This window comes from Candidatus Binataceae bacterium (assembly GCA_035294265.1).
Classification (GTDB): Bacteria; Desulfobacterota; Binatia; order Binatales; family Binataceae; genus DATGLK01.
Genome location: DATGLK010000010.1, coordinates 57,672 through 113,653, shown reverse-complemented (window position 1 = coordinate 113,653; position 55,982 = coordinate 57,672). Strand labels below are relative to the sequence as shown.

Genomic DNA, 55,982 nt, shown 5'->3' with positions numbered 1-55,982 from the left:
CAACCTCGGCCAATCCCAATCGGTCCTAGATTGGTCGCCATTGCGATAGCCAGCGCGATTGTATTCGGCGCGGTCCGCTGGAGCCTAGCCCAGGAAGGGACGCCGGCTCTCGACATGCTGCTCAACCTGGACCTCTTCACTCCCACCCAGAATGCCGGCAACGGCCGCGCGCTCCTGGACCAGCTTCGGACCTTGAACGATTTGGGATTGATGCACCGCCATGAGGGACAAGACCAGCCCCCGCCCCCATCGGCTGCATCTGGCAACACCTTGCAGATTCCCTCGGCGGCTCCGCCCTCATCGGACCAGCCCTATCAGGCCTGGGGAGCACAGGATCAGCCTCCGCCCGGGCCGCCGCTGGAGGGGGAGCCATGAGCCGCCAGGGCTGGTTGCGCGCCATGATCGGGCTGGTGGTCATCGCGATGGTGGCCTGGGCTAGTGCGCCGCTGAGGGCCCAGGGTTGGAACCAGGCGCAGCCGATGAGCCCGGCCGAGCGGGCCCTGGTGGCGCGCTATCCGCAGCAATGGAACCGCTTGACGCCCGCCCAGCGCGGACAAGTACTACAGAACTATCGCCAATGGCAGCAGATGGCGCCCTCGGCACGGATGCAGGCGCAGCAAAATTATCGCCGCTTCCAGAGCTTGCCGCCCGAGCAGCGCCAGCAGGTGCTGGGGGCACTCCATCAGTGGCGCCAATTGCCCGCTCAGCGCCGCCAACAACTGCAGCAAGCTTACAGTCATTTTCAGCACTTGCCGCCCGGCCAACGACAGCAGTTATTGCAGCGCTTCCATCAGTTTCAGCAGCTCCCACCCGCCCAGCGCCAACACCTGATGCGCAACTATCAACGCTGGCAGCAAATGAGCCCGGGCCAACGCCAGCAAGCGCGGATGCGGATGCGCCAGCTTTTCCCGGGTCATCCCTTCGGTCATCCCCCGCACGGCTTTCATCTGCCCTGAGCCAAGCGCTCCAATGGAGCAAGCGATTTGACCGTTGCAGCGGCATGCCGATTTTCAACCGCGTGTTCCGCTGAAAGCCCGACCCGCGCGCGGCTTGAAAACGCTTGGTCGCGCAAACAACTGAAGAAGCGGGTTCTGCTAGCGCCTCTGCCGGGAAGCGCCGTTCCCGGCGTCTCGCATGGCGGCTGGGGCGGAGGTTATTCATTGCGCAGGTGAGCGCCCGCGACTTAGAATCTAATCACTCCATCGCTGTTTGAACGAGCGACCGCCAGCCGCTGCGGGCTGCGACGGGGGTTTCATGGCGGAGACCACGCACAGGCAGACTTTCGTAGTGCGCAACCATCTGGGGGGTGCTCAGGCGCGCGAAGAAAGTGATGCCTTCCCCCAAAGCTTCGCGCTGACCCGCTTGCGCGACGCGGTGCAATGGGCGCGTAAGTACTCGTTTTTTCCTTATCCGTTCGTTACTGCCTGTTGCGGCATGGAATATTTTTCCGTGGCCGGTCCGCGCTACGACATCGATCGCTTCGGCGCCGCGCTGCCCCGCTTTACGCCGCGCCAAGCCGATTTGCTCTTCGTCGTCGGCACCATCGTGCAGCGCCTGGCCCCCGTCCTGCGCCGGGTTTACGAGCAGATGACCGAGCCCAAATGGGTGGTTTCCTTTGGCGCCTGTACCTGTTCGGGTGGTCCCTACGACAACTACGCTGTGCTCCAGGGGATCGATCGGATCGTTCCAGTGGCGCTCTATATTCCGGGGTGCCCACCCCGCCCCGAGGCTGTTCTCGACGGCCTCATCAAGTTGCAGGAGAGAGTCCAGCACGAGCGCGCTGGCGAACCCTGGCGCGGTGTGCACGGCAGTGGCCGGCCCCTGGAGGAGTGAGCCGTGGCCGAAGCCAAACTAACCGTGGATGGACGGCCGATTGCTGCCGAGCAGGGCCAGCCGCTGTTGCAGGCGATGCTCGATAGCGGGCTCGACATCCCCCATTACTGCTACCATCCCAAACTCACGATCGACGGCAGTTGTCGTCTGTGCCAGGTGCGGATCGAGGGGATGCCCAAGTTGCAGATCGCCTGCAACACCCCTGTGCGCGATGGGATGATTGTGCACACGGAGGAGCCGGCCGTGGCCAACGCCCGCCGTGGCGTGTTGGAGCTGCTCCTGCTCAACCATCCTTTAGATTGCCCGATTTGCGACAAGGCGGGGGAATGCTGGCTGCAGAACTACTCGATGCGCTTCGGTAGCCGCTTCTCGCGCAGCTATCTGCCGCGGCGCAAGGCGGGCAAGCGAATGGATATCGGCGCGCGCATGCTGCTGGATCAGGAGCGCTGCGTGCTGTGCCGGCGCTGCGTGCGTTTTTGCCGCGAGATTACTCATAGCGATGAGTTGAGGATTTACAACCTGGGCGATCGCTCGGTGCTCGATTTGGACTCCCGGCGGCTGGACAATGACTATTCCATTTGCACCGCTGACATCTGTCCGGTAGGCGCGCTGGAAAGCAAGGATTTTCATCACAAGATTCGGACCTGGTTTCTGAGCGAAACCGCCAGTGTATGCCCCCATTGCGCCAACGGCTGCAACATCACGATCGGCGAATACCGAAATCGGATCTGGCGCTTACTGCCCCGCCGCAACGATAACGTCAACTCCACCTGGATGTGCGATCACGGCCGGCTTGGCTACGGCTTTGTTGCCGACCCCCGCCGCCTGCGCACGCCCCGTGTTCGCGCCGAAGGAGGCCTGGTCGAGGCCAACTGGGATGAAGCCCTCGCCATCACCGCGCAGGCGCTCTCACGCTTGACCACCCGTCATGGTGGCCAGGCGCTGGGAGCCATCATTTCCCCTCACCTGACCAACGAAGAAAATTTCTGCTTCGGCCGGTTGCTCGATGCTCTAGGCGTACGCAGCCGTGCTATGGCGGTCAGGCGCGGCCCCGCAGACGACTTTCTTATCAAAGCGGAGAAGGCGGCGAACGCGCGCGGTGTGCGCGAGTTGGGGTTGGTCGCGGGTGGCGATGACGGCCTGGAAGCGCTAGTAGCGGGGCTGGAAAGCGGCGCCCTGCGTGGGCTTTACCTATGCGGCGACGACTTTATCGACACCCCGTGGGCTGAGCGCCTGAGCCCGGCGCTGGCGAAGCTGGAAGTGCTGATCGCGCACAACCTGACCGCGCGTCCCGAACTGGCCGATGCCACGGTACTGTGGCCAGCCACTACCTTCGCCGAAAAAGAAGGCACCTTTACCAATCACGCCGGCCACCTTCAACCCATCCTGCGCGCAATCGAGCCGGGGCCCGGATGGTTGGATGAGGGGCAGATCTTTACTCGGCTGGGCGCCGCTATCACGGGTGTGCCGGCGCAATTTAATCTGGCGGAGACTCGCCGGCTGATGGCGCGCGAGCATCCCGCCCTCGCCAATCATGACGCGCCCATGGTGGCCGCGGCGCGCGGGTCCAACACGCCCGCGACGCAATGAGTGGAGTATGGCCGCCCGGGTAGTTTTCGTTGAGCGTCCCGCTTCGCGGCTGAGCGAGGCCGGCCATTGGACCTCGATCTTCACCGGGCTTGGGGTCTCGGCTTGGCATTTCCTGCGCAATCTATGGGCCCTTGGGCGCGGGCGGCAGGACTTCACAGTCTATTATCCCGAGCAGCGCTTCTTGCAGGCGCCGGCGCTGCGCGGAATGCCAGTGCTAGTGCAGATGGCCGACGGCCGGGAACGCTGCGTGGCGTGCGGCCTGTGCGAATGGGCCTGCCCCACCAGTTGCATTACAATCTTTCCCGCCGAAACCGCGGCCGAGGTCGAGCGCTATCCCGAGGTGTTCGACATCGATATGTCGCGCTGCATGTTCTGCGGCTTGTGCGAAGAAGCGTGCCCGGAAGAAGCCATCGTGATGAGCCGGCAAATCGAGATCGCCTGCTTTTCGCGGGCGGGCTCGCTGTGGCACAAGGACGACTTGTTGGTGCCCGCGGCCCAACTGCGCACGCGGCTGGGGTTTTTGCGCCAAGGTTACGACCGATGAGCACTCAGGAAGACCAATCCCTGTCGCCCTTGATGCGCCAAGTCTTGGAGCTCTTGGGCCGGCGCGTCATCGACCATCATGCCTTCCGCGGCGATGACACCGTGACTGTCGTGCGCGAAGATCTGTTGGAAAGCGCCCAGATGCTGCGCGAGCGGCTGGGGTTCGATTTTCTGGTTGACGTTACGGCGGTCGATTATTTCGGTCAGCCCGATTTCTTCTCGGTTCACCCCGAGGTTTGGGACAGCGCCACGCAGCCGGTGCGCCGCATCCCGGAGTCGCGCCACCACGTCAACCTCCCGCCGCGCGGAACGCAGCCACGCTTTGCGGTGGTCTACCATCTGTTGGCTACCTCCACGATGGCGCGCCTGCGCATCAAATGTCGTGTTCCCGAAGCGGATCCGGCGATTGATTCTGTGGTCGGCGTGTGGCCCGGCGCGAATTGGTTGGAGCGCGAAACCTACGATCTGTACGGGATTGATTTTCGCGGCCATCCCGATCTGCGCCGGATCTATTTGTACGACGAGTTCGTCGGTCATCCTTTGCGTAAGGATTACGATAAGCGCCATGAGCAACCAATCGAGCCCTACGCCGGCCCGCAGGCCAACCACCCCCGCCGGCCGCAATAGCGTGGTGTGGAGCAGCGAACTGCCGGGTGAGCAGATGCGCCTGCAGTTCGGCCCCTCCCATCCGGCTACGCACGGCACCGTGCGGATTATGCTGGAGCTGGACGGCGAGCACATTGTGGACGCCGACGTGCAGGTGGGCTATTTGCACCGCGGCTTCGAGAAGGAGTGCGAGTCGGGCTATTATTACCAGGCCATTCCCTACGTCGATCGCACCAACTACAGCTCGCCGGTGCTGTGCGATTTGGGCTACTGCATGGCCGTCGAGAAGCTTTTAGATCTGACGATTCCGCCCCGCGGCTGCTTCGTGCGGGTAATCGCGGGCGAGTTGTCGCGTATGGCCGACCATCAACTGGCCATCGGCGCCTCCTGCCTGGAATTGGCTGCGATGACGCCTTTTCTCTACCTGATCGAAGCCCGCGAGCTGGTGTGGGATCTGCTCGACGCGCTTTGCGGCTCGCGGGTGACCACCAACTATATTCGGATCGGAGGAGTATCGGCCGACTTACCAGCGGGTTTTACGGCTTTTTGTAGGGAAAAGCTTGACCAGGCCATGAAGCTGGTGGACGACGCCGCCGCGATGTTGACCGAGAATGCGATTTTTCGCGGCCGCATGGAGGGTACCGGCCATCTCCCCGCCGACCAGCTGATCGCTTTGGGCGTGAGCGGTCCGCTGTTGCGCGCCGCCGGAGTTGGGATGGATCTGCGGCGCAGCCAGCCCTATCTGGTTTACGATCAGCTGGACTTCGCCGTTCCGATCGGTCGGCACGGCGACAACTTCGACCGCTACCTGGTGCGCCTGGAAGAGCTGCGCCAAAGCCGGGCCATCATCTTGCAATGCCTCGACCGGCTGCCCGCGGGGCCGGTTGATGTGGACGATACTCGGATCCGCTGGCCGGGCAAAAATCGCGTCTTCAACCGTATGGAGGAGCTGATCGATCAGTTTATGTTGGTGGTGCGCGGCGGCCAGCCGCCAGCCGGCGAAGTCTATCATGCGATCGAAGGCAGCAACGGCGAGTATGGCTTCTACATCGTGAGTGACGGCTCGGGCAAGCCCTTCAAATGCCGTTTGCGCGGCCCCAGTTTCTCCAACATGCAGGCGTTGAGGCCGATGATCGTCGATCGTCAATTGGCTGACATTATTCCCACCTTCGACATGATCAACATGATCGGCGACGAGTGCGACAAATGAATCAGCCCCTGCCCGCGTCCCTGCGCGACGCTATCGCGCGCGAAATCACTCGGTATCCCCATCCGCGCGGCGCCCTGGTGGACGCCCTGCGGATGGTCAAGAACACCCAAGGGGAGCTGGATGGAGCCGCGATTGAAGCGATCGCAATGCTGTTTTCGCTTTCGGCAGGTGAAGTCGCGGAGGTGGCATCCTTTTATCCGTTGCTCAATACGCCGCCTGCGCAGGTCAATGTGCAGGTCTGCACCAACCTGCCCTGCGCCTTGCGCGGGGCGCGAGCGCTGGTGGACGAACTGCAGCAACGGTTGGGAATCAAGCCCGGTCAGGCTACCGCGGACCGCCGCTTTGCGCTGACCGAGGTGGAGTGTCTGGGATCGTGCGGCAGCGCGCCGGTAATTCAAATCAACGATCGACCCTACCTGGAGAACGCCACCAGCGCCGACCTTGAGGTGCTGACCCGCTCACCCCAAGCCGCGCTTGAGATCTACCGGCGCGCACCGATGCTGTCGTGGATACCGGCGGGAATCGAAGGCTACCTGCTCCCGCCCGACGGCGAATCCTGGCTGCGGGCCGAGGATTACCGGCGAGCCGGCGGTTATCGCGCGATCGGCGAAGCCGTCAAGCTTGCGCCTGCAGAGCTGTGCAAGCAGGTGGAGGAGGCAGGTCTGCGCGGCCGCGGCGGCGCGGGCTTTCTTACCGGCCGCAAATGGGCCTTCATGCCGCCCAAGGACAAGCGACCGCGCTATCTGGCTGTCAACGCGGATGAGAGCGAGCCGGCTACCTTTAAGGACCGTCAGTTGATGGAGCGCAACCCTCATCTGCTGATGGAGGGCATCCTGATTGCCGCCTGGGGCTTGCAGGCCGACGCCGCCTACATCTATTTGCGCGCCGAGTATATTGATAGCTACGAGCGCTTGCGCAAAGCCATTGAGGAGAATTACCAGGCCGGCATCTTTGGCCCCCATGCCCTGGGACTGGGTCGTCCCTTCGAAGTGCAGCTTCAGCGGGGTGCCGGAGCCTACATCTGCGGAGAAGAGTCGGGAATGCTAGAATCGATGGAGGGTAAGAAGGGACAACCGCGCAAGCGCCCGCCCTTTCCCGCCCAGCACGGCCTGTGGGGTCAGCCCACCACGGTCGATAATGTCGAAACTTTGAGCCAACTCCCCGCCATCGTGATGCATGGCGCGCAATGGTTTCGTGAACAGGGCGTGGCCAACAGCGCCGGCCATACTCTGTTCGGGGTCAGCGGCCATGTCAACCGCCCGGGTATCTTTGAGCTGCCCCTGGGCGTGACGATGCGCGAAGTGATCGAACGCCACGCCGGCGGCGTCAGCGACGGACGTCCGGTCAAAGCGGTTATTCCCGGCGGGGTCTCGATGCCAGTGATCACCGCGCAGCACCTGGATTTGCCGATGGATCACGAATCGCTCAAGCCGGCGGGCAGCCTGCTGGGCACTGCGGGTATGGTCGTGATGGATGACCGCACCTGCATGGTACGGGCGGCGCAGGTGGTCGCCCATTTCTTCCGCCAGGAGTCCTGCGGCCAGTGCACCCAATGTCGCGAAGGCACGGCCTGGCTGCACGAGACTTTGGGGCGGATAGAAAGCGGGGTTGGCCTAACCCAGGACATCGAGAATCTCGAATCGTGCTGCGATTTCATGGATGGCCAATGCATCTGCGCGTTGGCCGACGGCGCGGCTTGGGCAGTGCGCGCCTTTGTTCGCAATTTTCGTGAGGAATTCCTGGCCCACCTCAGTGGGCGCGGATGCCCGTTCCAGGATAGCTTTCGCGTATGAGTAGCCTCACACGCAACGCCGTGGTTGCGATGCTGGGAACTCCGGCGTTGACCGAGGGCAGCCTGAACGAGCCCCGCGAGCGCGAAGAATGCGGCGTGTGCTTCAACGAGAAGTGGCTCTATCGCGATCCCTTGGGCGATCCAGCGGGTGCCGCCGAGCGGGTGATCTACTGGCAACGCTATGATTTTGTTGCCAGCTTGGTGCGCGATTCCACAAATGCGCCCTGGCGCCCGGATCAGACTCTGGTGGCCGCCTTAGAGGCGTCTGAGCCGGGGGGGCGGGGACGCGATGCGATGGCAGTCAAGCATCGCGCCGATCAGCCCTTGCCACCAGTGGATAGGGCGCGCAATCCCCCGATGCAGCCACGTTCGCGCTACCGCCCGGTGTCGGACTTCCAGGGCCCGCCCGATCTGGGCGGTCATGTCGAAGCTCCACCGCGTCGCTAACCGGCTGTGTGGTATAGAAATTGACGCTTTCCGGTTACCCCAAATCGTGAGCGAGTCGGTGAGATGGGTGCACGCGAGGATAGTTATTTAACCGACGCGAGACTAGCCGGCGAGTTCTTCCAATTGCTTGCCAGCGGTCTCGGGCAGCCATAGCAGGACGCCCAGGGGGGTTAATAACCACACAATCGTCAACAGTGAGATGGCCGACCAATGAGAGGTGGTGACGGTGTACAGCAGGCTTTCGCCCCACAGGCCTAAAGCCGCGCCCAGGGTAGCTGCAACGGTCATCGCGCTGGTCGCGGTCGCGCGACGGGGGGTGTCAAAAAGCTCGGTGGCGTAGGTGTTGAGCAAAGTAACGGAGGCGGTATCGAAGAACAGCTCGGCGGCCCAAGCGACCACCATTGGCGCGCCGGCGCTGTGAAGAAAGCCCAACATCAGCAGCGGCGCCAACAATAGGCATAGCGCGGTGCTCCGGCGCCGGCCCCAGCGATCGCTATAAGTGCCGATTACGATATTACCCAGCAGGCCGAAGGCGCCGGCCACAATCACCATCGAGGAGATCTGGGTGGGACTCCAGTGATGGACATCTTCGAGGTATTTAAAGGAGAGCATCGAGGCCGGCGCGCCGCCTAGGTATACCAGAAAGGTAATCGCAAGCAGTGCGCCCAGGCGCGCGCGCGGTGCACGCATTAGGCCGCGCCAAGGCGACAGCCAAGCCGCGCCGCGCGCTACTTGCAGATCGGCAAAACGGTGGGTTTCCGGCAACCAGCGGCGCAGCACGATTAACAGCGCCAGTGGTAATAAGGCCAGGGCGTACAGCCCGCGCCAACCGAAAGGCATCCAATTGATCAAAGCGAAGACCAGGGCGGCCAAGCCGTAGCCGCAGGTCGAGAGCGCGCCCAGCCAACCCAGCGCGCTACCGCGCGCGGCCGCGTCGATTTCCTCGGCGACCACCACCAATGCGATGGCGGCTTCGGCGGCGCTGAAGCCGCGGGCGACAAACTGAAACGCCACAAAGGTACGGGCGTCCGGAGCCAGTGCGCTGGCTGCGGTCGCCAGCGTGTAGAACAGCACAGTGTGAATCAGCAGGCGGCGACGCCCCAGGCGGTCGGCCAACGAGGCAATCGGCAGTGCCAACAGGTATCCCAGCCGGATCAGGGACAGCATCGTGCCCAAATCGCGATTGGCTATGCGCAAGCCGCTTTGAATTTGCTCGATCGCTAAGCTGAGCAGGGCGCGGTCGTAGTTTTCAAAGAAACCCGCGCTCACTACCAGCGCGAAGATAAGCTTCTGACGCGCATCGAGGGCCAGAAGCAAGCCACGCGGACGCCAAGCGGAGAGCGCTGAATTCACACCGCTGCCCGGAGCTAACTTAAAAATCTGACCCCGTGCGCCTTCAGTCCAGCCAAGGTGGGCGGTTGAGAGCTGATGTGATGGCCGCCCGTCAACGACCCAGGGCGTGGCGGATGCAGTTCAGAATATAGACAAAATCGCGCGGGCTACGCGCTTCACCCATATAGCTGACAGCGGCCAGTACCTGCATCTCTTCAGCGCTGACGTTGAGGGCCCGGCGCATTTTGTCGTCTCTGCGAAACTGCTCCCAAGCCGACATGCCCTTCTCATCACTACCAGTGAGTAGGCTTTTAGCGCCGGGATTGGCTAAAAAAAACAGCGTACCACGATCCAGTCCCAGCACGTCGGCCAGCTTGGCCACAACGCGTACAGAAGGATGGCGTTTGTTGGATTCCAGATGCCCGATATACGGGGTTGAGGTCGCAACGCGAGCGGCGACCTCTTCCTGGGTCAGGTCCAACTGCCGCCGCCGCTCCCTTATCACCTGACCAAAGCTGCGGGTTTTTGCCTTCATGCGGCCCCCTTTGAAGATTGCAGATGTTGTCGGCGCTTGCTGGGATTAGCGACGAAAGGGGTCGGCTGAAATCCCGGGAAAGGCCCCCTAGCATTGCGAACCAACCTAAATATCCGAAAATACACGCTAATGCAACCCTAGATCACCAGAGATCGCATAACCTTCCACTAATATTCCACTTGCTCAATTCCCATACATGTTGGTCCCCCGATCGACGGCGAGGGTAAAGCTGGCGGCTTGGGGCGCGCTCATCGCAGGGCTGACGAAGGAGCGCCGAGACTGGTGGCGCAGCGGACCGAGCTCGACTTCACGCTTGACCAGCAGCCGCCCCTGGGCGTCGAACAGACTCACGCTGAGGTCTGCCTGGCGTAGGTCGGGACCGCGATTGTAGAGGTCGCCAGCAATCAAAACTTCACTGCCCCGCCGCTCCAGATGCGCGGAAGTAATTTGCAGGGGCTCGATTCTGAACAAGGAATAAAAAACAAAGCCGATAAAGGCTGCGCCGAGCACCACTAGCAGAAGCGTGTTGATGCGTCGTGAAGCAGGCTTGGCGGTGGCATTGGACATGGGTTTTCAACCTCCTCGGCGGTCTGGCGGCTGGGTGTGAAGCGGTGTGGGCGAGTCGGAGCAGAGCACGGCGATAGTCAATTGCAGCCTGAAGCACAGTGTCGTGCAATATGAAATACGGCCGCCCAAAGAGCAGGCATCTGCTGTTTGTCCAAGCGTCGGACAGGGTCAACGCAGTGGCGGCAAGGCGATTTTGACACATATTCGTGGCGCGTCTTTGTTGCGCACCATGGCACGGTTTTTGGGTACATGCGCATGGCATACCGCTCCTGGGCAATCGGGTCATCACGCCTCGGAGTTCGGCCTAGGCTTGGTAAGCATAGGAGGCGGAATGACGAAACGCACGTTCACCGACTACATTAGCACAGTGACAACCGTGACGGCGGCGATGTTGCTGGCCTTAACCCTGGCGTATTCAACTGCATCGGCGCAGTCCAGCACTGCCGGCGCGTCCGCCGAAGCGCCAGTCGCGGCCAAACCTTCGCCGGCTGCGGCCCCCACCCCGGTGCCGCCACTCACAACAACCGCCGTGACCGGACCGTTGCAGTGGGCCTCGCCTACCCAACTCAATCTGGGCAAGGTTCCAATTATTTCTCAGATTCCGATCATCAACCAGTGGACCGATCTGGATATCAATGGCGTGCTCAGCGGCCTGGGGATGGTGCAAACTCATCCGGTAAACGGCGATCGCACCGCCCGTGTCGACGTCAGCAATGCGCAAATCGTAGTGCAAAAAGCCGACGGCCAGTTCCAGTTCTATCTTCAGGGCGGGGCCTACGACATTCCCGCGCTGGGTGCAGCCACCGTCACCGCTGGCAAAGCGGTCAACGATCTCTATGGGCCCCTTCCCGTGGCGTATGTGAAGTGGGCGCCGACCTCTAGCTTCTCGCTGATGGCGGGAAATCTGCCCACCCTGATCGGCGCAGAATATACTTTCACCTTCGAGAACATAGACATCGAGCGCGGCCTATTGTGGAACCAGGAAAACGCCATCAATCGCGGAGTGCAGCTCAACTATGCGCAAGGGCCGATTACCGCGGCGCTTAGTTGGAACAACGGCTTTTATTCTAACAGCTACACCTGGATGACGGGCTCGCTGGCCTACGCCATCAACTCTGCCAACACGATTTCAATGGTGGGAGGTGGTAACCTGGGCTTTTCAAGAGTTTCTAATTTCGCTACCCCGGCCACCCTCAACAACAGCGAGATCTTGGACCTAATTTACACCTACCTCAACTCTCCCTGGATCGTTCAGCCGTATTTTCAATGGACTTACGTGCCGCACAACCAGGAAATCGGGGTCGGCCAATCGACCTCTACCTTGGGCGGAGCGATCATGGCCAGCTATGCTCTGACGGATGACTTCTTCCTTGCCGGCCGGGCCGAATATATTGGCAGCACGGGGAGTGGGGCCAACGGCGCCGCCAACCTGCTCTACGGCCCGGGCAGCTCGGCCTGGTCGCTGACGTTCACCCCGACCTTTCAGTACAGCAAGTTCTTCGTGCGCGGCGAGGCTTCCTACGTGCATGCGATAAGCTGGGCCAGCGGTGACGCCTTTGCCGCCGATGGCCGTAGCCCGTCGCAACTGCGCGGACTGATCGAAACCGGCTTCCTGTTCTGAGCGGGCTGAGCGTTTCGCGGTCGCGGCAACCGGCGTGGCTCGTTTTGGCGCTCCTTACCGCCAAAGCGAGTCACGCTGAGTTTGACGTCTTCCCTTACTTTTGCTCGCCGCTAGTGCGGATCTCACCTTGCCCAGTGCCAGACACGCAAGCAGCCCGCAACACTGGTAAGAGCGGTCGCGCGGCGGCAGACTGGGAGCTAGGCTCAATGGGGGAAAAAGACCGTGGCCCGATTCCTTTGCCCCGAACGGGTGTTGATACTCGTGTCAATCGCTTGCGCCGCGATGGTGGAAGTTGCGCCTGCTGGTGCGCGCGCCCAGAACGTCCTGACCGGCGCGCAAGCCTTCGGCGATTGGCGCCAGGATGCGCCCCTGGTTGCGCGACGAATCACCGTGAACGCGCTACCAGCGCCGGGCCAGACTGCCAGCGCGTTCAACGTTGCTCGCATCGTCGATCGGCCGCCCAATTCGCCGCTGCGCCTGCCGCCAGGCTTCAAGGTCGATAGGTTCGCCGGCGGCCTCGATAATCCGCGTCAGATTCATACCGCGCCTAACGGTGATATTTTTGTGGCCGAAAGCCGCGCCGGACTGATTCGAGTGATGCGGGCAGCCTCCGGCGCCACCCGTCCGGCAATCAACCAGGTGTTCGCGTCCGGCCTGCGACTACCCTTCGGCATGGCGTTCTATCCTCCCGGGCCCCATCCACGATATCTCTATGTCGGCGACAACGATGCTTTGGTCCGCTTTCCCTATCGCAACGGCGATCTGCGGGCTTCGGCTCCCATGCGCAAGTTGGCCTCGCTGCCGGCGGGCGGCGTTCATTGGACCCGTGACGTCGTAGTCAGCGCCGATGGAAGCCATCTGTTCGTGTCGGTGGGTTCAGGTTCCAACGACGATATCAATCCGGGTGAGAACGAAAGCGAGCGCGCCGATATTCTGATCTTCAATCCTGACGGCAGCGGCAAGCGCATCTATGCCAGCGGTATCCGCAACGCCGTCGGATTGGCGATCGCGCCGCTTACCGGCGCGCTATGGTGCTCGACCAACGAGCGCGACGGGATGGGCGATGACCTGCCGCCCGATTACATCACGCCGGTGCATGCTGGAGGTTTCTACGGCTGGCCCTGGTTCTATATCGGCCCTCACCAGGATCCCAACCACGTCGGGCAGCATCCCGAGCTGGCCTCCCGCGTAATTGTGCCGCTGGTGCTGATTCAGCCCCATTCGGCCTCGCTGGGCTTGGCCTTCTATCGCGCGCGGCAATTTCCCGCGGCCTATCGCGGTGGTATCTTCGCCGCCGAGCACGGCTCGTGGAATCGTTCCAAGCGCACCGGCTACAAAGTCATCTTCGTGCCGCTTAGCGGCGGCCGTCCCAGCGGCGAATACCTCGATTTCATGACCGGTTTTGTGGCGCCCGGAGGACAGGTCTGGGGCCGCCCGGTGGGAGTTACCGTGGCCGCCGACGGCGCCCTATTGGTCAGCGACGATGGTTCCAACTCGATCTGGCGTATCAGCTATCAGGGAAGCGCCAGCGAGTGATTCTTCGCGAGGGCAGAAATGGAAATAGCCTGGATTGGAACTGGAATCATGGGCGCGCCGATGGCGCGTCGCTTACTGCGTGCCGGCCATCGAGTGCGCGTCTTCAATCGTACTGCCGAGAAGGCTCGCGCCTTGGCCGCCCAGGGTGCCGTGGTCGCGGGCAACGTACCTGAAGCTGTGCGCGGCGCCGAGGTCACGTTCTCGATGGTGCCCGATACGCCCGATGTCGAGCAGGTCATTGCCGCCGCCACCCCGGCGCTTGCCCGCGGGGCTTTGATGATCGACATGAGCACGGTGGCGCCGGCAGCGGCTGAGCAGATGGCGCAGACCTTGAGCCAACACGGGGTTGACTTTCTCGACGCTCCCGTCTCGGGCGGCGAAACCGGCGCGATCGAGGGCAGCCTAACCATCATGGTGGGCGGCAAGGAGGAAGCCTTCAACCGGGCCAAACCGCTGTTCGAGCCGCTGGGGAGCAGGGTGACCTATATGGGAGCCGCGGGCAGCGGACAGATGACTAAACTGGTCAATCAAATCGCGGTGGCGGTCAATCTGCAGGCGACGGTAGAGGCGCTTTTGATGGCGCAGCGTGGCGGCTTGGAGCCGGCGCGCGTACTGGAGGCGATCGGCGCTGGCGCCGCCGCCTCGTGGCAGCTCAACAACCTGGGCCCCAAGATCATCGCGCGAGACTATCGGCCAGGGTTCTTTATCCAGCTCCTGCGCAAAGATCTGCGCCTGGTGGGCGAAGCCGCACGCCAGCGCCATGCGCCGCTCCCCGCGACCGCCCTGGTCACGGCCCTGTTCGAGGCGGCCGCGGCCCAGGGACACGATCGTGACGGCACCCAGGCCCTGGCCGCTGTGCTGCAAGCGCTGGCTGGCGACCGCTGAGCAGCTCGGCGCGCTTGCGAGCACGCCGCCGCTTTTTCGGCCCGATGCCCGGTGCCTCAAGCTCGCGCAGCGCGTGCGCATGTCTATGTGTTCTCGGTGCGGGTATAATCGACCCAACGCGCAATTTGCCAAAGTGCTGCGGGAGCAGTTTGGCGGTTCCAACGGCGATCTGGCGGCCGCGCTGCGCTACTTCAGCCTGGGATGGGCCGAGCCCGCCCCGGGGCCGAGGACCATTCCGAAAGCCCGGAGCAGCGCTGCGAGGGCTTCGAGCTTGCCGCGCCGGCGCCGGGCGGATGGGGATTCGACTTGCGCTAGGCGGCCGAGGGCACGCAACCGCCGCCGCTCACACCGCGCCCCCAAGCTGCAAAGTCGCAACAATGGCGCAGCCAAGTCACCGGGCTGAGCACCTGCTCCCGCTTGATGGACTCGCGATATATCGAATAGCTTGGCTCCTGCGCGAGATTCGCGCGGGGGTCAGCTTCGATGAAAGAGTTTTGTCCTCGCACCGACATTATTGGCAGCCTGCTGCGGCCCCAGTCGCTTAAGGCCGCTCGGCAGGCCTTTGACGACGGGCGCATTGGCGCTGGCGAACTGGCCCAGAGCGAAGATGCTGCGATCATCGCCGCGCTCGCCATGCAGGAGGCGGCGGGTCTGGATGTAGTCAGCGACGGCGAACTTCGTCGGCTCAATTTTCAAGACAGTTTCGGCGCTGCGGTGGAGGGCTACGACGCGGCACCAGCCACGCTGAAGTTCCACGAGGCGCGAATGGCGGGAGCCAAGCCGCTGTCGCGCTTCGAGCTGCCCTTGCAGCACGAACCCGCCAAGGGCACCGCGGTGGTGCAGCGCCAGCGCACCTTGAGCCGCCTTACTCTTCGCCACAACCTGATCCTGCAGGAGTACCGCTTCGCCGCGGCCCACGCGCGACGCCCAGTCACGGTGTCGCTCATCGGTCCCGACCGCATAAGCCAACGTTTCGATTGGGCCAATTCCACCGCCGTTTATCCCACCGTCGAGGAATTCCTCGCCGATGTGATACGAATCGAGCGCGCGATGATCGGCGATGTGATCGCCGCCGGCTGCCCCTATATCCATATCGACGCGCCCGGTTATACGGCCTATGTGGACGAACCCTCGATGGCTGCGATGCGCGCGCGGGGTGAAGATCCGATGGTGAATTTCGCGCGCTCGCTCGAGGCGGACAACGCGCTTATCGCCGATTTTCCCACCACTACCTTCGGTATCCATCTGTGCCGCGGCAATCAGCGCAGCATGTGGCATCGCGAAGGCAGTTACGACGCGATCGCCGAGCGGCTGTTCAATGAACTTAAACACGATCGGTTTTTGCTGGAGTACGACACGCCGCGGGCCGGCAGCTTCGCCCCGTTGCGCTTCGTGCCGCGCGGAAAAATCGTCGTCCTGGGGCTGGTTAGTACCAAGGTCGCGACGCTGGAATCGGTCGACGCGCTGCGAGGGCGTATCGATGAGGCCAGCCGCTATCTGCCGCTCGAGCAATTGGCGCTAAGCCCGCAGTGCGGTTTTGCTTCGGATGTGGCCGGCAACCTGCTGAGCGAAGAGGATCAGAAGCGTAAGCTGGAGCGAGTGGTGGAAACCGCCCGCTTGGTTTGGGGCTGACCGCGCGAGCAGTATGAAAATAGTTACGAGCGCCGGCTACAGAAACGACTAAGGCGTTCGCTACGTCGCTTAGGTTTTTACGCGGCCGCCGACCGCTCAAACTTGGGTTTGACCGCGCTCTCGCTTAGTCCTAGTTTGCCAAAAGTCTGCGCGGGATTATCGAGCCGCTTTTTAGGAAGCGACGCTGGCGTAGCACGGATAGGAGATCCAAGGAATGAAGCGCAAGGCGGCAAGCAAGGCGGTTGGCAAACGCGCTCAGGAAGCCGAGATTAAGCGCAACCTGGCCGAATTGGCACGGGTGGCTCGCATCCTAGCGATGGAAGGGCATGAGGACATCACAATGGGGCACGTCTCGATGCGCGACCCGTTGGGACGAGGATTTTGGCTTAAACGGCATACGCTGGGGCTGGCGGAGGTCCTCGATGACGATTTCACCCTGGTGAATTTCGAGGGTAATGCGATTGGCGGCAAGGGACCGCGCCATTCCGAATGGCCCATCCATGGCGAAATTCTGCGTGCACGCCCCGATATCAATTATGTCGGCCACACCCACGCCCAGTACGTCGCGCTGATGTCCTGCCTGAAGGAAGAGCTGCGGCCCTATACCGCGATCGCGCTGCATTTCGCGGCTCCGCCACCGCGCTTTACCCGCACCGCGCAGCTCATTCGCTCGGCTGCCCTGGGGCAGGAGCTGGCCGCCTGCCTGGGAGAGCATCAGGCGGTGCTGATGCGCAATCATGGCTGCGCCTTCGTCGGGCGCACGGCGCCCGAATTGGCGATCAACGGAATCATGCTGCGCCAAGCCTGCGAAATCCATTGGAAGGTGATTAAGACCGGCCACGACAGCGAATGGATGAATGAGGAAGATAGTAGTATCCGCCGCGCCAATGTCGGCGCCACCAAGGATGCACGGCTGGAGGGTATGGCCCATATCTGGAATTATTACAATCGCAAGCTGGACGCTCTGGAAGGACGCAAAGTGCGCCATCCGGCCTGAAGGTCGCGCCCATCAGACAACCATCGACAATTTAACTTTTTAACTTTCGCGTAAGGAGCAACCATGGCGCTTATCAATCCCGCCAAGGAGCGACTGAAGAACAACGAGCTGGCGTTGGGGGTGGGAATCCGACTGGTCAGCTCGGTGGCGATCGCCAAGGTGATGAAGAGCGCCGGCTTTGACTGGATTTTTCTGGATCTGGAACACGGCACGCTATCGATCGAGACCACCGCGCAGATCTCGATCGCCGCCCTGGATGCCGGCATCGCGCCGTTGGTGCGGGTGCCGGCGGGCGATCTGTCACTGGCAATGCGCGCGCTCTTAGGCGGTGCGCTGGGGATCGTGATGCCCCACGTCGATACCCCTCAGGAGGCGGCGGCGATCGTCGACGCGTTGCGCTATCCGCCCCTGGGACACCTGGGAATCGGACCGGTGGGCGCGCACTTCGATTTCAAGGCGATTGGCGTGCGCCAGGTTACCAAGGAAATCAACGACGCCGCCCTGCTGGTGGCGATGCTGGAGACACCGGCGGCGATCGAGCAGGCCGAGGCGATCGCTGCCGTGCCCGGACTGGACGCCTTGCTCATTGGAACCAACGATCTGTGCATGGAGCTGGGCATCCCGGGCGAACATGCGCATGCCAAAATCGCTCAGGCCTATGAGCGCGTAACCGCGGCCTGCAAGCGCCATCACAAATGGGCCGGACTGGGCGGAATCAATTCCGACGAGTTACTGAACAAGTTCGTCGGCATGGGCGTGCGGCTGGTGCTGGCCGGGGCCGATCTCAACTTCATGATGGCGGCAGCCGGCAAGCGTGCAGATTTCCTGCGTGGGCTGCGGCTTGAGTAAGGCGTCCAAGCGGAGAGAGAATAAGTCATGAGTCTTCGAGCAGCCACCGCAATTGCGGGTTTGGGAATGACCTCGATGGGACGGGATTTCAGCCATTCCGATCCCCTCAGCTTCGCTGCTGATGCGGTAATCCGGGCGCTAGCTGATGCTGGCCTCCAGCGCGAAGCGCTGGACGGTCTGCTGGTCAGCCCCGGCGCCGTGCCGCAGGATCAAATCAACGGCCCTTTCGCTCTGCAGCAGATGCTAGGATTGCGCAATCTGCGCCTGACCGCTTCGATGATCGCCGGCGGCGCCGGCGCCGGAGCGATGGTGACGCATGCCGCGCAAGCCATTCACGCCGGGATGGCGCGCACGGTGGCCTGCGTGTTCGCCGACTCGCCCATCCGCCCGCCCAGCGCCAATGCCAGCGGGCGTGCCGGCGAGAGTTTCGCCCGCGCTCAAGGGCTCAATGCCAGCTACGGCTATTTCGGTGCGCCGGCCGGCTATGCGATGGTGGCCCGTGCGCATATGAAGCGCTACGGCACGACCCAGGACCATCTGGCGGCGATTGCTCTGGCTCAGCGCCAGTGGGCCAACCTCAATCCGCAGGCGCAATTCTATGAACGCCCCCTGACTTTGGAGGAGTACCACAGCTCGCGCTGGATCGCCGCGCCGCTCCATCTGTACGACTGCTGCCTGGTTACCAACGGCGCAATATGCGTGATCGTGACTTCGGCCGAGCGCGCCCGCGATCTGAAGCAACCTCCGGTCTACGTCCTGGGTCTGGGGCAGGGGCATCCCGGGGGCGATCCTGCCGAAACCCTGGCCTGCGGAGCCAGTATCGCCAAGGAAAGCGCCTTCGCGATGGCGGGTGTGAAGCTGAGCGACATCGATGTGGTCGAGCTCTACGATTGCTTCACGATAACGGTCTTGATTTCGCTGGAAGCCTACGGCTTTTGCGCTCCAGGTGAAGGCGGACCGTTTGTCAGCGATGGCCGGCTGGGTCCGCACGGCTCCTTGCCGCTCAACACCGGCGGAGGTCAGCTCAGTGCTTATTATATGTGGGGAATGACGCCACTCTCCGAGGCGGTGATCCAAGTGCGCGGCCAGGGCGGTAAGCGGCAAGTGCCAAAGCATGAGCTGTGCCTGGTGTCGGGCAACGGCGGTATCCTGTCCACCCATTCGACGCTGGTTCTGGGCGCCTCGGCCTGAGGCGGCGCAAGGCAAGAGAAAAAGCGATGGCACAAGCGATCAGCCGGCCACTACCGGCGGACATCAATGAACTCAAACCGTTGCTGGAGGGTGCCCGCCAGGGGCAGCTGGTGCTACAAAAATGCACCAGCTGCGGCCGCTTCCGCTTTCCCGTTCAGCAGCTCTGCCCCCATTGCTGGTCGTGGGACTCGACTTGGGCGCCGACCAGTGGCAAAGGCGAAGTGCTGAGCTTCATCGTGATGCACCAGGTGTATTCTCCGGCCTTCGCTCAGGCCGTGCCCTACATCGTGGCACGAATCAAGCTCGCCGAAGGACCGCTGTACCAGGCCAACTTGGTGGGGATCGCACCCGAGGAAGTACGCTGCGGGATGGCGGTCGAAGCGACCTTCGAGCCCGTGGGCGAGGAGCTGGCCCTGCCGATGTTCCGCCCCGCCCGCTGAGCGCGGCGGTTATCTGTTATCAGCAGTTGGCGGTTGCTACCAACACGAACCAATGCTTGAGCTGATCGACACCCATTGCCATTTGGCCGACGAACGCTTGCGGGGCGAGGTCGAACCGATCCTGGAGCGTGCGGCCGCGGCCGGTGTGTGTCAGATCGTTTCGGTAGGTGCGATCGGTTCGATCGAAACCGATCGCGCGACGGTGGAGATTGCCCGCAGCCAGCCTGCAGTTTACGCCGCCGTCGGGGTCCATCCGCATGACGCCAGCGATTGCGACGAGCGGCGGGTGGAACAGCTACGCGAACTGGCCTGTTCGGACAAAGTCGTGGCGATCGGCGAGACCGGAATGGATCTGCACTATCTACGCTCGCCTCGTCAGGCGCAGGAAATGGCCTTGCGACGCCAACTGCGGTTGGCCGGCGAACTGAACTTGCCGGTGGTTATACATTGCCGCCAAGCCGAAGCCGAGATTGCGCGGATCGTGCGCGAGGAAGGGATGCCTGCGGCGGGTGGCGTTATCCACTGCTTCAGCAGCGACCGGGCCAACGCGGAGCGCTTCTTGGAGATGGGGTTCTATCTTTCGATCTCCGGGATCGTGACCTTCAAAAGCGCCCACGCTCTGCGCCAAGCCATGACCGTAATTCCCGAGGAGCGGCTGCTGGTCGAAACAGACGCACCTTATCTCACCCCAGAGCCACATCGCGGCCGGCCCAACGAACCCGCCTATGTGCCACTGACCCTGGCGACGGTGGCGGCCTGTCGCGCCAGTGAAAGCGTGACGTTGGCTGCGATCACCAGCGCCAACGCTCGGCGGCTGTTCCGATTGCCGCAGCGGTAAGGCCGCCGCCGGCGCGGCTATTCGGTCTCCTGCTGCTGCTGGAGCTGCTGAAGTTGGCGGCGTTGGCGCTCGATCTCCTGTTGCTGCTGCTGAACCTGGTTCTGAGTCTGTTGCTGCTGGGCTTCCGAGTTTTGCATCGAGTTGCCTACCGCGTAGCCGCCCAGGCCACCGAGTGCACCGCCGATCGCCGCCCCGGCTCCGGGGGCACCCACCATGGCGCCAATGATCGCACCGGCGCCGGCACCGAGTCCGGCCCCACCCAGGGTGCCCTTCTCGCGCGTGCTCAGCGGTTGGCCACTGCAAGCCGCCAGCAGCAAGCTCGCCGCCAGCACGATCAGTAAAGTGCTTAGTGCGTGACGCATCGTCATACGATCTCCCGAGCCAGCATCTGGCCCACGCTTTGTCCTTTGCTGATCATAGGCTGCCCCGATGAGCTACTAAAGTAACAATCTGAGGCAGCGCAGGTTCGGGACGAACCGTTTGACACGCATGCGGGGTTGGGAAGATAGCTTAAGCGTCAGGTCTGCGGTGTGCCTGCAGCGCGCCACTGTCGACGGGAGGCGGCTGTCACGGGAGGAAGGTTAGCTTTAGGCGCGAACATTTGTGACAGACTGCTGCAAATTTGAGTCAAGGAGAACGGTCATGGCAGTAAGAAAGCAGCCGGATAGTGCCGAGCATCCCGGGACTTGGGCCGAAGTGCCGGCAGAGTGCGTGGGGGATGCCCTGGTGACCGCCATGGCGCTGGGCGGAATCGAGCAGTTCTTTTTTGTCTCCGGCACCGAAATTGGCTTTTACCAGGAGGCGATCGCCAAGGCTCGGGCCAAGGGCTGGCCTACTCCCCGACTGGTCACCCTGACTCACGAGAACGTCTGCTTGAACGCCGCCATTGGTTACGCTCAGGTCAGCGGCAAGCCTACCGCTACCGCGGTTCACGTCGATGTGGGCACGCAGCACTACGGCGGTGCGATCCACACGGCGCTGTGGAGCGGGCAGCCGATCCTGATCACGGCGGGTGCGCCGCCCACCTCCTATCCGGGTACGCTGCGCGGGGCGCGCGACGGTGGCCATTTGTGGCTGCAGCAGACCTTTGATCAGGGCGGAATCGTGCGCCAGTACGTCAAATGGGACCATCGCTTGGAGTTTCAGGATAATCCAGGACTGATCATCAGCCGCGCCTTGCAGGTGGCGCGCAGCGAGCCCAGCGGCCCTGTGTACCTGGCCGTACCGCGCGAGATCGCTCTGATGGACTTGAAGGGAGCGCGCTTTCCTACCGCCGACCAACTCGCGGTCGCCCGCCCGCCCGCGGCCGATCCGGCCGGAGTCCGTGAAATTGCCGAGCGGCTGGTGAGCGCGCGCAATCCGATGGTGGTGGTGGGTCGCTCGGGGCGTCATCCGGCTACCGAAGCGGCGCTGGTGACGCTGTGCGAATTGCTGGGCATCGCGGTGGTCGACGCGGCTTGGCGCGGTCACCACAACTTCCCCATGAACCATCCCCTCTACCAGGGTCCCGCCAGCCTCAAAGAGGCTGACGTGGTGGTAGTGTTGGAAGCCTACGTCCCCTGGATTCCAGGGCCCGACGCTCCTAGCGACGACGCTTATGTGGCTGTGGTGGATGTCGATCCGGTGCGACCGCGGATCGCGACCTACGAGTTCACCGCCGATTTACGCCTGACCGCCGACACGCTGCTGGCGCTGGGCGAGATCGAAAGTGCGGCACGCAAGCTGCTAACACCCGCGGACAGCCGGCGCATCGCCGAACGCAGTACGCGCTGGGCCGAGACTTCGCGCCGGCGCTGGGAGCATCTGGAGCGCGACGCGCAGTCGCGCGCCGCAAAGCAGCCGATCGATCCGCTGTGGCTGTGCTATCAATTGGGGCAGGTGGCCGACGACAACTGTATCGTGATGGACGAGACCGTCTCCTCCAAGCCCCATCACTACTTGCGCTTGGCGCGCGCCGGCTCCTATTTCAGTAATCCGGCAAGCTGCGGCGGGTGGGCCACCGGCGCCGCGCTGGGTGCCAAGATAGCCGCTCCCGATCGCGATGTAATCGCGGTGTGCGGCGACGGCTTTTACATGTTCGGCACGCCGACGGCGGCACTGTGGGCCGCCGCGCACCATCGTGCCCCCTTCATGACGGTCATTTTCAACAACCGCAGCTACAGCACCGGGACCGCGCTGGTCAACGCAACTTTCCAAGACAGCTATGCGGCCAAGGCCGATTTTGAAGGCGGCTATTTTAACCCGCCGATCGATTACGCTAAAGAAGCGCAAGCCGCCGGTGCTTACGGCGAAACTGTGCGCGATCCTGCCGAGGTCGGACCGGCCCTGCGCCGCGGGCTGAAGGAAACCCGCGCCGGACGGCCCGCAGTCATCTCGGTGTGGCTGCCGCGCCTGTTGCGCGCCGACTGAGCTATTCAACGGAAAATGCGACGAATGATACTGACTGCAACGTGAGGACCTCGAAGACTTCGATCTTGCTGCGTTTTAGCGGCGCGGCGCAGTTGTCACGACTGCGCCGCCCACGGCTTAGGCTTCACTCTTTGGGCGGGTCGATCGCAAAGGCGATCGCGGTCAACGAGGTCAGGCAAAACGAACCGATGGTCGATACCAGGTCGACCACCCCCGCTTCTCCGAAGAGCGCCAGCGTTTCCTTGTAGGTTGCCTCGCTGAGCTGCTTGGTCTCCAGCAGCTCGGCGCAGAATTTGAGCGCGCTGGCCTCTTGCGCGGAGGCGAGCGCGGGAGTGTGCCCCTGCCCTATGGCATCGATCGTCGCTTGTTCCAGACCGACTTTAAGCGAGGCGCGGACCTGCGCCACCCAGGGAAATTTTGCATCCCAGTATTTGATGGTTCGCAGCACCACGAGTTGGCGCACTCGCGGTGACAGCGAGTTGTGCTGCAGGTAATGGCCAGTCTCGCGATGCAAACGCATGAACTGGGGGGTTCGAATCCAAGCGGTGTAGGGTCCGCCAGTCGTCCCGTTGGGGGTGCCAGCCGCCACCGCTTCGGCATAAGCGGCGTGCTGCTCAGGGGTCATCTGCTCGGGGGTGATAATTTTCAACCGCGACATCGGGAGTGCTCCTTCTTCAGATAGCCCGCTTGTAGCATCGTGCCGCCCAGCCGTACAGCCGGGATGGAGCCGCTTGGAACAGCCGGGCTTGCGATGTCATGGCAAAGCGCTACAAGCCGTCCTGGAAAAAAAACTGCTGCCATAGCAGCGGCGTCAGTGTAGATTGAATGGAGGTTTCCAACTTAGCCAGTCTCCGAAGAAGCAATTCATCGGAGCAAAAAAAGTTGGTAAAGCCGTTGTCGAAAGGTAACGGCTTTTTATGCGATACTATTCCCCCGCTTAAAAAGCTTAGCGTACCGATCGCGAAGGTTGATGGACCGCTCTCGCCCGCGAGTCAATAATTTTCATCAGGGGCGCCGGGGCGTGGCATGGACTACCGGGCATGGAGTGGGAGTAAATGCAAACACCGTTGCAGCTTTCCGGTCCGGGTTTTCACTTGACGCAAGCTATCAAGAGTGCCATTCGCCATCGTGCCGCCAAGCTAGATCACCTCTGTGACAACATCATCGGCGCTCGAGTCAGTGTCGAAGCCCCCGTACATCATCATCGCAAAGGTGGCCCCTTCAACGTACGCATCGACCTGGTGGTGCCCGGGCGGGAGCTGGCCTCCAGTCATCGCAGCGGCGAGAGTTTAGCAATCGCCGTGCGTGAGGCTTTCGAGGCGATACATCGGCAATTGGTGGAGTACTCGCGTCTGCAGGCGCGCGAGATTAAGACCCACGACGGACCACCGCGCGGTGTTGTCGCGCGCGTGCTGCCGCAAGGCTACGGCTTCATTAGCGCCGCTGACGGCCGCGAAGTTTACTTCCATCGCAACAGCGTGATGGACGGCGATTTCGATAGCCTGCGACCCGGGGCCCGGGTTTGGTTCAGCGAGGAGACCGGCGACAACGGCCCGCAAGCCAGCACTGTGTACGTCAGCGAAAGCGGCGCTTTGCGTACGGTCTGAGTGGGCGCGATTTAGCGGGCTGCGCCCAATGTGCTAGCCTGGCTTGGGTGAGGTCGCGCAAATCCGCGCAGGATAGTTTGTTTCCCATCCCCTCCCCGGCTAGGCCGCTGGCCGAGCGGATGCGGCCGCGCGAGCTTGGTGAGCTGGTTGGGCAGGAACACCTGATCGGACCGGGAAAACTGCTCAGCGAAATGGCGGCGGCCAAGACCCTGCCCTCCATCATCCTGTGGGGACCACCGGGCAGCGGCAAAACCACGCTTGCCAACCTGCTCGCCGCTCAATCTGGTGCGTGCTTCCAGTCGCTGTCGGCGGTACTGACCGGGGTCGCAGAGTTGCGCGATGCCATCGAAATGGCGCGCCGCGAACTAGCGGCCGCTGGCCGCGCCACGGTGCTATTCGTCGACGAGATTCATCGTTGGAACAAGGCTCAACAGGACGCCTTTCTACCCCACGTCGAAAGTGGGCTGATCACCCTGATTGGCGCGACCACCGAGAACCCCTCTTTCGAGCTGATCGCGCCCCTGCTCTCGCGCACCAGAGTGCTGGTGCTCCATCCTCTAGGCGAGGAAGCTTTGGTCCGCATCGTGGAACGCGCGCTGACCGACCGTGAGCGCGGTTTGGGTGCTTTGGATTTGACCCTGGAGCCGCCGGCGCTGCGAGAGTTGGTGGATCTGGCCCAGGGCGACGCCCGTAAGGCGCTCAACACAGTGGAGCTGGCGGCGGGACTAGCCAAGCAAGCGCGGCAGGCGGTGATTACCCAGCTCCAGGTGCGCGAGGCCAATCAGCATAAGGGGCTGCGCTACGACCGCGCTGGCGAAGAGCATTACAACCTGATTTCTGCCTTTATCAAGAGCATGCGCGGCAGCGACCCTGACGCTGCCCTTTATTGGATGATGCGGATGCTGGAGGCGGGCGAGGAACCCCTGTTCGTGGCCCGGCGGATGGTGATTTTCGCCTCTGAAGACGTGGGCAACGCCGATCCACGCGCGCTCAGCGTGGCCTTAGCGGTCAAGGAAGCGGTGGATTTCGTGGGTTTGCCGGAAGCCGCCATTTCACTGGCCCAGGGCGTGACCTATCTGGCCACCGCCCCCAAATCCAACGCGTCCTACCGAGCCCTGGGAGCGGCGCGCGTCGACGTCAAAAGTTACGGCACGCTGCCTGTCCCAATGACTCTGCGCAACGCACCCACGCCTCTGATGCGCGAGCTGGGCTACGGCGCGGATTATCGCTATCCGCACAATTACGAAGGCGCGGTAGCCGCTCAAGATTACCTGCCCGAGCAATTGCGCGGCCGGCGCTACTACGAGCCTTCGGAGCGCGGGTACGAGGTGCGAATTCGCGAACTGCAGGAATGGGTTCGAGCGCGGCGCGCCGCGGCGACCAAGGAGTAAAGCGAGCGCGGCGCCGAGCCGGGACCCAGGGCCCGGCTCGGCGTAAAAACGGTTAGCGCGCCGCCTTGCTGGCGGTTGCCGTCTTGCTGACGCTTGCGCCCAGGACCGCGTCCTTGAGCGCCTTGGCCGGCGCGAAGCGCAACCGCGTGCGCGCGGGGATTTTGATCTGCTGGCCAGTTGCGGGATTGCGTCCAATCCGGGCCTTGGTCTTGCGCTTGCGGAAAATTCCCAACCCCGCCAGCCGCAATGCGCCCTCGCGCTTGAGCTCGCGCACGACCAGGCCGGTCAGCTCCTCCAGCGCGCTTTTGGCCTCTTTCTTGGAGATTCCGACTTTATCGGAAAGATAAGTTGCTACCTGCGACTGCGTCATCATCCTCCTCCTTGCGGATTCTCACTGCGAGATCCACTCTTCGAGAGTAGCGGGCGGAAAAAAAATTTCAAGCGGAGATGCATCGATTTCAGGCCGCTGGGCGGGGAATTTCCGCTGTTGGCGTCAATCCGCGCATGAGCCCCAAGGCGTTCGAGATGAGGCTCGCTCATATCCCCCGCCAGGATTGAGTCCGTAGCGCACGCCAATCAAAAACAGGCCGCTCGCCGGTGCCGCGGCTGGCGCCTGGGCGCGTGTCCCCGAGCGCAGCAGCGCTTGCAGTTCCGCCAGTCCCAACCGATGGCGACCGATCTGGACCATCGTAGCCACCAGGGTGCGAACCATGTGGCGCAAAAAGCTGCTGCCCTCGATCCGATAACTTAGCCGGCTGCCATCGACGCTCCATTGGCTAAGGTAAATTCGCCGCACCGTGGCGCGAACCGGGGTGCCCTGGGTGCGGAAGGCAGCGAAGTCGTGCTCGCCGATGAACTGCCGCGCCGCGGCCGCCATCGCGGTCACGTCCAAGGGCTCGCGGATATGCCAGGTATAGCGATAATCAAAGACCGAGCGGGTGGGCTGATTGAGAATGCGGTATTCGTAGATCCGCAGCCAGGCGTGGCGGCGCGGATCGAAGTTAGGGGCGGCAGGATGAACTTCGCGCACGCAGATATCCGCTGGCAGTAAGGCGTTGAGCGCGCGTGCCACTTCCGCGCTTTCGCATTGACGGGGCGCGTCGAAGGCCGCGACCTGACCCAAGGCGTGCACGCCGGCGTCGGTGCGTCCCGCTCCGCTCACTCGAATCGGTTGGCCAAACAGCTGGGCCAGTGCGGCCTCCAGCCGGGCTTGAATCGAGTCTTCGCCCGGGCGCTGGAGCTGCCAGCCGCAATAAGCGGTACCGTCGTACTCAAGGACGAGCCGGATCCGCATAAGAGGCGCGACATCTAATGCAGCGGTTCGGCCGCCGACAGGCATTCGGCGATCCACAAGGCGGTCAGGGCGGCGCTGCGAGCGTTGTCCATCACACACCACAAACCCGGTCCGCTGGCGGCTGGATGCAGGCTTACCAGGAGGGCTTCCTGTCCGATCGCATCGATCACCGACAGGGCTGGCTCTTCTTCGACCAGCAACACGCCCGCCGCCGCGCGCAGCCGCTGCGGCCAGGCGCGGACGTCAGTATCCGGCGGCGCGGTGACCGCCAGCCCCACCCCGTGCAAAATCGGAATGCGTACCAAGTGCAGGGCGAGCGCGGGCGGCGACCCCAATAGCCGAGCGGTTTGCGCCAGCAAAGCACCTGCCAGTGCGGGAGTGCCGAAGGGCGAGGCGTTGAAACCGAACTGAACTTCGCTGTCGGCCAGATCCAGCCGTCCGTTGAGTAAATCGGCCGATTGCTGGACTAGGTCCTTGACCGTGTCGCGGCCTCGCACCGAGGCACTAAGTAGCGCTGTAGCCGAAAGAAACGAAGGTTGTTCAAGCGCGCGCCAAATAGTGGCTAGGGCTAAGGCGACAGGATGTGGGACGTGGACCAGCTTTCGCGCCGCCAGTGTGCGTACTTGCTCGCGTGCGACAAAGCCCGGCGCCAGCAATGGCGCGGCTGCGGGGGGCAGTTCGTGGGAACTCAGGTCGATCACTACCGGACCCGCGATGTCGCCCGCCAACTGCTGTGCGGCGGCGCGCGGTGTGGCCAGGAAGACCAGATCGAAGTCGGACAGTTCGGCACCCGACTCAAGCTTTTGCAAGCGATGATGGGTGCCCGCCACTTGAACGCTGTCCTCGCCAAGCGGTTCGGCCCGATACAGTGCCAGTTCGCGATAGGGCAGGGCGCGCTCTTCAATCAGCTCCAACAGTTGGGTGCCCAACGAACCCGAGGCACCCACCACAGCCAAACGCCGGCCAGCCTCGCCCTGCGGTGCCATCAGGCCCCCGCTTCCTGGTTCTCGATTCGCTCGCGTACCAACCGGCCCATTGCTTTGCAACCCACTGGCTTGGTTCCGGGCGCGGCGATATCCGGAGTGCGGTAACCTTCGCGTACCACCGCCTCGACCGCCTGCGCGATGCGTTCGGCCTCCGAGCGCAGCCCTAGTGAATGCTCCAGCAACATCGCGGCCGACAGGATCGCCGCCAGCGGATTGGCTTTATCGCGCCCAGCAATGTCGGGAGCGGTGCCGTGAATGGGTTCGTACAGCCCCTGGCGAAAGCCGGCACTGTTGGTCTCTTCGCCCAGCGAGGCCGAGGGCAGCAGACCCATCGAGCCCGCCAGCATCGAGGCTTCGTCGGTGAGGATATCGCCGAACATGTTTTCCGTGACCACCACGTCGAAGTCGCGAGGCCGGCGGATGAGATGCATCGACATCGAATCCACCAGCACGTGCTCAAGTGTCACGTCGGAAAAATCCCGTGCGATTTCCGTGGTCACTTCGCGCCATAGCCGCGAGGTGGACAGGATGTTGGCTTTATCCACCGAAGTCAGCCGCTTGCGTCGCGTACGCGCCAGTTCGAAGCTGAAGCGCACCACCTGGGCTATTTCCTGCTCGTTGTAGTACAGGGTATCGACTGCCTCGCGGCCGGCTGCGCCCGTGCGCCGTTCGCTAGGCTGGCCGAAGTACAGGCCGCTGGTTAATTCGCGCACCACCACCAGATCGACGTTGTTAATTATTTCGGGCTTCAGTGGCGAGGCCGGGATCAACTCGCGAATCGGTTTAATCGGCCGCAGGTTGGCGTACAGATTGAGCCCCTTACGCAGCGCGAGCAAGGCCTGCTCGGGCCGCTGCTCGGAATTGGGATTGTCCCACTTTGGGCCGCCTACCGCGCCGAGCAAGACCGCATCGCTGTCGCGGGCGGCTTTCAGTACGTCCTCGCGCAGTGGTACCCCGTGGGCGTCCAGCGAGGCCCCGCCCGCCAACGCGTCGTGAAACTCCAGCTCCAGCGCCGACTGCCGGGCTACGGTCTTGAGAATCTGTAACGCTTCGGCGACGACTTCGGGTCCGATACCGTCGCCCCTTAACACCAGTATGTTGTAAGCCATCTGTTAGACGACAAGGTTGAACTTCGTTCGCTATTCGATCACGGTTGGGAAAAGCAGCCGCGCCGTGGCGAAGGAATTCTGGCAGCGCTTATCGATCACCCTCCATCGCAGTATCCGCTACGACTACCCCAACCCTGTGGGTACGGCAAGCTTTTGCCCTGATTACGGCCCCGGCTCGGAAATTTGTGGGTGGATTCGGCTGCCCAGGCGCAAGCGGTTGAGGGCATTGACCAGGGCTAGCGCGCTAGCCTGCACGATATCGCTGTGGGCGCCCTGGCCCGCCGCCGTCAGGTCGCCTTGGCGCAGCAAGCAACTGACCTCGCCCAAGGCGTCGGTGCCGCCGGTGATAGCCTTGACCGCGTAGCGTTCGAGTTGCGGTTGGATCCCGGCCACTTGATAGATCGCCTTATAGCAGGCATCCACCATGCCGTCGCCGCTGGCGCTGCCCGTCCTTTCCTCGCCGCCCACTCTCAACTTGACCTCGGCCTGCGGCGCCGCACCCTTGCCCGCTTGCGCGAAGAGTTCCAAAAGTTCGTAGTACTCCGCGCCGCGCCGGGTTTCCTCGGTCACCAATGCCAGGATATCGTCGTCGTACACCACCTTTTTTTTATCACACAGGGCTTTGAAGTCGGCGAATGCCTTGTTGAGGTCGAGCGTCTGAGTGTCAACTCCCAGCTGCTTGAGTCGATCCGTGAAGGCGTGGCGACCCGAATGTTTGCCCAAGACCAGCTTATTGGAAGGGATACCAATCTCCTCGGGACGCATGATTTCGTAGGTCAGTTTGTGCTTAAGCACCCCGTCCTGGTGGATGCCGGCTTCGTGAGCAAAGGCGTTGTCACCCACGATCGGTTTGTTGGCCGGTATCATCTGCCCGATGACCTGCGCGAGCAGACGAGAGGCGGGGTAGATCTGACGGGTGTCCAGGCGGGTCTGAACCCCGTAGAGATCGTGGCGAGTCTTAAGCGCCATCGCCACCTCTTCCATCGCGGTGTTGCCGGCGCGTTCGCCGATGCCATTGATAGTGCATTCGATCTGACGCGCACCGTTGCCGATGGCAGCCAGCGAATTGGCCACCGCCAGCCCTAAATCGTTATGGCAATGGGCGCTCCAGCGAACCTTGTCGCAGTCGCGCACATGTGCGCGCACATAGGCGAACATCCGCCCGTATTCCTCGGGAATCGCGTGACCGGTGGTGTCGGGCAGGTTAATAATCGTGGCGCCGGCCGCGATTACCTCGCGCACCACGCTGACCAGATAATCCCAGTCGCTGCGCGAGGCATCCTCGCAGGAAAATTCAATATGGCTCAGGTGATGACGCGCGGCGCTCACCGCCCACACCGCCGTGGTCAGGACTTCTTCGCGATTCATCTGAAGTTTGTATTTCAGATGAATATCCGAGGTAGCCAAAAAAAGGTGAAGCCCTGGGTTGCGTGCGTCGGCCACCGCACGCAGGGCACGTTCGATGTCGCCCTTGCGGGTGCGCGCCAAGCTTAGCACCACCGGTCGGCTGACCGCCTCGGCGACCTTGCGCACCGATTCAAAATCGCCCTCTGAGGAAGCGGCGAAGCCGGCCTCGATCACGTCCACGCCCAGGCGCTCGAGCTGGCGGGCGATCGCGACCTTTTCGCCTACGTTCATGGTCGCGCCGGGCGACTGCTCGCCGTCGCGCAGGGTGGTATCGAAGATTCGGACGTAGTCTTCAGCAGGTTGGTTTGTCATCGCGCCATTTCCTGTCTTGTACCGGCAGGGAACCCAGCGCCAGGCCAAAAAAAACGTCCCCGGCGGCTTGGCTGGGCCCGCCGCCGGGGACGTTTCACAGTGCTTGAGCCGTTGGTCAGCCCCGCTCCGTTGCGCCCGCGGCGTAGGCCTGAATAAGGCCCAGGCCCAGAAGCAAGGTAAGGAGCAGGTTCAGTAACATGGTGTCAATGATCCGACGAGGCCTGCGCTAAGTCAAGCCATCGCGCGGCGGTCGTCGACCCGAATTTTGCTTGTTAGGACTCCACATCTAGCGCCAAAAATGGCTATTGGATCGAGATCGGAATGCGGACCTGAAATTCGGAGCTCACCGGCTTACCCTTTCTGACCGCGGGGAAAAACCGCCACTGGCGCAAGGTCTGCAGCAGGATGTAGTTCAAACGTGGGAGGGTGGTCGCCTGGATTAGGCGGACTTGGGTGCTGCCATCGGGACCTACCTCGAAAGCCGCGATCGCGACCGTGTTCAGCGGATTTTCGCGCAGATCGTCAGGGATCGTCGGCATCGGTGCATAGAGCGCCCGCGCCCCCGCGGCATCACTACCCACGCCCGCGCCATGGCCGACGCCGCTGCCGCCCGCAATGCCGGCAGCGGTCGGTTTGGCAGACCCAGGTCGAGCACTCGCGGCTCCTGGCGACGGATTAGTCGGGGCGGGCTCGCTTTTAGACGGAACTGGTGCGGCCTCTCTTCGGCGATGAATCGGATGGTGTACCAAGCGATGATGTACAATCGGCTTGGGCTTGACCACTGGCAGGGGCTTGGGCGCTGGATGAGCGGCCGGTAGCGCCGCCGCGGCCGGACCGCCTTGCAGGCCTGCGGCCGGAGGGAGTTCGATCAAGCGGGCATCAATCGGCATGACGGGCGGAGGAGGCGGACGCCATTGCAACACCCGCGTGAAAGTCGCCAAAACCAGCAGCCACAGGGCTAGCGCGACCAGGAAAATCGCCGGAAAACGCCGCCAGGGATGGTCGAAATCGCCCAGTAGCCGCGGATGGAGGGTTGCGTTCACTGTCGCTTGACCGCGATTTGAAAGTGCTGGACCCCGGCATGCTGCGCTTCCAGCATCGCCTCGACTACCAAGCCGTCGGGCGCTTCGCTGTCGGCGTTGACGATCAGCGCCTGCTGTCCCCCCAGCCGGGCGCTGAGCGCGGCCGCCAGGGTCGCCAGCGTCACCGGCAGTTTATCCACGAACAGCTTGCGATCCTGGGTTATCGTCAGCGTGACCGGTTCCTTGCTCTCCAGGCTTTGCGCCGCGCCGGCGGGTAGGTTGACGTTTACCGCGTTGAGGGTTTGCATCGAAAGCGAAGCGAGCATGAAGGTCACCAACAAAAAGAACATCACGTCGATCATGGGAATGATCTCGATGCGGCCGCGGCGGTAAGTGCGCGAGCGGCGAATTTTCATCGTCCACCCGCGGCCTGACCGGCAGCCCGCTCCAGATGCGTGGCCGTAGGCTCGACCAGATTCTCATCCAAGCGCATGTGATCGATAAGTTTAGAACCCAAGCGCTCCATCCGATCCAAGGCCTGCGATTGCATTCGCGAAAAGAGATTGAAGCCGAACAAGGCCAAGATCGCGATAAGCAGCCCTAGGGCGGTCGCGATCAGGGCCTGTGCGACGCCGGCGGTGACCTCGTGGGGTGCCACCAAGCCTGCGGCGCCGATTACGTTGAAGGCCTGCATCATGCCTGTAATGGTCCCGAACAGGCCCATCAAGGGAGCGGCAGTAACTACGGTTTCCAACAGCCACAAGCCGCGACCAAGGACCTTTTCCACCACCCCGGCCTCGTCGTTGGCGCGCGATTCGACCCACCACGCGGGCTGGGCGCGATGCTCGGCTATCACCGACAGGAAGCGGCCATAAGCATTGGCCGGTCCCAGGCGCTGGAGGCGGGTTTCCAATTCGCTCCATGAAAAGCCGTAGGTTTCTACCAGGCGGGCCAGATCTTCCGGCAGCCGCAGGCAGCGAACGTAGACCACGGCGCGGTCCAGGATGATGATCAGGGCCAGGATCCCCAGCACCAGCAGCGGGTAGACCATCGGTCCGCCCAGACGCAACGCTTCCCACGCGCCTCTTACTTCATTCATCGCGCGGCGCCCCTGAAATCAATTTGGAATCCACCGAAAAGGGTGACGCCTGGACGGTACACGCCCTGGTTTACTTCCGATTGGTACTCTTGAGCTTGGGTATCAACTGACATTTTGCACTCGCTCCTGCCCTACGTCACAGGATTGGTGACGGTTATCCGCGGCGGAAAGTCGCCGGCCGCGCTTCGATCGGTGCAGATAAGAGCTACAGGCGCTTAGGACAGCGGAGGCGCCCGGGTCAGCGCCAAGCCAAGCTCGGGGCGGCGCGGAAAGACGGGGCGAGGGATGGGGGCGATCTCACCTTGGCGCAACCATCCTGCGGTCGTGACGGGTGGGGCAGAACTGGTGGGCGAATGAAACGCCAATAGGCAGAGCGGGCACAAACCGGCGTCGGCGGCGATTTGGGCAGCCGCCCTGGACCCGGATGGTTGCCCATCGTAGTGCCCCAAAGCCACCAATTGCGCCCCCAAAAGCAGCGCAGCCATCAGCAGGGCCAGCGTGGTCGGGACTTTTGTGGCTGGACGGGGCAACATTTGGCGAAGCAAAAACGCTGATTCAGCCTACCCCGCCGGGCCCTGCTCGGCAACGAGGTGCGCCGCGATCGTTATCTGCGCAAGCTGCTTCGCCATTGCTCCAGTTGCTCGTGGGCGCGGGTGCGTTCCTGGGCCATGATCGCCGCGGTTTCCGGCACCCGCGTGGTGAGCTCGACCCGCAGCCCGTTGGGGTCGTTGATGTAGAGCGATTTGCAGTAGCCGTGATGGATCACCCGGGGTTCTAGACCATGTTGGCGCACCCGAGCGAGGTATTCATCGAAGACCGCTTCGCCTCCGACTTCCAGCGCGACATGGTGCCCCAGGGGCGCTGGTGGGGCGTCGGCGGTGGTATCGCCCTCCACTTCGAAGAAGGCTAGACAACTGCCGTCGCCCATCTCGAAGAAGGTGTGCAGATAGCGCTGCTCGCTGCCGGTGCGCACTCCGTCCTCGATGAAGGAGGCGATAAGCGGCAGCCCCAGCACCTCTTCATAGAAGCGTCGCGTCGCCTCGGAATCGCGCGTGCGATAGGCGTGATGATGCAATCCGCGAATCTTGTTGGTCTCGGCGCCGGCCATGGTTTGCTCCTCCTGAAAATTCATCTTTACTCCGACTGGAATTAAACAACATCAACGCTCCAATCACCACCGCAGCCCTCTGGATGACTCAGCCGAGGACATCCACCAAATCCGAACACCAGCTTAGTGTGCGGCCGGCGGTGAGCAAGCGGGTTCATGAAGCGCCTAGGCGATCAGCAGGCGGTCGAAAGGATCGCAATGGTATGATGGCGAGTGTGCCCGAAGCCCACAGCGTGTGCAGCGCTGACCGGTGATTCCGCAAAGCCCATATGCCTGGCGGCGCGCGTGATATCCTCCGGCTCAATCTGCAGACTCAGACGCCCGATCTGCAGTCAGTTCCCGCACGCTTAGCACCGGCCCGGCGGCCTCGGCGCAAATGAATTGCGCGAAAAATTTGCTAGGATTACAACGATTAAAATTTGTATTGGGAATTGTGGGGCACAGGCGGAAGCTTATCAGAAGCAGCGTGTTCGGATTTATTCGCGTCTTCAAAAAATCTCCGTCGTTGCATTGGCCAACGTGAAGCGTCGCGGTGTGGCCTGCCTGTTCGCGCTCGCTATGGCTTCGGCGACGTTGGCCGCGGCTCCCTACCCGTGGCTGCGGCTGCCGCCGACCCCGACCTTGCCCAAAGCCGCGCGCTATGGGTTTGCGCCAGTTAACGGTATCCGCGCCTGGTACGCCGTCTTCGGCCATGGCGCACCGGTCATAATGCTGCATGGCGGGCTAGCCAACGCCAATTACTGGGGATTGCAGGTGCGCGCGCTGGAGCGCCATTACCAAGTCGTCGTAATGGATAGCCGCGGTCATGGCCGTAGCACGCGCAATCAGGCCCCAATCGGCTACGAACTGATGGCTTCAGACGTGCTGGGGCTGATGGACTATCTGCACATCCGGCGGGCGGCGATCGTGGGCTGGAGCGACGGCGCGATCATCGGCCTGGATCTCGCCATTCACCATCCCGAGCGCCTGACGCGGCTGTTCGCCTTCGCCGCCAACTCCACTCCCGCGGGAGTCAAGGACGTAAGCAAAAGCCCGGTGTTTACCGCCTTCATCGCGCGGGCCCAGCGCGAATATGCGCAGCTCTCGCCCACGCCCGCGCAGTTCAAAGCGTTTTTGGCTAACATCACCGCAATGTGGGCCACCCAGCCCCACTTCAGCGACGCGCAACTGGCCTCGATCCGGATCCCAACCTGGATCGTCGATGCCGACCATGACGAAGCCATCCAGCGCTGGGATACCGATCATATCGCTGCGACCATCCCAGGTGCCGGGGAGCTGATTCTGCCCGCAGTTAGCCACTTTGCCTTTTTGCAAAATCCGCTGATGTTCAATCAGGCCCTGCTCGACTTTCTCGCGCCGGAAACGGCGCGACAGCCATCCCCATGACGCTCCGGCGAACACAAGCATAGCGAAGACATTAGTCAGGTTGTTGCTACAGTTGACCAGGTTTGGTAGCTTGCGCCTGCAGCGATCCGTTATAACAACAATAAAGTTTGATATAACAGCAATAAAGTTTGATTTTTGAGGAAAAATGAGGTTCGGAAGACTCGCTTTGAGCATGGCGGCGATCGCGATCGCGGTGTTATGGCTGCCGCGAGCGGGCGCAGGCACCGGCACGACCAATGCCAGCCTGAATGGTCCTTGCGTCTGGCAGGGCCTGTACTATCCGACCACATCCGGCGATCAGGTCAAAGCCGGACCGGTGTCCGTGGTGGCGCTGCTCAATTTTGACGGCAACGGCAACATGAGCCTGGACTACGACGCCAACGTCAACGGCACCTTCAGCGCCACTCCCAACGCGCAAGGCACCTATCAGGTCGATCCCAACGGGCATGGCACGTTCTACTACACCAGCCCGGCCAGCGGTCACACCTTGGTTTTCGATTTCTTCATCACGCCGCAGGGGCACGCCCTCCGCACGATGTTGCGCTCCTACGTGGGGATGGCGCAGGCGCTGCGGGTCGGCAACGGGATTTGCCGATTCGACCTGTGAGTCAGCCTGGAGGAGCAGACATGAGACGAATGATCGGCCTGGGGGTGTTGGCCGCGATTTTAATGGCGAGCAGCGGTGCGGGCTCGGCCGCCTATTCGGTGGCCAGTCTCAACGGCACATGCTTGTGGGATACGCTGTTTTACCCGACCAGCGCCGGGATTCAGAACGATGCTGGGCCGGCTGCCGTATTGGCGCCGCTTACTTTCGACGGTGCCGGCCATCTGAGTTTTACTTACGATATCAACCTCAACGGCACGTTCAGCTCGACCGCGAATGTGAACGGCACCTACACCATAGATGCAACCGGGCACGGCAGTCTGAGTTATAACAGCCCGGCCACGGGCAAGGACCTGATTTTCGATTTTCGCATCAGCCCCAACGGCCATGTACTCCGCACGATCTTCGAAAGCTACGGTGGAGAGCCTGCGACACCGCGCGTTGGAGCCGGGGTATGCACTTTTGCCGACTAAAGAAAGGGCAATGAAACCTGTGCCGAGAGCGAGGATGTTAAGGGGCCTGATGCATAGCGCGATAATCGCCGCCGCCATCCTGTGGCTGGGCAAGGGCGGGGCGACGCCGACCTTTTCGCTTGCCAGCCTTAACGGCACTTGCATCTGGCAGGTCGAGGCGATCACTACTACCAGCGGTGTTCAAGCGGGAACCGGGCCAGCCACTACGCTTTCCGAGGCGACCTTCGACGGTGCCGGCCATGTCACCATACAACACGACGTGAATCTCGACGGGACCTTCACTTCCACGCCGGCGCCTATCGCCGGCACCTACACGGTGGACCCCAATGGCCACGGCACGCTGCTGTACGTCAATCCCAGCACGGCAAACACGGTCGATTCCGACTTCTTCATTACCCCGCTGGGCAAAGCCATCCTGACTCAAACTCGAGGCTTCAACACTCAGACCGTAACCCCGCGGGTTTCCAACGGGACGTGCATTTTTTCCGAATAGCGATGGGCGGCGAGGCTATGCGGCGGATGGATCGTAAAATCTTCTTACCAGCGTGGTTGCTGCTCGCGGTCGTGCCGATACTGCTTTTGGCCGGTTGCGGAGGCTCCAGCAGCAACAATTCCGCCAACTCGGCCAATGCGCTGCTGCAAGGTACCTGCATTTGGCAGTCGCTTTCTCTGGCCACGGCTCAGAGCAGCGCCGGCCCAGCCACGATCCTCTCGCCGCTCACCTTCGACGGCGCCGGCCATGTCCGCTTTGACTATTACGCCAATATCAATGGCACCTTCAGCACGACCCCGAACGTGACTGGTACCTACCAGATGAACGCCAGCGGCCACGGTTCGATGAGCTATGTTAGCCCGGCCTCGGGCGCTCTGCTGACCTTTGATTTGTATATGATGCCCGGCGGCAAAGGAGTCCGCACCATTCTCAAAAGCTATCAGAATCAGGCCCCTTCGCCTCGGGTTTCCAAGGGCAGCTGTCAGTTCGACGAATAGGCGAGAAGCCTCATAGAGTACTCGATCCCGATCGAGGCGTTGCCCCGGCCATTTCTCGGCTGATTCCAACGGCGCGGGCGATGCGCGGGTAGGACCGCTCGGACCATTACATTTGACCCGCCGCCACGTCCTTTCTAGCATGCAAGCTCGAACCTGCGTGTGTGCGAGCGCAAAGAATGAATCAGCAGGCATCGCGATATATCGGGGCGCGGGTGAACGCCCTCAACAGCCGTCGCCTGGTGGCCGGCAAAGGGCAATATGCCGCCGATCTGTATTTCGACAACATGCTCTATCTGGCCTTTGCCCGCAGCTCCTATGCTCACGCGAAGATCTTGCGGGTTGACACCGCCGCGGCGCAGGCGATCACGGGCGTAGTCAAAGTGCTCACCGGCGCCGAGCTCAAGGCGGCGCTGGGGCCGCTGGAATCCGATTTCATGGGAAAACGGGCGTCGATTGACGCTCTGGCCGCCGACACGGTTCGGTATGTTGGCGAGCCGCTGGCGGTCGTCGCGGCGCACGACAAGTATAGCGCTCGTCAAGCCGCCGATCTGATCGAGGTCGAATACGAAGATTTGCCCGTGGTGGTGGATTGCGAGCAGGCGCTGCAACCCGGCGCTCCGTTAGTCCAGCCGGAGTGGGACAGCAACCTGCTGGGCGAGGTCAGTTATCGTGCGGGCGACGTCGATCGGGCCTTCTCGACCGCCGACGGCGTGGTCTCAGGAAGCTTGAGCGCCCATCGCTATGTCGGCACGCCGATCGAACCGCGCGCCTACGTGGCAAGCTTCGAGCCTTATCGCGGGTTGCTCACGATCTGGGCCTCCACCCAGCACCCCCATCAATTTCGCACCATGCTGGCCGAGATTCTCAAGCTGCCCGAGGCCAATATACGGGTCATCCTCAATGACGTCGGCGGTGCGTTCGGGGCCAAGATGCCGTTGTTTCCCGACGAAGTAGTGATCGCTTACCTGGCGATGGATCTGGCGCGGCCGGTGAAATGGGTGGAAGAACGCACCGAAAGTCTGCTGGCCGGGGGGCACGCACGCGAGGGGCGGATGCGCTACGAGGCAGCCTATAAAAAGGACGGCCAGGTGACTGGGCTGCGAATCAAACTGCTCTCCGACCTGGGCGCGCCCAGTACGCTGCGGGCGTGGGCGCAGGGTTTTGTCACGGCGGCGATACTGCCCGGTCCCTACCAGATTGCCAACTGCGAGATTGAGATGCAGGGGGTGGTGACCAACAAATGTCCTTGGGTCGCCTATCGCGGCTTCGGCAAGGAGAATGCCGCCTTCCTGATGGAACGGGTGATGGATCGGGTAGCGGCGGCTAGCGGCTGCGATCGTGCTGCGGTGCGCCGGCGCAATTACATCGCGCCCAATGCCTTTCCCTACGTTCAAGTTACCGGCGCGGTCTTGGACAGCGGCAATTATCCCGCCACCCTCGACAAGTTGCTCAAAATGTTGGATTACGACAATTTCCCGCTCCTGCAGGCGCAAGCTGCGCGCGAGGGACGCCGGTTGGGAATCGGGATTGCGCACGAACTGATGCCCGAGGGCGGGGCACGCCCGGGCGCCCTGACCAGTGGTTACGATGGCTGCACGGTGCGGATGACGCCCACCGGCGACCTCAAGGTGCTAAGCGGAGTGACCTCGCCGGGCAGCGGCAATGAAACCGCCATCGCGCAGATCGTGGCCGATACCCTGGGCGCCGATTTGCAGCGGGTTTTCGTGGTCCAGGGCGATACCGAGATCTGTCCCTTCGGCCTGGGCAACTACAGCTCGCGCAGCGTTTTAATTGGCGGCGCCGCCGCTTACGAGGCCGCGTGCGCTATCCGCGACAAGCTGTTCAAGGTCGCCGCGCGCATGCTGGAGGTGCTGCCCACCGATCTGGCGGCTGAGCGCGGTCGTATCTTTGTCGCTGACACCCCCAGCCACGGTTTGACTTTCGCGCAGTTGGCCAGCGAGATTTATCGGAACTCCTACGGCCCCTATACGATCGATCTGGAGCCGGGGTTGGAAGCCACGCGCTATTTTCGCCATGCCAACGTCTATCACCAGCCCAAACTGCATCCCCAGGGGGGCCAGAGTAATTATCCCTCCTGGCCAGACGGGGCCGCGGGGTGCGTGGTGGAGGTCGATCCCGACAGCGGAAGTCTCAAACTGCTGCGCTACTGCTACGTTCACGACGCCGGCACGATCATCAATCCCTTGCTGGCGGAAGGCAATCTGCACGGCGCGATCGCCCAAGGTATCGGCGGTGCGCTCTACGAGCGGTTGGTTTACGACGATGCCGGCCAGCTCAACACCACCACCTTTTACAACTACACGCTGCCCACCGCGATGGATCTACCGACATTCGAGCTGGCCCATCAGGAGACTCCTGGGCCCTTCAATCCGCTGGGATGCAAAGGAGTGGGCGAGTCGGGTATCGGCGCGCCGCTGAGTGCCATTCTGAGTGCGGTGGAAAATGCGCTGCCCGAACTCAATCTGTGCCTGGAGCAGACCCCGCTCACCCCCGATCGACTGTGGCATATCCTGGAGCAGGCGCGGCGCGCGGCGAGTCCACGATGATCGGACGCGAGTTTCAGTTCTTTGCCCCCGTTGAACTCGAACAAGCGCTGCAGTTGCTCGCCGAGTTGGGCGAGAATGCGCGCCCTCTGGCCGGTGGCATGACCTTGGTGCCGCTGATGACCTTGGGGCTGGCGCAGCCCGAAGCGATCGTGAGCCTCAACCACCTCAAGGGGCTGGAGGAGGTGCGCGATGGTGGCGACTGTCTGCGTATAGGGGCGATGACCCGCCATGCGACAGTGGAGCGCGATCCCCTGGTTCGTCTGCATTGCCCGCCGCTGGCGCAAGCTGCGGCCAGCGTCGGCGACCGCCAAGTCCGTCACCGCGGCACATTGGGCGGTAGCCTGGCTCATGCCGACCCGGCCGCCGATTATCCGCCCGTGATGCTAGTGTGCGGCGCGCGAATGCGTCTGCGCGGGGTCGCAGGCGAGCGCGTCGTGGCGGCCCAGGACTACTTCACCGGTTTGTTCTCCACCGAGCTTCAAGCGGGCGAGCTTTTGATCGAAATCGAAGTGCCTAAAATCCCTCCCGATCATGCGCACAGCTATCTGCGCCTGCAGCGGGTCGAGGGTAGTTTTCCGATCGTGAACGTCGCGGCCTTGCTCGCCCCCGATCTTAGCCTGGCTCACCTGGCATTGGGGGGCGTGGGTAGCACCGCGGTGATGGTCGATGTCGCGCCTGCGCTGGCTGGTGTGATCAATAATGCGGCTTTGGAGCGGGCGGGTGAAGCGGCTTACGCGGCGGCGAAAGATGCCACCGACGACATGAACGGCAGCGCCCAATATCGGCGCGCGATGGCTCGCCTGTGCGCGCAACGGGCGATCAAGCAGGCTCTTGCAAGCCGGCCTTGAGTTAGCGGAGAGTTATGAAGCAGGCGATCGAACTGATCGTCAATCAGCAGCCCTACCGGCTGGAGATCGATACCCGGATGGTCCTGGCGGATTTCCTGCGCGACCGGCTGCGCCTGACCGGCACCCATGTTGGATGCGGAACCGGAAGCTGCGGAGCCTGCACCGTGATCCTTGACGGCGTGACTGTCAAGTCATGTTGCATCTTGGCCGCCGATGCCGACGGCTGCGCGGTGACGACGATCGAGGGGTTGAGCAGCGATCCGCGCCAGCTCCATCCCATCCAGGAGGCGTTCGTCGCCAATCACGGTTTGCAATGCGGCTTCTGTACGCCTGGGATGGTGTTGTCGGCGTTGCAATTATTGCGCGAGCAGCCCGATCCCGACGAGCGCGCGATTCGACACGCGATCGCGGGCAATCTGTGCCGCTGCACCGGCTACCAGTTTATCGTCAAGGCGATCCAAGCCGCCGCCTTAACCCTGCGCAATCGGCGCTGAGGTTTGCGCTCCTTTAGGTCGGCCTCACATCGGGCGTTACATGTTGGGGTGGCGCGAGGATCAGCCACGCAACAGCAAATAGACCACCCCGCCGCCCAGTACTAGCAGGGCAGGGTTGACGTGGCGCCAGCTCAGCAGCAGAAAAACTACCAGCCCAACGGCGAAATTGAAGTAATTGGTGATTGCCAATTTGGCCATCGCGAAGGTCCCCGCCAACATCAGGCCAATCGCCACTGGCGCCAAGCCGCGCTGGGCGGCGGTGCGCCAGGGTGAACCTTTGAAATGGTTCCAGGCGCGATTGGCATAGAGGGTTAGAATGCAATCGGGGACAAAGAAGGCCAAGCCTACCACCAGCGCTCCCAGAACCCCGGCCAGCCGATAGCCGATCACTAGCACCATCAGCATATTGGGCCCCGGTGCGACCTGACCCAGGCCGTATACGTCGCGAAACTGCGGATCGGTCAGCCAGTGAAACTGATTGACCACGCGATATTGCATCTCGGGCAGGACCGCAGTGCCGCCTCCCACCGCCAGTAGTGACAGCAAGGCAAAGACCCAGAATAGGTTAAGCAGCTTGATGAGCATTAGTCGTGTCGATGTAGTTTGCCCAGCTCGCGCCAGGGTCGCGTGGTTATTTTGGGTTGGCGGCGCGGGCGGTAGAGCACGATCGCGATTGGAATGGCTACCAACAGCACCAGCCAGAGTTGGACTCGCGCCAGGCTGACCGCGGCAACGGTCCCGCCCACCAGCAAGAGGTCGCGAATATGGATGAGCTGCTTGCGGCCCAGTTGAATCGTTACGGCCAGGAGCAGGCCTACCGCGGCGGCTGCGACCCCCGTCAAGAAATGGTTGAGGTAGGGGTTTTGGCGATGAGCCAGGTAGAACAGACCGAGCGTCATCACCACGACAGTACCGGGCAGAAGCATGCCCAAAGTGGCCAGCGTCGCGCCGGGGATGCCGCGCAGGCGATCACCGACGATTACGCTCATGTTGATGGAGTTCAGACCGGGCAGAGTTTCACTGACCTCCAGCGCGTCGAGGAAGTCGTCGTCGTCCATCCATTGCTTATTGCGGACAAAGTACTCGCGCATGTAGGCGACTACGCCGCCGCCAAAACTGATCGCGCCGATGATCAGAAAGAGGATGAACAACTCACCCAGGCCCACCGTGGGCGAGGATTCGGCCGCTTCATTCATCGTTGGTCACCACCCCGCCGCCCAGGCGATAGACCAGCGCGGTCTTGGTATTGGCGCGATGCAGCCAATCGTAGGCCTCTAACTGCATCGCCTTATAGAAATTCTCCGACAGCTCGCGTGCGCGGCGGGGCAAATCTTCCAGGCGCGTAAACTGGATCTGAAAAGCGAACTCTCCGACCAGCGGGCTCTGAGTGGCCCGGTTACGCCATACCGCCACGGTGGCCGCCCCAGCCACTTTATCGCCGAACTGGATTTCACCAATATCTTCGAAAATTTCCTCGATCGCTAGCTGGTTGACGATGTCCACCGGAGCCCGCGGATCGAGCGGCAAGTTGGCCAACACCGGCAACAGCGCTTGCAGCTCGCCGGCTGGGCGGGCCCAGTTAATCCCCGGCGAATCGAGCACGCAGGCGTGCGAGAAAATGCTGCGCATTCCGCCGATGCGGTCGCGCTGCGGCAGCAATTCCTCTTTGAACCGAATGCGATAGGCCAGTGCCTGGGCTGGGCGAATCGTCAAGGCTTCGGCCAGCGCGCGCTCGGGATGGCGGAACTTGATCGCGACCCGGTGCTCCTTCTCCAGCCAGCCGTGATGATAGAGGGTGCGTTTGCGAATGATGAAATGGTGATTGTAAAGGTCAAAGCTCGGGGTATCGTAAAATAGCACCTCACGAATACGGCTTTCGCGCGCGCGCGACTGCTTGCTACTGTCCAAGCCCAGGCTTTTGGCGGTGTGATGTACCAGTCGCCAGAACTCGTGGAAGCTGTCCTCGCCGGCGAAGCGCTCCGCCTTCAGCAAAAGCTTGTACTCGCGAAACTGAATCGGATCGGGCGCCGACGGCGCCAAGTTTAATTCGCTTCTCGCCATGCCTAGCCGGTCACGTTGGCTGGGTTTTACTGGTTAGCGGCGAGGTGGTCAACTGCAGGGGCCAGCAATTGCGAGGCCGGCGGGCATCTCTCGCTACCCCCAGCTTGGCTGCGGCGCCGTGGCAGAGCGTAAAAGCAACCCGTCCGCGCGGGTTTGCCGCGCTGGGTAAAACAGCGCCCTGCATGAAAGCCGGCGGACTTCAATCCCACCTGACCTGGGGAAGACAACCGAGAGGGGGCCGGCCGCGGAGACTTCCTCCGCGGCCGGCTCGGCGGTGCTAGGCGTCGAAGTAAAGCGCGAACTCGTAAGGATGAGGCCGCAGGCGAGTTTGGCTCACTTCGCGGCTCATCTTGTAATCAATCCACGTTTCGATCAGGTCGGCGGTGAAGACATCGCCCTTGAGCAGAAACTCGTGGTCATTCTTGAGGTTGTTCAGGGCTTCCTCCAGCGAGGCCGGCATGCTGGGAACTTCGGCCAATTCAGCCGGTGTGAGAGCGTAGATATCCTTGTCCAGTGGCTGCCCGGGATCCAGCCGGCGTTGAATCCCATCCAGCCCCGCCATCAGCATCGCCGAGAAGGCCAGGTAGGGGTTGCAGGTCGGATCGGGGAAGCGCACCTCTATGCGCTTGGCCTTGGGCGAGGGCGAGTACATCGGGATGCGCACGCTGGCCGAGCGATTGCGGCTGGAGTAGGCCAGGTTGATGGGGGCTTCAAAGCCGGGCACCAGCCGGCGGTAGGAATTGGTGCCAGGATTGGTAAAGGCTGCCAGCGCCTTGGCGTGATGCAGGATACCGGCGATGTAATGCAGTGCCATTTCCGACATCCCCGCATAACCCGAGCCCGCGAACAGCGGACTGTCGCCCTTCCAGATACTCTGATGGGTGTGCATGCCCGAGCCGTTGTCACCGAAAATCGGCTTGGGCATGAAGGTCACCGTCATACCGTGGCGCAGCGCCACGTTCTTGCAAATGTACTTATACCAGGTCAGCCAGTCCGCCATCTTGAGCAGGCTCTGGAAGCGCATGTCGATTTCGGCCTGGCCGGCGGTGGCAACCTCGTGGTGCTGCTTTTCGACCCGAATGCCGACCTTTTCCATCTCCAGCACCATCTCGGTGCGGATATCGACCAGGCTGTCGTTGGGCGCCACGGGGAAATAACCTTCCTTGTAGCGCGGCTTGTAGCCCAGGTTGGTGCCCTCTTTGCCGCTGTTCCAGAAGCCCTCGGCGGAGTCGATGAAGAAGTAGCTGGAATGCTGATTGGTGTCGTAACGGATGCCGTTGAAGATGAAAAATTCCGGTTCCGGACCGAAAAAAGCGGTGTCTCCGATGCCGGTGGACTTCAAATAGGCTTCGGCCTTTTTGGCCACATTGCGCGGGTCGCGACTGTAGGGCGCGCGAGTGATCGGATCCTCCACCGTGCAGATCAAGCTAAGCGTGGGATCCTTGGTAAAGGGTTCCATCACCGCTGTATCGGGATCGGGAATCACCAGCATGTCGCTGGAATCGATCGATTGCCAGCCGCGAATCGAGGAGCCGTCGAAGCCCAAACCCTCTTCGAAGGGCGACTCGTCGCGGAACTCGCTGATCGGCACCACGAAATGCTGCCATTGACCGAGCAGGTCGATGAATTTGATATCGACCATCACCGCGCCCTTAGTCTTGATCATCTCCAATACTTGTTTGGGAGTCATCCGATACAACCTTCCTTCTTGCCGCTTACGAGGGGCAAGTTATTAAAATTTCAACCGCGAACACTGCCCTCTAAGCGCAACCGGGGCGACCATAACAAAATTCGTTCCGTACCATCCAGTCTGAACTTGGTCAGTTTGGGGCTCTCTTTTCCCGAAAGCAAGGGAGCCGACTGCCCGCGGCAAAGGCATTTGCCTGCCAATTTGGCACCGCCGCTGGGTCAGCCTATCGCCACGAAATAAGCCAGTAGCAGGAGCAGACCCAGGGGAATTCCGGTCCGTGCCCATTCGCGACTGCCCAGTTCAAGCCGGGCTGCACAGACGATATTCGGGACGTTGCCCGGGATTAGCATTCCACCCGAGACCAAGAGCGCAATCAAGGCCGGACGTGCCCGAGCGGCTGATAGCCCATGGAGCTCGATTGCTACCAGGGTAGCGTTATCGGCAGCGGCCGAAATCATATTGCCCCAGTACAGCAGGCTGGGCGACAAGGTCGCCATCCGCGGTGCCGCCAGCGGCGCAAAGGCGGCCCCGATCAGCACCAACCCGGCCACGAAGGCGTAGATTCTGACCCCGTCGAGTATATTGCCGGTCAGCGATTCGACTCTGGCTGGCGCGCTCGTAATCTCCTGTGCGCGGCCGGCACACAGCCCTGCGAGCAAGCCGCAAGCCAGCACGCCCGGCAGGAGATACAGCCCTAGCAGGCGCATCAGCCCCAGCATGTCCAGCTTGAGGGCGCTGGTCGCCAGGGTGGCCAGCGGCTCGCCCAGTGGGGTCAGGGCCGCGCCCAGAGCAATGGCGAAGCAGCCGGCCACAGCGGTACGGCGGCGCTGAACCCCCTGTAGCCCAAGCAGTTGAATTAGCTGGGCAAAGGCCAACGCCGCCACGATCGCAGTCACCACGCTGGCCAAGATCGCGATCAGGAAGGTGAGGAGCGCGACCAGCACGGCGCGCGGAACCCGCTTGGCCATCCAGCCGAGGCCGCCGGCCAAGGTCGCTTGGCCGCGCGAAAACAGTATTCCCGCGATAACCACCGTCAAACTGATCGGCCAGGGCTCGCGCAGGGCGTGCAGAATCAGCGGCGGGTCCAGGCGACGCGCCGCGATGGCTGCAACGATGCCCAGGCTCAGAAACAACCATTCAATGTTGCGTTCCAGCGGGGCCAGCAACAACGGACCGAGCAGCAGGAGCACCAACAGTGCGAGGGCGAACCAAGGGTTCATATCGCGGCGCCAGGGCGCTTGATGATGCAAGGTTCAAAGCGCTCATGCAACAGGCTCTTGTTGTGCTCCCTCTGGACTGGCAGAGATGCTCTTGAGCCGGCAGCCCACCTACGTGCAAATCACAATAGGTCACGCAGGCTGGGGGTTCGTGCTGGTCGCCCGCGGCAGGGCCTGCATTCCAGGAGTCTTTTGCTGCTGCTCAGGATGATGCACGGGTAGTCGGGGCCGAGCTTACCCAGCGCCCGCGAAATCTTGAATGAGAAGTCCAATTCGGAAAAACCACAGCCTACGCATAGCGCAGGAGCATCGCGGCAGATGAGAGACAGGGATCAGGGCGGAGGCTTTTTCTGCAGCCGGCTAAGGCTGCTTACGCGGGCGGAGCGAAGCGGCCGTGGCGCAGTGCCACGCCGGGCAAAATGATCAAATTGAGCACAGTGGAAGTCAGCAATCCGCCCAGGATAATAATCGCCATCGGCCCCTCGATCTCCCGGCCGGGCGTTTCGCTGCCCAAGGCTAGGGGCAACACTCCCAAAGCCGTTACCGTGGCGGTTATTACGATGGGCAGCAGCCGCTCGGAGGCCGCGCGCAGGACGGTGGCGCGGTTCCAGGGCTGGCCATCGACGGACACCAGGTGCTGAAAATGAGAGACCATCATGATCGAATTGCGCATCGTGATTCCGAACAGCGTCACGAAGCCGACGATCGAGCCTAGCGACAGATAACCTCCTCCAAGCCACGCCGCTAGCACCCCTCCGACCAATGCGAACGGTACGTTGATCAAAACCAATGCTAGGTTCGCAAGATTGCCGAACGCCAAGTAGAGCAGGACAAGGATCAGCGCGGCGGCCAGCGTGGAGCTGACCACCATCTGGCGCAGCGCGTCTGAGCGGGCTTGCGCGGCTCCCCCGAATTCAAAATAAGTGCCTGCCGGCAGCCGCAGGGAGGCCAGCTTGCGCCGGGCCTGGGCCACGAAGGAGTCCAGCGCGCGCCCGGCCACGTTGCAGGTGACGATCTGCTCGCGCCGGCCGCCGTCGTGCAAAATGGCGTAGTGGCCAGCTTCCAGAGAGATCGAAGTAAGTTCGCGCAGCGCCACCACCTCGCCCTCGGGCGAGCGCAGGAGCAAATCGCCCAGCGCCTCGGGATCCAGCCGCTGGTTGGGATCGAGGATGACGGTAACATCGTAGATCCGATTGCCGTCGTAGGTCTGAGCCGCCACCTCGCCTTGGTAGCCAGTGCGGATAGCGGAGAGAACATCGAGCGGCGAGAAGCCGAACTGAATCAGCCGGTGAGGTTTCAGGCGCACCACCAGCTCGGGCATTCCGCCTGGGGCGGCGACCTGCACGTCAACTCCGCCGCGGATGGTGCGCAGCAGGCGAGCGGTTTGGTCGGCCACGTTGTCAAGTGCATTGAGGTCGTGGCCGAAGATCTCCACCACCACGTCGGCGCTCTGGCCGGAGAGGGTCTCTTCGATGCGCTCGGTCAAATAGGAATTGAGGCTGAAGGCGTACCCTGGAAAGCCGCCCAGAATCTGACGCACGCGCTCCTGCGCTTCATCGAGGTCCTCGCCATGGTGAGGGGCCAGGGCGACGTCAAATTCGTTTTCCTGCGGCCCGGAAGTATCGTCGCCCAGCACCGCGCGACCGTTGCGCTGGGCTACGCTGCTGACATCGGGATCACTTAATAGGGCGCGCGTGACCCGCCCGCCCATCCGCATCGACTCGGCGATCGAGGTGCCTGGAACCCCCACCATGTGCACGATAAAGCTGCTCTCCTGGAGTTCGGGCAAAAAGCTGCCGCCCAGCAACGGCAAGGTGGCGGCGGCAGCCAGGCAAAGCGCGGTGGTGGCCATGGTCAGCGCGCGCGAATGATCCAGTGCCGCTTCGAGAAGACGGCGATGGACACGGGTCAGCCAAGCCACGAATCGGGTGCGAGCGCCGGTTCCGGCCCGCGGCCCCAGCGCCGCGCACAGGGCTGGGGTCAAGGTCAGGGCTATGGCTAGCGAGGCCATGATCGCCAACACATAGGCGGTCGCCAGCGGTGCGAACAGCTTGCCCTGCACGCCACCCATCGCCATCACCGGAAAGAACACCAGGGCCACCACGAAGGTGGCATATACCACCGCGCCGCGAACCTCCAGCGAGGCATCCAGGATCACCCCCAACAGGGGGCGCCGAGCGTCGGCGGCGGGGGTTTCGCGTAGGCGGCGGAAGATGTTTTCGACGTCAATGATGGCGTCATCGACCACCTCGCCTATCGCGATGGCAAGCCCGCCCAGCGTGATGGTATTGAGGGTGGCGCCAGTTTGGCGCAGCGCGATGACCGCGATTAGCAGGGAGAGCGGGATGGCGCTGAGCGAGATGACGGCGGCGCGCAGATCGTAAAGCAACAGGATCAATACGATCGCCACCAGCGCCGCACCGACCAGCAGCGAGGTTTCGACGTTGCGCACAGCGATGTGCAGAAAATCGGTGGCGCGAAACAGTTTGGGGAACAATTTGACACCGTGGGCCGTGAGCACTGGTGCCAAGTCGCGCAGAGCGGCCTGCGTGCGGCGGGTTACTTCCAAGGTGTTGGCACCGTATTGGCTAGAGAGGACCAAAATCACGCCTGGTTTGCCGAAAATCGCGGCGTCCCCGGTAAGTGGCCGCGCTGCCCAGCGCACGCGGGCGAGATCGCGCAGGCGCACGCTGATGCCCTGGCGGGTCGCCACCACTGCTTCGCCCAGTTGCGCCGGAGTCAAAGCTTGCCCCTGGGTGCGAATTACAATCCTTTGGTTGTCGTTTTCAAAAAAGCCCGCGCCTTCAACTCCGGTGGCGCGCCGAGTGGCCGCCAACACCTGCTCGATACCCAGCCCGTAGGCCAACAAGCGGTGCGGCTTGACCTGGACCTGGAGCTCGCGGACCCCGCCGCCGTAGATCGCGATCTTGGCCACCCCTGGTACCGCCAGCAGCCGCGGCCGGATGGTCCAATAAGCGAAGCTCCACAGATCGGTGGCTGCCATCCGGTGAGAGCTCAGCCCCAAGGTAAGAAAGGTGCTGGTGGCCGAGGTAAGCGGCGCCAAGGTGGGCGCGCCGACCCCTGCGGGCATTTCACCTGCGATCGCGCTCAAACGCTCGCTGACCATCTGGCGATCGCGAAAAATGTCGCTATTTTGGTGAAACACGGTGGTAACCGCCGACAACCCCTGGATCGATTGGGAGCGGATGCTGGCGGCGTCGTTCATTCCTAGCAACCGATTCTCGATCGGCTGCGTGACCAGCGCTTCCACCTGCTCGGCAGCCAACCCTGGAGCCTCGGTTTGGATTACCACTTGGGGCGGAGCGAATTCCGGGAATATTCCCAGGCTGGCGCTGACGGCGCAATAAATTCCATAGCCGAAAGTCAGGCAGGCCAGCGCGATTACGATCCCGCGAAAGCGCAACGAAAAGCTGACTATCCCTCGCAGCATTGCCTGCGCTCGTCAGTCTTGGATGCGGATCTGATCCTTGAGTTCAGCCGACAGCAGCACCTGCGCCCCAGCTCGCACGATGCGGGTGCCGGGGGGCAGATCGGTCACGAAATAACCCTGCTCGGTAATTTGTGCCACGCGGATCGGCCGGCGGGTAAAACGGCCCACGTCCAGGGCCTGATAGACCCAGCTTCGGCCGGCGTATCTGACTATCGCCGAGCGGGCGACCATCACGCCGTGTACGAGCGCGCCAGCGGCGGTTGGAATACGAGCGAAGATCGCGCTACCCGCAGGAATCTCGATGCCGTCGGCGGCCAGCAATATCAGCAGGGTTTGCCCGGGCATCCCGCGTGCTATCGAGGGTGCGTAATAAACCGCGCGGGCCACAATTGGTTGGTCTTCGTATCCCGCTACCGATACGCTGGCACTATCGGAAGTGCTGGCAACCGGCGCGCCCATCGGCACGGTGACCCGCGCCAGTGCCTCGCGGCGATCGACCAAGGCGCTAATCAGGCGCAGACGAGCCTTCCCACTCAGGCGGGCAATCTCGCTACCCCAGCCATTGCGCAATTGCTGCTGGAGTAGCTGGCAGCGGCTGCGGTCGGAGAAATATTGGACTTGCGCGCTCTGCAGATCGCGTAAGGAGGCATTGTTGTTCTCCTGATAAAGCCGGCGGGTGCGCTCGTATTGCGCCCGCGCGGCTCGTAGTTGCGCGCGTGCCGCGGCAAGCTCGCTGTCCAGCGCGGCCAACGGCTCCGGGTCGAGCACCTGCCCGTAGGCTTCAACCTCGATCCGCCGTATGAGGGGCGGGACGGTGGCGGTTATGATGCCGGCTGCTTTCTGTGCGCTGGGAGTCAGCGCGATGATTACCCGCCCCGCGCGATCGCGCGAAAGATGCACGGCGCTGGAGACGATCGTTTCGTCTTCATCGTCTTCATCGGCGCTCGCGGCGATCACTTTAAGTGCCAGCGCCAATGCCAAAAGCACGGCAATCAGCGCAATACTTCGCCGGATCATAGGGCTTGTTCGGTGACTTGGCGCCGGGGCAAAGTGAAGGCCCTCTGCGCGCCGCTCTCCAGCGGCCGTTGCATCGCATCCTCCAAAGCGCCCAAAGCGCTTTGAGCGCCTTGCAAGGCGCTCAGCTCGGCTTGGCGGGCTTGGATGGTGTCGAGTTCGGCGCTGGCCAGAGTCAGGTTGTCGAGGTCACCCAGCGCCTGCGCCCGCTCTATCCCGGCCAAGCGTCGCTGAGCGAAGGTGGCGGCCTGGGTGGCCCGGTTCAGCACTTCAAGCGCGCCACGATAGTCGATCAGTGCGCTGTTGGCGCGTGCGATAACTTGCGCCTGGGCCGCGACAAAAAGGGTTGCGGCCTGCGCCCGCCGAGCCCGGGCTTGGGCGATCGGTCCCTGATTTTGATTCATCAGCGGCAGAGTGATGACTGGCAGCAGCTCGAAGATGTTTTCATTCCCCTCCCAGGAGTAGCCGCCTCCCAGATTGACGTTTGGGTACTGGCGGGCAATCTCCAGCTTCAGCGCGGCGTCGTCGGCGGCGTATTGGGTCAGCAGACGGCGCAGCTGCAGGGAGTTTTGAAGCGCCAGGCGGCGCACACGCGCCGCGTCGAGCGCGATGGCGTGAGGGGGATGGTTAAAGCCGGGCCATGCCAAGTTCAGCCCGCGCAAAGCCTGCGCCGGGACGCCTATCGCTGCCGCCAGTTGGTTGCGTGCAGCGGGAATGCGGGCTTGCGCCTGGGCGACTTTGAGCTGGGCGTTGGCCAGGTTGGTTAAAGCAAGATCAACCGCAGGCGCGGCGATTTCGCCCGCCGCTGCCCGCTGTTGTATCAGGCGCGCGATTTGAACCGAGGCGGCCTGGTAGGCTCGCGCCAGATCCAAGTTGCGTTGTGAGATCAGTTCGGCTACCAGGGCCGAGCGCACCGCTTGGCGCACGCTCCAAGCCGCTTCGCCCACCCCCAGCGCGGCACCCTCGGCCAGCGCGCGTGCCCGAGCCAGGCGATAATCCCGCTTGCCGGCGGTCTCGATCGGGAAATCCAGCTCGGCCGCGCCGATCGCCCAGGGTGTAAAGGCGGGCGCCAGGGTCGCTCCGTATTGGGGGCCCAGCCCGATGCTGGGATTAGGCCGCTGGCCCGCCGTGATTATGCCAGCTGTGGCAACCGCCAAGTTGGCCTGCGCCAGGGCTAAAGTCGGGCTGTAGAAAAACCCCGCCAAGCTCAACCTGGTTAAATCCCAGTGCGATGGCGGACATGTGGCGTCACCCGGTGGGTTGGTAATATTGGTCTGCAGATAGCGGCACAGTTGCGGATTGCTCAAACTGCGCTGTGCCAAGTGGCGCGCACTCTGCGCCGGTTGCAGCGGGGCCGGCTGATAGCTGGCGCAGGCCCATAAACCGCAGGCGAGCAGAAAAGCCAGGTCAACCAGGTGCGATCGCATGGATTGCGGTCTCGTTGGCGCTCAGGCCGTGATCGCGAACAGCGCGTGCAACAGCGGCTCGCCGAAGATGGCGCCCAGAGTCAGGGCTGCGATCAGCAGGCCGCTCAATGCCATCGCCGGTATCCACTTGCGAAACCCAGGGGTTGTGGGCCACGCCGGTAACGGGAGCAATAGGCGCTGCACGCGCTGCTTGAGGCTGGCGGCCTCGCCGCTCAAGGCGGCTTGGCGATGGCTGCCGGCGCCCGCCAAGCGCGCACAGGCGACTATCACTTCGGCTAAGTCGCTGCCCTCCACTCCCGCCGCGCGAGCCTCCTCGTCGCGCGCCACTTCCAGTGCGTCCAGCCAGGCCTGCAGACGCCGGCGCGCCGGCGGCCAGGGCCATTGCAGGTCGGTGGCCAGTTGCGCCAGCCAGATGCGCAACGGATCACGATGGCGGGCGTGGGCACGCTCATGTTCCAGCGCGGCGCGGAGCTGGCGATCCGATAGCTGGCGGGCCAGATAGGGTGAAAACATAACCCGGGGCCGTACCAGACCGAAGGTTGCGGTGGTGAAATCATCCTGCGCGCAGAGAAGCGCACCGAGCGCGCGCAGCCCCGCCCGAAGCGCCAGCGCGGCGCAGGGTAGGCTCAGCGCGATTAGCCAGACCGAGACCTTCTCGGGCACTGGATCGCGTTCGCTCAAGGCCCACCCGCACAGCGCGGCGACCATTACCAGCGCGGGGCCCACCGGGACCCAGATCCGCCGCCAAGCGATTCGCTCCAGGGCCCGCGCGCTGGCCGTGCGCGCATCCGCGGCTGGCCACCATCCGCAGGCCAACATGGTTAGACCGCCCAAAAGAATGATCAGCATGGTCAGACAGGACTCACGTTCCATCTTGTGACCTCCGACGAGCGGCGATAATTGCCGCCAACTCATCGACTAGATTGGGATCGAGGGCTTCTACCGCGTCGACTAGACTGGCCACTGCCAAGCGCGGGCTAGGACCCAGCAGGCGGGTCAAGAAATTACGCGCGCGCGCGGCTTCGACTTGGGCACGAGCGGCGCGGGGACGGTAAATGAAGGCCGTGCCCTTGCGCTCGCGATCGATCAATCCCTTGATGTGAAGCCGATCCAGCACCTTGGCGGTGGTGGTGTACACCAAGCCCTGCGGCTCGCCTACCTGGGCGTGAAGATCACGCACCGAAGCGCTGCCCAATTCCCACAGCTTGGTTAAAATGGCGTACTCGAGGTCGCCGCCAGGCAGACGGAAGCTTCGACTTTTCATGGCTTGGTTATATGATACGACAAGTGTCGTAGTATGCAACTTGTTTTATGAGGCTGTGGCCTTGAACGTGCGCTGGTCGTGCAACCAGCCGGTCAAGAAGGGGATGCGCCTGGTACCTACGCGGGCTATTCTCGATCGGAGGTGCGGCTTTAAGGCGGGCAAAACTGCGTCATCAACTTCGAAGATTGGAGCTGGAGGATTATGAGTAAGATGCTGCTGCGCCTATGCCTACTGGCTCTGGCGGTCACCGTAGTCAGCCCGCTTGTCTGGGCGCAACCGACACCATCGGCGCAAGGTGCGGGCACCCTGCCCAACGACGTGCTGAATCCATTAATCGGCGAGCCGCAGCGCCATTTCGATCAGGCTTCGACGCTGTTTACGCGGGGTGACAACAGTGGGGCGGCGGCCGAGATTCGCGCGGCCGCAGCCTTGTTGCGCTTGGAATCACGGCGCGAGGGCTCCGTTCACAGCGGCCAATTGAGCACCGCCGCCGGTAATTTGGAACAGCTCGCCTCTCAAGTCGCCGCCGGTGACATCGCTTCGCGCGGCCAGCTCGATCTCGCTTTTGCCCGCGCCGATTTGGCCCTGGCAGGCCATTATCGCGAGTTGGCCGACCGCGCGCTGACCCGTCAACAACACGCCAGCGCAGGACGATGGTTGAAAGCGGCCAGTGACTATGTCGATGACGCCACGCATTGGAGTGGCCAACAGCCGCCGACAGCGCAGGCCCAGGCCGAGGATCAGATCCACGCGCTGGAGGCCAAGATTCGCAGTGGGGCCAACTGGAGCGCCAGCGAAGCCAAGAAAGGGGTGGGTTATCTCGGCGCGCAAATCCAGTATCTGGGCTCTCAGATGCAGCAGTTCGGCGCTCAGCCCGGCAGTACACCGTGAGCTTGATAGCGGCCTGCGGCGTAACCAGCATCGAGGGCGTTAGGGACGTGGAGGGACGTCGCCGGCGAGGGGTGACGCGGCGCCGATGAAGTTGTTTGGCAAGCGCCTGGGCCGTGCCAATGGCCGCCTTTGCCCTGTAGGTGCCGCTGCCGCTTCGGCCCGCGAATATCTGTTGATCAAATCGCGCCTGGTGATGGGCAGCGAAGAGGGAAGCGATATCGTGGTGCGCGACATCAGCGTGTCGCGCCACCATGCAATGCTTAGCTACCGTCTGGGCCGGCATACCGTAACCGATCTCGGTTCGACCAACGGCACCTTCGTCAACAATCGGCGCGTAACGGGAGCCACAACCGTGGGGCCGGGCGACGAATTGAGGCTGGGCACGGTCAGCTTCATTTTGGCCAATCCGCCCACGGCGACTGCGCCACGCGGCTTTTCGCCCTCCCGCGTGGTGGCAGTGACGGCGACCGTGCTGGCGTTTGCCGCAGGCTTCGCGCTCTCCCGCGCGCTAGATCGGCTGGGCGCGCCCGGCCGGGCAATCAGCCAGGCGCCAGGTTCGACCCAGAGCGTCCCGTCCGCTTCGACGCCACAGGTCGCTGCCAACAATCCCCCCGCTCCTGCGCCGCTCAGCGCGGCAACGAGCGCGCAGGCCTCACCCGAGCCCTCCAGCGCGGCGAACAATTCCAAATCTCCGCTGAGCGGTTTGGAAGGGTTAGTGGGCGATAAGCTGGGCGCCATCGCAGGGCTGGCCTCCCTGGTTCCCGGCTCGGGCAAGATGGCTGGCCATCAGGCGCCCGCCTTCACCCTGACGCAGCTGAGTGGCGGCACCACGTCGCTGGCCGCGCTGCAGGGCAAGACGGTCCTGCTCAATCTGTGGTCAATCCAGTGCGCGGATTGTCGCAAGGAGATGCCCACTTTGGAAAAACTCTCTCAGTTGGTGCGCACTCACCCCGATTTTCAGATTCTCGCAGTCGACGAGAAGGACTCGCCGGCGGCCGTTGCCAATTTCGTCAAGCAGCAGGGCTACGATTTTCCGGTTGCGCTTGATCCGCAAGGTCAGCTCAGCGCCAGCTATGGAAACGGAGCCGCTCTTCCCAGCACTTTGATCATCAGTCCCAAGGGCGTGATCTGGTGGGATTTCCAAGGAGCGTTGGATTGGTCCAATCCGCTGATGCAAATGGCGCTTAAGCGGTTTTTATAAACTGCCACCAGAGCCCCGGGAGCCGTCGCGAACCGCCGCCATTTGCACGCGAGCGAGGGCGTGGGCTATGGGTATTGCCAAGTCCAGCCCAGGCGTGAGGTCGATGGCCGCTCACATTCCCACCCCCGCCGAAATGATTGCGCGGGCTCAGTCGCTGGTAGGTAGGTTGCGCGAACGGTCGCAGCGATGCGAGGAATTGCGCCGCTGCCCTGAGGA

General features: G+C 62.7%; 57 protein-coding genes (2 of these 57 cut by a window edge). 33 read left to right on the top strand and 24 right to left on the bottom strand.

Annotated features, from left to right (window positions below):
- From VKV28_01610 to VKV28_01565, 10 genes are all read left to right on the top strand, one after another.
- Positions 1-29 carry the final stretch of a zf-HC2 domain-containing protein gene (locus tag VKV28_01610; protein ID HLH75479.1) on the top strand. 502 nt of this gene lie to the left of the window's left edge, so 29 of the gene's 531 nt are visible here — the last part of the coding sequence; its start codon lies beyond the left edge, outside the window; its stop codon occupies positions 27-29.
- A 1-nt stretch (position 30) separates the two neighbouring features.
- Positions 31-375, top strand: coding sequence for a hypothetical protein (locus VKV28_01605; GenBank protein ID HLH75478.1), 345 nt, complete (start codon positions 31-33; stop codon positions 373-375).
- The gene (locus VKV28_01600; GenBank protein HLH75477.1) at positions 372-956 is read left to right on the top strand and encodes a DUF3106 domain-containing protein; all 585 of its coding nucleotides are present in this window, start codon (positions 372-374) and stop codon (positions 954-956) included. The genes VKV28_01605 and VKV28_01600 overlap by 4 nt, the downstream gene beginning before the upstream one ends.
- 298 nt (positions 957-1,254) lie before the next feature.
- On the top strand, positions 1,255-1,833 hold the full coding sequence (gene nuoB / locus VKV28_01595; GenBank protein HLH75476.1) for an NADH-quinone oxidoreductase subunit NuoB: 579 nt from the start codon (positions 1,255-1,257) through the stop codon (positions 1,831-1,833).
- Positions 1,834-1,836: 3 nt separating this feature from the next.
- Positions 1,837-3,423 carry a 2Fe-2S iron-sulfur cluster-binding protein gene (locus tag VKV28_01590; protein ID HLH75475.1) on the top strand — a complete coding sequence of 529 codons (1,587 nt, stop codon included), beginning with the start codon at positions 1,837-1,839 and terminating at the stop codon, positions 3,421-3,423.
- Positions 3,424-3,430: 7 nt separating this feature from the next.
- Entirely contained in the window at positions 3,431-3,967 is a 537-nt protein-coding gene (locus tag VKV28_01585) for an NADH-quinone oxidoreductase subunit I (GenBank protein HLH75474.1), read from the top strand.
- Positions 3,964-4,593, top strand: a complete 630-nt coding sequence (locus VKV28_01580; protein HLH75473.1) for an NADH-quinone oxidoreductase subunit C — start codon at positions 3,964-3,966, stop codon at positions 4,591-4,593. The genes VKV28_01585 and VKV28_01580 overlap by 4 nt, the downstream gene beginning before the upstream one ends.
- Complete coding sequence (locus VKV28_01575; protein HLH75472.1) at positions 4,532-5,782, top strand: NADH-quinone oxidoreductase subunit D; 1,251 nt, start codon at positions 4,532-4,534, stop codon at positions 5,780-5,782. The genes VKV28_01580 and VKV28_01575 overlap by 62 nt, the downstream gene beginning before the upstream one ends.
- Positions 5,779-7,575 (top strand): NADH-quinone oxidoreductase subunit NuoF, encoded by a 1,797-nt coding sequence (nuoF, locus tag VKV28_01570; protein ID HLH75471.1) that lies wholly within the window; start codon positions 5,779-5,781, stop codon positions 7,573-7,575. Before VKV28_01575 ends, nuoF begins: the two co-directional genes overlap by 4 nt.
- Positions 7,572-8,021 (top strand): hypothetical protein, encoded by a 450-nt coding sequence (locus VKV28_01565; GenBank protein ID HLH75470.1) that lies wholly within the window; start codon positions 7,572-7,574, stop codon positions 8,019-8,021. Before nuoF ends, VKV28_01565 begins: the two co-directional genes overlap by 4 nt.
- Before the next feature lie 102 nt (positions 8,022-8,123).
- Here VKV28_01565 and VKV28_01560 read toward each other — a convergent pair whose 3' ends face one another.
- The 3 genes from VKV28_01560 to VKV28_01550 form a co-directional block, all read right to left on the bottom strand.
- The gene (locus VKV28_01560; GenBank protein ID HLH75469.1) at positions 8,124-9,374 is read right to left on the bottom strand and encodes an MFS transporter; all 1,251 of its coding nucleotides are present in this window, start codon (positions 9,372-9,374) and stop codon (positions 8,124-8,126) included.
- A 91-nt stretch (positions 9,375-9,465) separates the two neighbouring features.
- Positions 9,466-9,888: a helix-turn-helix transcriptional regulator gene (locus VKV28_01555; protein HLH75468.1), complete on the bottom strand. Its 423-nt coding sequence runs from the start codon at positions 9,886-9,888 to the stop codon at positions 9,466-9,468.
- A gap of 183 nt (positions 9,889-10,071) precedes the next feature.
- Positions 10,072-10,455, bottom strand: coding sequence for a hypothetical protein (locus VKV28_01550; GenBank protein HLH75467.1), 384 nt, complete (start codon positions 10,453-10,455; stop codon positions 10,072-10,074).
- Positions 10,456-10,786: 331 nt separating this feature from the next.
- Between VKV28_01550 and VKV28_01545 the strand changes: the two genes are divergently transcribed.
- The 9 genes from VKV28_01545 to VKV28_01505 all read left to right on the top strand — a co-directional run bounded on the left by VKV28_01545 (position 10,787) and on the right by VKV28_01505 (position 20,444).
- Positions 10,787-12,076 (top strand): outer membrane beta-barrel protein, encoded by a 1,290-nt coding sequence (locus tag VKV28_01545; GenBank protein HLH75466.1) that lies wholly within the window; start codon positions 10,787-10,789, stop codon positions 12,074-12,076.
- A 222-nt stretch (positions 12,077-12,298) separates the two neighbouring features.
- Positions 12,299-13,612, top strand: coding sequence for a sorbosone dehydrogenase family protein (locus VKV28_01540; protein ID HLH75465.1), 1,314 nt, complete (start codon positions 12,299-12,301; stop codon positions 13,610-13,612).
- An 18-nt stretch (positions 13,613-13,630) separates the two neighbouring features.
- A complete protein-coding gene (locus VKV28_01535; GenBank protein ID HLH75464.1) occupies positions 13,631-14,497 on the top strand; it encodes an NAD(P)-dependent oxidoreductase in 867 nt (288 codons plus the stop codon).
- A 483-nt stretch (positions 14,498-14,980) separates the two neighbouring features.
- Positions 14,981-16,129, top strand: a complete 1,149-nt coding sequence (locus VKV28_01530) for a hypothetical protein (protein HLH75463.1) — start codon at positions 14,981-14,983, stop codon at positions 16,127-16,129.
- A gap of 214 nt (positions 16,130-16,343) precedes the next feature.
- Entirely contained in the window at positions 16,344-17,126 is a 783-nt protein-coding gene (locus VKV28_01525; protein HLH75462.1) for a class II aldolase/adducin family protein, read from the top strand.
- 63 nt (positions 17,127-17,189) lie between these two features.
- Positions 17,190-17,975, top strand: coding sequence for an aldolase/citrate lyase family protein (locus tag VKV28_01520; GenBank protein HLH75461.1), 786 nt, complete (start codon positions 17,190-17,192; stop codon positions 17,973-17,975).
- 27 nt (positions 17,976-18,002) lie between these two features.
- A complete protein-coding gene (locus tag VKV28_01515; GenBank protein ID HLH75460.1) occupies positions 18,003-19,166 on the top strand; it encodes a hypothetical protein in 1,164 nt (387 codons plus the stop codon).
- A 26-nt stretch (positions 19,167-19,192) separates the two neighbouring features.
- Positions 19,193-19,606 carry an OB-fold domain-containing protein gene (locus VKV28_01510; GenBank protein ID HLH75459.1) on the top strand — a complete coding sequence of 138 codons (414 nt, stop codon included), beginning with the start codon at positions 19,193-19,195 and terminating at the stop codon, positions 19,604-19,606.
- Between the two features lie 52 nt (positions 19,607-19,658).
- Entirely contained in the window at positions 19,659-20,444 is a 786-nt protein-coding gene (locus tag VKV28_01505; GenBank protein HLH75458.1) for a TatD family hydrolase, read from the top strand.
- A gap of 17 nt (positions 20,445-20,461) precedes the next feature.
- Here the strand turns inward: VKV28_01505 and VKV28_01500 are convergent, their stop codons facing one another.
- The gene (locus tag VKV28_01500; protein HLH75457.1) at positions 20,462-20,812 is read right to left on the bottom strand and encodes a glycine zipper domain-containing protein; all 351 of its coding nucleotides are present in this window, start codon (positions 20,810-20,812) and stop codon (positions 20,462-20,464) included.
- 274 nt (positions 20,813-21,086) lie between these two features.
- On the opposite strand from VKV28_01500, the gene VKV28_01495 reads away from it, so the two are divergent.
- Positions 21,087-22,853 (top strand): thiamine pyrophosphate-requiring protein, encoded by a 1,767-nt coding sequence (locus tag VKV28_01495; protein HLH75456.1) that lies wholly within the window; start codon positions 21,087-21,089, stop codon positions 22,851-22,853.
- Positions 22,854-22,977: 124 nt separating this feature from the next.
- Here VKV28_01495 and VKV28_01490 read toward each other — a convergent pair whose 3' ends face one another.
- Positions 22,978-23,511, bottom strand: a complete 534-nt coding sequence (locus VKV28_01490; GenBank protein ID HLH75455.1) for a hypothetical protein — start codon at positions 23,509-23,511, stop codon at positions 22,978-22,980.
- 397 nt (positions 23,512-23,908) lie between these two features.
- Between VKV28_01490 and VKV28_01485 the strand changes: the two genes are divergently transcribed.
- Together VKV28_01485 and VKV28_01480 are read left to right on the top strand one after the other, a co-directional pair.
- On the top strand, positions 23,909-24,460 hold the full coding sequence (locus tag VKV28_01485) for an HPF/RaiA family ribosome-associated protein (GenBank protein HLH75454.1): 552 nt from the start codon (positions 23,909-23,911) through the stop codon (positions 24,458-24,460).
- Positions 24,461-24,507: 47 nt separating this feature from the next.
- Positions 24,508-25,851 carry a replication-associated recombination protein A gene (locus tag VKV28_01480; GenBank protein ID HLH75453.1) on the top strand — a complete coding sequence of 448 codons (1,344 nt, stop codon included), beginning with the start codon at positions 24,508-24,510 and terminating at the stop codon, positions 25,849-25,851.
- A 52-nt stretch (positions 25,852-25,903) separates the two neighbouring features.
- Here VKV28_01480 and VKV28_01475 read toward each other — a convergent pair whose 3' ends face one another.
- The 9 genes from VKV28_01475 to VKV28_01435 all read right to left on the bottom strand — a co-directional run bounded on the left by VKV28_01475 (position 25,904) and on the right by VKV28_01435 (position 34,212).
- Positions 25,904-26,224, bottom strand: a complete 321-nt coding sequence (locus tag VKV28_01475; GenBank protein HLH75452.1) for an HU family DNA-binding protein — start codon at positions 26,222-26,224, stop codon at positions 25,904-25,906.
- Between the two features lie 120 nt (positions 26,225-26,344).
- Positions 26,345-27,145 (bottom strand): tRNA pseudouridine(38-40) synthase TruA, encoded by an 801-nt coding sequence (gene truA / locus VKV28_01470; protein HLH75451.1) that lies wholly within the window; start codon positions 27,143-27,145, stop codon positions 26,345-26,347.
- 14 nt (positions 27,146-27,159) lie between these two features.
- On the bottom strand, positions 27,160-28,131 hold the full coding sequence (locus VKV28_01465; GenBank protein ID HLH75450.1) for a hypothetical protein: 972 nt from the start codon (positions 28,129-28,131) through the stop codon (positions 27,160-27,162).
- The gene (gene leuB, locus VKV28_01460) at positions 28,131-29,240 is read right to left on the bottom strand and encodes a 3-isopropylmalate dehydrogenase (protein HLH75449.1); all 1,110 of its coding nucleotides are present in this window, start codon (positions 29,238-29,240) and stop codon (positions 28,131-28,133) included. The genes VKV28_01465 and leuB overlap by 1 nt, the downstream gene beginning before the upstream one ends.
- 162 nt (positions 29,241-29,402) lie before the next feature.
- Positions 29,403-30,959, bottom strand: coding sequence for a 2-isopropylmalate synthase (locus VKV28_01455; protein ID HLH75448.1), 1,557 nt, complete (start codon positions 30,957-30,959; stop codon positions 29,403-29,405).
- Positions 30,960-31,261: 302 nt separating this feature from the next.
- Entirely contained in the window at positions 31,262-32,002 is a 741-nt protein-coding gene (locus VKV28_01450; protein ID HLH75447.1) for an energy transducer TonB, read from the bottom strand.
- Positions 31,999-32,397 carry a biopolymer transporter ExbD gene (locus VKV28_01445; protein HLH75446.1) on the bottom strand — a complete coding sequence of 133 codons (399 nt, stop codon included), beginning with the start codon at positions 32,395-32,397 and terminating at the stop codon, positions 31,999-32,001. The genes VKV28_01450 and VKV28_01445 overlap by 4 nt, the downstream gene beginning before the upstream one ends.
- Positions 32,394-33,080: a MotA/TolQ/ExbB proton channel family protein gene (locus VKV28_01440; protein ID HLH75445.1), complete on the bottom strand. Its 687-nt coding sequence runs from the start codon at positions 33,078-33,080 to the stop codon at positions 32,394-32,396. Before VKV28_01440 ends, VKV28_01445 begins: the two co-directional genes overlap by 4 nt.
- Before the next feature lie 604 nt (positions 33,081-33,684).
- Positions 33,685-34,212: a VOC family protein gene (locus VKV28_01435; GenBank protein ID HLH75444.1), complete on the bottom strand. Its 528-nt coding sequence runs from the start codon at positions 34,210-34,212 to the stop codon at positions 33,685-33,687.
- A gap of 495 nt (positions 34,213-34,707) precedes the next feature.
- Between VKV28_01435 and VKV28_01430 the strand changes: the two genes are divergently transcribed.
- From VKV28_01430 to VKV28_01395, 8 genes are all read left to right on the top strand, one after another.
- Complete coding sequence (locus VKV28_01430; protein ID HLH75443.1) at positions 34,708-35,574, top strand: alpha/beta hydrolase; 867 nt, start codon at positions 34,708-34,710, stop codon at positions 35,572-35,574.
- 145 nt (positions 35,575-35,719) lie between these two features.
- Positions 35,720-36,181: a hypothetical protein gene (locus tag VKV28_01425; protein HLH75442.1), complete on the top strand. Its 462-nt coding sequence runs from the start codon at positions 35,720-35,722 to the stop codon at positions 36,179-36,181.
- Between the two features lie 20 nt (positions 36,182-36,201).
- Positions 36,202-36,651, top strand: coding sequence for a hypothetical protein (locus tag VKV28_01420; GenBank protein ID HLH75441.1), 450 nt, complete (start codon positions 36,202-36,204; stop codon positions 36,649-36,651).
- A 34-nt stretch (positions 36,652-36,685) separates the two neighbouring features.
- Complete coding sequence (locus VKV28_01415) at positions 36,686-37,144, top strand: hypothetical protein (protein HLH75440.1); 459 nt, start codon at positions 36,686-36,688, stop codon at positions 37,142-37,144.
- Positions 37,145-37,170: 26 nt separating this feature from the next.
- Positions 37,171-37,641 (top strand): hypothetical protein, encoded by a 471-nt coding sequence (locus VKV28_01410; protein HLH75439.1) that lies wholly within the window; start codon positions 37,171-37,173, stop codon positions 37,639-37,641.
- A 176-nt stretch (positions 37,642-37,817) separates the two neighbouring features.
- The gene (locus tag VKV28_01405; GenBank protein HLH75438.1) at positions 37,818-40,208 is read left to right on the top strand and encodes a xanthine dehydrogenase family protein molybdopterin-binding subunit; all 2,391 of its coding nucleotides are present in this window, start codon (positions 37,818-37,820) and stop codon (positions 40,206-40,208) included.
- Positions 40,205-41,056: a xanthine dehydrogenase family protein subunit M gene (locus VKV28_01400; protein ID HLH75437.1), complete on the top strand. Its 852-nt coding sequence runs from the start codon at positions 40,205-40,207 to the stop codon at positions 41,054-41,056. Before VKV28_01405 ends, VKV28_01400 begins: the two co-directional genes overlap by 4 nt.
- A 14-nt stretch (positions 41,057-41,070) precedes the next feature.
- Positions 41,071-41,550 carry a (2Fe-2S)-binding protein gene (locus tag VKV28_01395; protein HLH75436.1) on the top strand — a complete coding sequence of 160 codons (480 nt, stop codon included), beginning with the start codon at positions 41,071-41,073 and terminating at the stop codon, positions 41,548-41,550.
- Between the two features lie 60 nt (positions 41,551-41,610).
- Here VKV28_01395 and VKV28_01390 read toward each other — a convergent pair whose 3' ends face one another.
- The 10 genes from VKV28_01390 to VKV28_01345 all read right to left on the bottom strand — a co-directional run bounded on the left by VKV28_01390 (position 41,611) and on the right by VKV28_01345 (position 53,674).
- On the bottom strand, positions 41,611-42,135 hold the full coding sequence (locus VKV28_01390) for a chromate transporter (protein HLH75435.1): 525 nt from the start codon (positions 42,133-42,135) through the stop codon (positions 41,611-41,613).
- Positions 42,135-42,746 (bottom strand): chromate transporter, encoded by a 612-nt coding sequence (locus tag VKV28_01385; GenBank protein ID HLH75434.1) that lies wholly within the window; start codon positions 42,744-42,746, stop codon positions 42,135-42,137. The genes VKV28_01390 and VKV28_01385 overlap by 1 nt, the downstream gene beginning before the upstream one ends.
- Complete coding sequence (locus VKV28_01380) at positions 42,739-43,611, bottom strand: hypothetical protein (GenBank protein ID HLH75433.1); 873 nt, start codon at positions 43,609-43,611, stop codon at positions 42,739-42,741. The genes VKV28_01385 and VKV28_01380 overlap by 8 nt, the downstream gene beginning before the upstream one ends.
- A 277-nt stretch (positions 43,612-43,888) precedes the next feature.
- Positions 43,889-45,301, bottom strand: a complete 1,413-nt coding sequence (gene glnA, locus VKV28_01375; GenBank protein ID HLH75432.1) for a type I glutamate--ammonia ligase — start codon at positions 45,299-45,301, stop codon at positions 43,889-43,891.
- Positions 45,302-45,519: 218 nt separating this feature from the next.
- Positions 45,520-46,521, bottom strand: a complete 1,002-nt coding sequence (locus VKV28_01370) for a DUF1646 family protein (GenBank protein HLH75431.1) — start codon at positions 46,519-46,521, stop codon at positions 45,520-45,522.
- 367 nt (positions 46,522-46,888) lie between these two features.
- Positions 46,889-49,969: an efflux RND transporter permease subunit gene (locus VKV28_01365; protein HLH75430.1), complete on the bottom strand. Its 3,081-nt coding sequence runs from the start codon at positions 49,967-49,969 to the stop codon at positions 46,889-46,891.
- A 12-nt stretch (positions 49,970-49,981) separates the two neighbouring features.
- Positions 49,982-50,986 carry a hypothetical protein gene (locus VKV28_01360; GenBank protein HLH75429.1) on the bottom strand — a complete coding sequence of 335 codons (1,005 nt, stop codon included), beginning with the start codon at positions 50,984-50,986 and terminating at the stop codon, positions 49,982-49,984.
- Positions 50,983-52,410 (bottom strand): TolC family protein, encoded by a 1,428-nt coding sequence (locus VKV28_01355; protein ID HLH75428.1) that lies wholly within the window; start codon positions 52,408-52,410, stop codon positions 50,983-50,985. Before VKV28_01355 ends, VKV28_01360 begins: the two co-directional genes overlap by 4 nt.
- 21 nt (positions 52,411-52,431) lie before the next feature.
- On the bottom strand, positions 52,432-53,283 hold the full coding sequence (locus VKV28_01350) for a M56 family metallopeptidase (GenBank protein HLH75427.1): 852 nt from the start codon (positions 53,281-53,283) through the stop codon (positions 52,432-52,434).
- The gene (locus VKV28_01345) at positions 53,273-53,674 is read right to left on the bottom strand and encodes a BlaI/MecI/CopY family transcriptional regulator (protein HLH75426.1); all 402 of its coding nucleotides are present in this window, start codon (positions 53,672-53,674) and stop codon (positions 53,273-53,275) included. Before VKV28_01345 ends, VKV28_01350 begins: the two co-directional genes overlap by 11 nt.
- Before the next feature lie 201 nt (positions 53,675-53,875).
- Between VKV28_01345 and VKV28_01340 the strand changes: the two genes are divergently transcribed.
- From VKV28_01340 to VKV28_01330, 3 genes are all read left to right on the top strand, one after another.
- Positions 53,876-54,565, top strand: a complete 690-nt coding sequence (locus VKV28_01340; protein ID HLH75425.1) for a hypothetical protein — start codon at positions 53,876-53,878, stop codon at positions 54,563-54,565.
- 85 nt (positions 54,566-54,650) lie between these two features.
- On the top strand, positions 54,651-55,766 hold the full coding sequence (locus VKV28_01335) for a redoxin domain-containing protein (GenBank protein ID HLH75424.1): 1,116 nt from the start codon (positions 54,651-54,653) through the stop codon (positions 55,764-55,766).
- 103 nt (positions 55,767-55,869) lie between these two features.
- Positions 55,870-55,982, top strand: the start of a protein-coding gene (locus VKV28_01330) for a hypothetical protein (protein ID HLH75423.1). The gene runs 1,060 nt beyond the window's last position; only the first 113 of its 1,173 coding nucleotides appear in the window; it begins with the start codon at positions 55,870-55,872; its stop codon lies beyond the right edge, outside the window.

Excerpts from the sequence above, each read along its gene's own strand:
- VKV28_01405 (HLH75438.1), top strand. The coding sequence starts at position 37,818 with ATGAATCAGCAGGCATCGCGATATATCGGGGCGCGGGTGAACGCCCTC.
- VKV28_01465 (HLH75450.1), bottom strand. The coding sequence starts at position 28,131 with ATGGCACCGCAGGGCGAGGCTGGCCGGCGTTTGGCTGTGGTGGGTGCC.
- nuoB (HLH75476.1), top strand. The coding sequence starts at position 1,255 with ATGGCGGAGACCACGCACAGGCAGACTTTCGTAGTGCGCAACCATCTG.
- VKV28_01335 (HLH75424.1), top strand. The coding sequence starts at position 54,651 with ATGAAGTTGTTTGGCAAGCGCCTGGGCCGTGCCAATGGCCGCCTTTGC.
- VKV28_01510 (HLH75459.1), top strand. The coding sequence starts at position 19,193 with ATGGCACAAGCGATCAGCCGGCCACTACCGGCGGACATCAATGAACTC.
- VKV28_01390 (HLH75435.1), bottom strand. The coding sequence starts at position 42,135 with ATGCTCATCAAGCTGCTTAACCTATTCTGGGTCTTTGCCTTGCTGTCA.
- VKV28_01415 (HLH75440.1), top strand. The coding sequence starts at position 36,686 with ATGTTAAGGGGCCTGATGCATAGCGCGATAATCGCCGCCGCCATCCTG.
- truA (HLH75451.1), bottom strand. The coding sequence starts at position 27,145 with ATGCGGATCCGGCTCGTCCTTGAGTACGACGGTACCGCTTATTGCGGC.
- glnA (HLH75432.1), bottom strand. The coding sequence starts at position 45,301 with ATGACTCCCAAACAAGTATTGGAGATGATCAAGACTAAGGGCGCGGTG.
- VKV28_01490 (HLH75455.1), bottom strand. The coding sequence starts at position 23,511 with ATGTCGCGGTTGAAAATTATCACCCCCGAGCAGATGACCCCTGAGCAG.
- VKV28_01400 (HLH75437.1), top strand. The coding sequence starts at position 40,205 with ATGATCGGACGCGAGTTTCAGTTCTTTGCCCCCGTTGAACTCGAACAA.
- VKV28_01585 (HLH75474.1), top strand. The coding sequence starts at position 3,431 with ATGGCCGCCCGGGTAGTTTTCGTTGAGCGTCCCGCTTCGCGGCTGAGC.
- VKV28_01515 (HLH75460.1), top strand. The coding sequence starts at position 18,003 with ATGAGTCTTCGAGCAGCCACCGCAATTGCGGGTTTGGGAATGACCTCG.
- VKV28_01440 (HLH75445.1), bottom strand. The coding sequence starts at position 33,080 with ATGAATGAAGTAAGAGGCGCGTGGGAAGCGTTGCGTCTGGGCGGACCG.
- VKV28_01425 (HLH75442.1), top strand. The coding sequence starts at position 35,720 with ATGAGGTTCGGAAGACTCGCTTTGAGCATGGCGGCGATCGCGATCGCG.
- VKV28_01535 (HLH75464.1), top strand. The coding sequence starts at position 13,631 with ATGGAAATAGCCTGGATTGGAACTGGAATCATGGGCGCGCCGATGGCG.
- VKV28_01485 (HLH75454.1), top strand. The coding sequence starts at position 23,909 with ATGCAAACACCGTTGCAGCTTTCCGGTCCGGGTTTTCACTTGACGCAA.
- VKV28_01345 (HLH75426.1), bottom strand. The coding sequence starts at position 53,674 with ATGAAAAGTCGAAGCTTCCGTCTGCCTGGCGGCGACCTCGAGTACGCC.
- VKV28_01420 (HLH75441.1), top strand. The coding sequence starts at position 36,202 with ATGAGACGAATGATCGGCCTGGGGGTGTTGGCCGCGATTTTAATGGCG.
- VKV28_01525 (HLH75462.1), top strand. The coding sequence starts at position 16,344 with ATGAAGCGCAAGGCGGCAAGCAAGGCGGTTGGCAAACGCGCTCAGGAA.
- VKV28_01360 (HLH75429.1), bottom strand. The coding sequence starts at position 50,986 with ATGATCCGGCGAAGTATTGCGCTGATTGCCGTGCTTTTGGCATTGGCG.
- VKV28_01340 (HLH75425.1), top strand. The coding sequence starts at position 53,876 with ATGAGTAAGATGCTGCTGCGCCTATGCCTACTGGCTCTGGCGGTCACC.
- VKV28_01445 (HLH75446.1), bottom strand. The coding sequence starts at position 32,397 with ATGAAAATTCGCCGCTCGCGCACTTACCGCCGCGGCCGCATCGAGATC.
- VKV28_01380 (HLH75433.1), bottom strand. The coding sequence starts at position 43,611 with ATGGCGAGAAGCGAATTAAACTTGGCGCCGTCGGCGCCCGATCCGATT.
- VKV28_01550 (HLH75467.1), bottom strand. The coding sequence starts at position 10,455 with ATGTCCAATGCCACCGCCAAGCCTGCTTCACGACGCATCAACACGCTT.
- VKV28_01410 (HLH75439.1), top strand. The coding sequence starts at position 37,171 with ATGGATCGTAAAATCTTCTTACCAGCGTGGTTGCTGCTCGCGGTCGTG.
- VKV28_01495 (HLH75456.1), top strand. The coding sequence starts at position 21,087 with ATGGCAGTAAGAAAGCAGCCGGATAGTGCCGAGCATCCCGGGACTTGG.
- VKV28_01520 (HLH75461.1), top strand. The coding sequence starts at position 17,190 with ATGGCGCTTATCAATCCCGCCAAGGAGCGACTGAAGAACAACGAGCTG.
- VKV28_01530 (HLH75463.1), top strand. The coding sequence starts at position 14,981 with ATGAAAGAGTTTTGTCCTCGCACCGACATTATTGGCAGCCTGCTGCGG.
- VKV28_01365 (HLH75430.1), bottom strand. The coding sequence starts at position 49,969 with ATGCTGCGAGGGATAGTCAGCTTTTCGTTGCGCTTTCGCGGGATCGTA.
- VKV28_01385 (HLH75434.1), bottom strand. The coding sequence starts at position 42,746 with ATGAATGAAGCGGCCGAATCCTCGCCCACGGTGGGCCTGGGTGAGTTG.
- VKV28_01600 (HLH75477.1), top strand. The coding sequence starts at position 372 with ATGAGCCGCCAGGGCTGGTTGCGCGCCATGATCGGGCTGGTGGTCATC.
- VKV28_01565 (HLH75470.1), top strand. The coding sequence starts at position 7,572 with ATGAGTAGCCTCACACGCAACGCCGTGGTTGCGATGCTGGGAACTCCG.
- VKV28_01580 (HLH75473.1), top strand. The coding sequence starts at position 3,964 with ATGAGCACTCAGGAAGACCAATCCCTGTCGCCCTTGATGCGCCAAGTC.
- VKV28_01505 (HLH75458.1), top strand. The coding sequence starts at position 19,659 with ATGCTTGAGCTGATCGACACCCATTGCCATTTGGCCGACGAACGCTTG.
- VKV28_01435 (HLH75444.1), bottom strand. The coding sequence starts at position 34,212 with ATGAATTTTCAGGAGGAGCAAACCATGGCCGGCGCCGAGACCAACAAG.
- leuB (HLH75449.1), bottom strand. The coding sequence starts at position 29,240 with ATGGCTTACAACATACTGGTGTTAAGGGGCGACGGTATCGGACCCGAA.
- VKV28_01455 (HLH75448.1), bottom strand. The coding sequence starts at position 30,959 with ATGACAAACCAACCTGCTGAAGACTACGTCCGAATCTTCGATACCACC.
- VKV28_01500 (HLH75457.1), bottom strand. The coding sequence starts at position 20,812 with ATGACGATGCGTCACGCACTAAGCACTTTACTGATCGTGCTGGCGGCG.
- VKV28_01575 (HLH75472.1), top strand. The coding sequence starts at position 4,532 with ATGAGCAACCAATCGAGCCCTACGCCGGCCCGCAGGCCAACCACCCCC.
- nuoF (HLH75471.1), top strand. The coding sequence starts at position 5,779 with ATGAATCAGCCCCTGCCCGCGTCCCTGCGCGACGCTATCGCGCGCGAA.
- VKV28_01475 (HLH75452.1), bottom strand. The coding sequence starts at position 26,224 with ATGATGACGCAGTCGCAGGTAGCAACTTATCTTTCCGATAAAGTCGGA.
- VKV28_01355 (HLH75428.1), bottom strand. The coding sequence starts at position 52,410 with ATGCGATCGCACCTGGTTGACCTGGCTTTTCTGCTCGCCTGCGGTTTA.
- VKV28_01370 (HLH75431.1), bottom strand. The coding sequence starts at position 46,521 with ATGAACCCTTGGTTCGCCCTCGCACTGTTGGTGCTCCTGCTGCTCGGT.
- VKV28_01350 (HLH75427.1), bottom strand. The coding sequence starts at position 53,283 with ATGGAACGTGAGTCCTGTCTGACCATGCTGATCATTCTTTTGGGCGGT.
- VKV28_01395 (HLH75436.1), top strand. The coding sequence starts at position 41,071 with ATGAAGCAGGCGATCGAACTGATCGTCAATCAGCAGCCCTACCGGCTG.
- VKV28_01555 (HLH75468.1), bottom strand. The coding sequence starts at position 9,888 with ATGAAGGCAAAAACCCGCAGCTTTGGTCAGGTGATAAGGGAGCGGCGG.
- VKV28_01545 (HLH75466.1), top strand. The coding sequence starts at position 10,787 with ATGACGAAACGCACGTTCACCGACTACATTAGCACAGTGACAACCGTG.